Source organism: Roseobacter weihaiensis (assembly GCF_020622345.1).
Classification (GTDB): domain Bacteria; phylum Pseudomonadota; class Alphaproteobacteria; order Rhodobacterales; family Rhodobacteraceae; genus Roseobacter; species Roseobacter weihaiensis.
Genome location: NZ_JACNMO010000020.1, coordinates 1 through 55,205, shown reverse-complemented (window position 1 = coordinate 55,205; position 55,205 = coordinate 1). Strand labels below are relative to the sequence as shown.

61 protein-coding genes and 2 pseudogenes (1 of these 63 running past the window's edge) are annotated in these 55,205 nt (G+C 61.8%); 17 read left to right on the top strand and 46 right to left on the bottom strand.

Annotated features, from left to right (window positions below; all coding sequences use genetic code 11):
* A protein-coding gene (locus H7847_RS18870) for a sigma-54-dependent Fis family transcriptional regulator (protein WP_227271035.1) crosses the window boundary here: on the bottom strand, nt 1-1,136 show its 5' portion. 592 nt of this gene lie to the left of the window's left edge; 1,136 of the gene's 1,728 nt are visible here — the first part of the coding sequence; it begins with the start codon at nt 1,134-1,136; its stop codon lies off the left edge, out of view.
* A gap of 540 nt (nt 1,137-1,676) precedes the next feature.
* Nucleotides 1,677-2,084, bottom strand: a complete 408-nt coding sequence (locus tag H7847_RS18865) for a winged helix-turn-helix transcriptional regulator (protein ID WP_227271034.1) — start codon at nt 2,082-2,084, stop codon at nt 1,677-1,679.
* Between the two features lie 92 nt (nt 2,085-2,176).
* Here H7847_RS18865 and H7847_RS18860 point away from each other — a divergent pair, with 92 nt between their 5' ends.
* Nucleotides 2,177-3,322 (top strand): FAD binding domain-containing protein, encoded by a 1,146-nt coding sequence (locus H7847_RS18860; protein ID WP_227271033.1) that lies wholly within the window; start codon nt 2,177-2,179, stop codon nt 3,320-3,322.
* Nucleotides 3,323-3,629: 307 nt separating this feature from the next.
* Here the strand turns inward: H7847_RS18860 and H7847_RS18855 are convergent, their stop codons facing one another.
* From H7847_RS18855 to H7847_RS18835, 5 genes are all read right to left on the bottom strand, one after another.
* Nucleotides 3,630-4,958, bottom strand: coding sequence for a tyrosine-type recombinase/integrase (locus H7847_RS18855; RefSeq protein ID WP_227271031.1), 1,329 nt, complete (start codon nt 4,956-4,958; stop codon nt 3,630-3,632).
* A gap of 494 nt (nt 4,959-5,452) precedes the next feature.
* Nucleotides 5,453-6,607 carry a hypothetical protein gene (locus H7847_RS18850; protein ID WP_227271030.1) on the bottom strand — a complete coding sequence of 385 codons (1,155 nt, stop codon included), beginning with the start codon at nt 6,605-6,607 and terminating at the stop codon, nt 5,453-5,455.
* A gap of 11 nt (nt 6,608-6,618) precedes the next feature.
* Nucleotides 6,619-7,854, bottom strand: coding sequence for a hypothetical protein (locus tag H7847_RS18845; RefSeq protein WP_227271029.1), 1,236 nt, complete (start codon nt 7,852-7,854; stop codon nt 6,619-6,621).
* Nucleotides 7,855-7,952: 98 nt separating this feature from the next.
* Nucleotides 7,953-8,585: an FMN-dependent NADH-azoreductase gene (locus H7847_RS18840; protein ID WP_227271028.1), complete on the bottom strand. Its 633-nt coding sequence runs from the start codon at nt 8,583-8,585 to the stop codon at nt 7,953-7,955.
* 3 nt (nt 8,586-8,588) lie between these two features.
* Complete coding sequence (locus H7847_RS18835; RefSeq protein ID WP_227271027.1) at nt 8,589-9,332, bottom strand: SDR family oxidoreductase; 744 nt, start codon at nt 9,330-9,332, stop codon at nt 8,589-8,591.
* A gap of 78 nt (nt 9,333-9,410) precedes the next feature.
* Between H7847_RS18835 and H7847_RS18830 the strand changes: the two genes are divergently transcribed.
* Genes H7847_RS18830 through H7847_RS18820 form a run of 3 tightly spaced genes read left to right on the top strand, consistent with a single transcriptional unit; the run spans nt 9,411 to nt 11,651 of the window.
* Nucleotides 9,411-10,028 (top strand): TetR/AcrR family transcriptional regulator, encoded by a 618-nt coding sequence (locus H7847_RS18830; protein WP_227271026.1) that lies wholly within the window; start codon nt 9,411-9,413, stop codon nt 10,026-10,028.
* Nucleotides 10,003-11,082, top strand: a complete 1,080-nt coding sequence (locus H7847_RS18825) for a glutathione S-transferase family protein (RefSeq protein ID WP_227271025.1) — start codon at nt 10,003-10,005, stop codon at nt 11,080-11,082. The genes H7847_RS18830 and H7847_RS18825 overlap by 26 nt, the downstream gene beginning before the upstream one ends.
* A 20-nt stretch (nt 11,083-11,102) precedes the next feature.
* Nucleotides 11,103-11,651: an RICIN domain-containing protein gene (locus H7847_RS18820; RefSeq protein WP_227271024.1), complete on the top strand. Its 549-nt coding sequence runs from the start codon at nt 11,103-11,105 to the stop codon at nt 11,649-11,651.
* Between the two features lie 118 nt (nt 11,652-11,769).
* Here H7847_RS18820 and H7847_RS18815 read toward each other — a convergent pair.
* A pseudogene (locus H7847_RS18815) lies at nt 11,770-12,834 on the bottom strand (IS3 family transposase).
* Between the two features lie 375 nt (nt 12,835-13,209).
* On the opposite strand from H7847_RS18815, the gene H7847_RS26845 reads away from it, so the two are divergent.
* On the top strand, nt 13,210-13,344 hold the full coding sequence (locus tag H7847_RS26845) for a hypothetical protein (protein WP_264479647.1): 135 nt from the start codon (nt 13,210-13,212) through the stop codon (nt 13,342-13,344).
* 145 nt (nt 13,345-13,489) lie between these two features.
* On the opposite strand, the gene H7847_RS18810 is transcribed toward H7847_RS26845, so the two are convergent.
* From H7847_RS18810 to H7847_RS18765, 10 genes and pseudogenes are all read right to left on the bottom strand, one after another.
* Nucleotides 13,490-14,113, bottom strand: a complete 624-nt coding sequence (locus H7847_RS18810; RefSeq protein ID WP_227271023.1) for a glutathione S-transferase family protein — start codon at nt 14,111-14,113, stop codon at nt 13,490-13,492.
* Nucleotides 14,114-14,560: a GlcG/HbpS family heme-binding protein gene (locus H7847_RS18805; RefSeq protein WP_227271022.1), complete on the bottom strand. Its 447-nt coding sequence runs from the start codon at nt 14,558-14,560 to the stop codon at nt 14,114-14,116.
* An 11-nt stretch (nt 14,561-14,571) separates the two neighbouring features.
* Complete coding sequence (locus H7847_RS18800; RefSeq protein WP_227271021.1) at nt 14,572-15,303, bottom strand: SDR family oxidoreductase; 732 nt, start codon at nt 15,301-15,303, stop codon at nt 14,572-14,574.
* Nucleotides 15,304-15,534: 231 nt separating this feature from the next.
* Nucleotides 15,535-16,138: pseudogene (locus H7847_RS18795) on the bottom strand (IS3 family transposase); the annotation flags it as partial.
* A 78-nt stretch (nt 16,139-16,216) separates the two neighbouring features.
* A complete protein-coding gene (locus H7847_RS18790) occupies nt 16,217-16,474 on the bottom strand; it encodes a hypothetical protein (protein WP_227271019.1) in 258 nt (85 codons plus the stop codon).
* Nucleotides 16,475-16,878: 404 nt separating this feature from the next.
* Nucleotides 16,879-17,448 (bottom strand): plasmid pRiA4b ORF-3 family protein, encoded by a 570-nt coding sequence (locus H7847_RS18785; protein WP_227271017.1) that lies wholly within the window; start codon nt 17,446-17,448, stop codon nt 16,879-16,881.
* A complete protein-coding gene (gene tnpC, locus H7847_RS18780; protein ID WP_227271016.1) occupies nt 17,445-18,959 on the bottom strand; it encodes an IS66 family transposase in 1,515 nt (504 codons plus the stop codon). Before tnpC ends, H7847_RS18785 begins: the two co-directional genes overlap by 4 nt.
* Before the next feature lie 59 nt (nt 18,960-19,018).
* A complete protein-coding gene (gene tnpB / locus H7847_RS18775) occupies nt 19,019-19,366 on the bottom strand; it encodes an IS66 family insertion sequence element accessory protein TnpB (protein WP_227271015.1) in 348 nt (115 codons plus the stop codon).
* Nucleotides 19,363-19,785, bottom strand: coding sequence for an IS66-like element accessory protein TnpA (tnpA, locus tag H7847_RS18770; RefSeq protein ID WP_227271014.1), 423 nt, complete (start codon nt 19,783-19,785; stop codon nt 19,363-19,365). Before tnpA ends, tnpB begins: the two co-directional genes overlap by 4 nt.
* 165 nt (nt 19,786-19,950) lie before the next feature.
* Nucleotides 19,951-20,610, bottom strand: a complete 660-nt coding sequence (locus H7847_RS18765) for a TetR/AcrR family transcriptional regulator (protein ID WP_227271013.1) — start codon at nt 20,608-20,610, stop codon at nt 19,951-19,953.
* 108 nt (nt 20,611-20,718) lie between these two features.
* Between H7847_RS18765 and H7847_RS18760 the strand changes: the two genes are divergently transcribed.
* The 11 genes from H7847_RS18760 to H7847_RS27245 all read left to right on the top strand — a co-directional run bounded on the left by H7847_RS18760 (nt 20,719) and on the right by H7847_RS27245 (nt 29,144).
* Nucleotides 20,719-21,045, top strand: a complete 327-nt coding sequence (locus tag H7847_RS18760; protein ID WP_227271012.1) for a hypothetical protein — start codon at nt 20,719-20,721, stop codon at nt 21,043-21,045.
* Between the two features lie 58 nt (nt 21,046-21,103).
* The gene (locus H7847_RS18755) at nt 21,104-22,015 is read left to right on the top strand and encodes an AraC family transcriptional regulator (RefSeq protein WP_227271011.1); all 912 of its coding nucleotides are present in this window, start codon (nt 21,104-21,106) and stop codon (nt 22,013-22,015) included.
* Nucleotides 22,016-22,395: 380 nt separating this feature from the next.
* A complete protein-coding gene (locus tag H7847_RS18750; RefSeq protein WP_227271010.1) occupies nt 22,396-23,463 on the top strand; it encodes an aldo/keto reductase in 1,068 nt (355 codons plus the stop codon).
* A complete protein-coding gene (locus tag H7847_RS18745) occupies nt 23,460-23,900 on the top strand; it encodes a hypothetical protein (protein WP_227271009.1) in 441 nt (146 codons plus the stop codon). The genes H7847_RS18750 and H7847_RS18745 overlap by 4 nt, the downstream gene beginning before the upstream one ends.
* A gap of 121 nt (nt 23,901-24,021) precedes the next feature.
* On the top strand, nt 24,022-24,852 hold the full coding sequence (locus H7847_RS18740) for an SDR family NAD(P)-dependent oxidoreductase (protein ID WP_227271008.1): 831 nt from the start codon (nt 24,022-24,024) through the stop codon (nt 24,850-24,852).
* The gene (locus tag H7847_RS18735) at nt 24,849-25,526 is read left to right on the top strand and encodes a hypothetical protein (protein ID WP_227271007.1); all 678 of its coding nucleotides are present in this window, start codon (nt 24,849-24,851) and stop codon (nt 25,524-25,526) included. The genes H7847_RS18740 and H7847_RS18735 overlap by 4 nt, the downstream gene beginning before the upstream one ends.
* A 17-nt stretch (nt 25,527-25,543) precedes the next feature.
* Nucleotides 25,544-26,404 carry an NmrA family NAD(P)-binding protein gene (locus H7847_RS18730; protein WP_227271006.1) on the top strand — a complete coding sequence of 287 codons (861 nt, stop codon included), beginning with the start codon at nt 25,544-25,546 and terminating at the stop codon, nt 26,402-26,404.
* A complete protein-coding gene (locus tag H7847_RS18725; protein WP_227271005.1) occupies nt 26,401-27,261 on the top strand; it encodes an NmrA family NAD(P)-binding protein in 861 nt (286 codons plus the stop codon). The genes H7847_RS18730 and H7847_RS18725 overlap by 4 nt, the downstream gene beginning before the upstream one ends.
* Before the next feature lie 154 nt (nt 27,262-27,415).
* A complete protein-coding gene (locus tag H7847_RS18720) occupies nt 27,416-27,709 on the top strand; it encodes a hypothetical protein (RefSeq protein WP_227271004.1) in 294 nt (97 codons plus the stop codon).
* A gap of 10 nt (nt 27,710-27,719) precedes the next feature.
* Nucleotides 27,720-28,118: a hypothetical protein gene (locus H7847_RS18715; RefSeq protein WP_227271003.1), complete on the top strand. Its 399-nt coding sequence runs from the start codon at nt 27,720-27,722 to the stop codon at nt 28,116-28,118.
* 111 nt (nt 28,119-28,229) lie between these two features.
* Nucleotides 28,230-29,144, top strand: a complete 915-nt coding sequence (locus H7847_RS27245) for a LysR family transcriptional regulator (RefSeq protein ID WP_227271002.1) — start codon at nt 28,230-28,232, stop codon at nt 29,142-29,144.
* Here H7847_RS27245 and H7847_RS18705 read toward each other — a convergent pair.
* The 21 genes from H7847_RS18705 to H7847_RS18605 all read right to left on the bottom strand — a co-directional run bounded on the left by H7847_RS18705 (nt 29,098) and on the right by H7847_RS18605 (nt 46,748).
* Entirely contained in the window at nt 29,098-29,343 is a 246-nt protein-coding gene (locus H7847_RS18705) for a DUF2274 domain-containing protein (protein WP_227271001.1), read from the bottom strand. The two genes, H7847_RS27245 and H7847_RS18705, sit on opposite strands and share 47 nt — an antisense overlap.
* A complete protein-coding gene (locus H7847_RS18700; RefSeq protein WP_227271000.1) occupies nt 29,340-30,563 on the bottom strand; it encodes a TrbI/VirB10 family protein in 1,224 nt (407 codons plus the stop codon). The genes H7847_RS18705 and H7847_RS18700 overlap by 4 nt, the downstream gene beginning before the upstream one ends.
* Nucleotides 30,564-30,566: 3 nt before the next feature.
* Nucleotides 30,567-31,595: a P-type conjugative transfer protein TrbG gene (gene trbG, locus H7847_RS18695; RefSeq protein ID WP_455115532.1), complete on the bottom strand. Its 1,029-nt coding sequence runs from the start codon at nt 31,593-31,595 to the stop codon at nt 30,567-30,569.
* Between the two features lie 8 nt (nt 31,596-31,603).
* A complete protein-coding gene (gene trbF / locus H7847_RS18690; protein WP_227271062.1) occupies nt 31,604-32,293 on the bottom strand; it encodes a conjugal transfer protein TrbF in 690 nt (229 codons plus the stop codon).
* Nucleotides 32,287-33,576, bottom strand: a complete 1,290-nt coding sequence (gene trbL, locus H7847_RS18685) for a P-type conjugative transfer protein TrbL (RefSeq protein WP_227270998.1) — start codon at nt 33,574-33,576, stop codon at nt 32,287-32,289. Before trbL ends, trbF begins: the two co-directional genes overlap by 7 nt.
* Before the next feature lie 3 nt (nt 33,577-33,579).
* The gene (gene trbK-alt, locus H7847_RS18680; protein ID WP_227270997.1) at nt 33,580-33,858 is read right to left on the bottom strand and encodes a putative entry exclusion protein TrbK-alt; all 279 of its coding nucleotides are present in this window, start codon (nt 33,856-33,858) and stop codon (nt 33,580-33,582) included.
* Nucleotides 33,859-33,864: 6 nt separating this feature from the next.
* Nucleotides 33,865-34,644: a P-type conjugative transfer protein TrbJ gene (gene trbJ / locus H7847_RS18675; RefSeq protein WP_227270996.1), complete on the bottom strand. Its 780-nt coding sequence runs from the start codon at nt 34,642-34,644 to the stop codon at nt 33,865-33,867.
* The gene (gene trbE / locus H7847_RS18670; protein WP_227270995.1) at nt 34,622-37,120 is read right to left on the bottom strand and encodes a conjugal transfer protein TrbE; all 2,499 of its coding nucleotides are present in this window, start codon (nt 37,118-37,120) and stop codon (nt 34,622-34,624) included. Before trbE ends, trbJ begins: the two co-directional genes overlap by 23 nt.
* 4 nt (nt 37,121-37,124) lie before the next feature.
* Nucleotides 37,125-37,394 carry a VirB3 family type IV secretion system protein gene (locus tag H7847_RS18665; protein WP_227270994.1) on the bottom strand — a complete coding sequence of 90 codons (270 nt, stop codon included), beginning with the start codon at nt 37,392-37,394 and terminating at the stop codon, nt 37,125-37,127.
* Nucleotides 37,391-37,726: a TrbC/VirB2 family protein gene (locus tag H7847_RS18660; protein ID WP_227270993.1), complete on the bottom strand. Its 336-nt coding sequence runs from the start codon at nt 37,724-37,726 to the stop codon at nt 37,391-37,393. Before H7847_RS18660 ends, H7847_RS18665 begins: the two co-directional genes overlap by 4 nt.
* On the bottom strand, nt 37,723-38,658 hold the full coding sequence (gene trbB, locus H7847_RS18655; RefSeq protein WP_264479648.1) for a P-type conjugative transfer ATPase TrbB: 936 nt from the start codon (nt 38,656-38,658) through the stop codon (nt 37,723-37,725). Before trbB ends, H7847_RS18660 begins: the two co-directional genes overlap by 4 nt.
* A gap of 183 nt (nt 38,659-38,841) precedes the next feature.
* On the bottom strand, nt 38,842-39,270 hold the full coding sequence (locus H7847_RS18650) for a ribbon-helix-helix domain-containing protein (protein WP_227270991.1): 429 nt from the start codon (nt 39,268-39,270) through the stop codon (nt 38,842-38,844).
* Nucleotides 39,271-39,273: 3 nt separating this feature from the next.
* Entirely contained in the window at nt 39,274-41,268 is a 1,995-nt protein-coding gene (locus tag H7847_RS18645) for a conjugal transfer protein TraG (protein ID WP_227270990.1), read from the bottom strand.
* A 13-nt stretch (nt 41,269-41,281) separates the two neighbouring features.
* Nucleotides 41,282-43,036 (bottom strand): relaxase/mobilization nuclease domain-containing protein, encoded by a 1,755-nt coding sequence (locus H7847_RS18640; protein ID WP_227270989.1) that lies wholly within the window; start codon nt 43,034-43,036, stop codon nt 41,282-41,284.
* Nucleotides 43,037-43,283: 247 nt separating this feature from the next.
* Nucleotides 43,284-44,033, bottom strand: a complete 750-nt coding sequence (locus tag H7847_RS18635) for a lytic transglycosylase domain-containing protein (RefSeq protein ID WP_227270988.1) — start codon at nt 44,031-44,033, stop codon at nt 43,284-43,286.
* 4 nt (nt 44,034-44,037) lie between these two features.
* Nucleotides 44,038-44,550: a S26 family signal peptidase gene (locus tag H7847_RS18630; protein ID WP_227270987.1), complete on the bottom strand. Its 513-nt coding sequence runs from the start codon at nt 44,548-44,550 to the stop codon at nt 44,038-44,040.
* Complete coding sequence (locus H7847_RS18625) at nt 44,547-45,011, bottom strand: DUF2840 domain-containing protein (RefSeq protein ID WP_227270986.1); 465 nt, start codon at nt 45,009-45,011, stop codon at nt 44,547-44,549. The genes H7847_RS18630 and H7847_RS18625 overlap by 4 nt, the downstream gene beginning before the upstream one ends.
* Complete coding sequence (locus tag H7847_RS18620) at nt 45,008-45,292, bottom strand: helix-turn-helix transcriptional regulator (protein WP_204412214.1); 285 nt, start codon at nt 45,290-45,292, stop codon at nt 45,008-45,010. The genes H7847_RS18625 and H7847_RS18620 overlap by 4 nt, the downstream gene beginning before the upstream one ends.
* A gap of 188 nt (nt 45,293-45,480) precedes the next feature.
* Nucleotides 45,481-45,858 (bottom strand): DUF2285 domain-containing protein, encoded by a 378-nt coding sequence (locus tag H7847_RS18615; protein WP_227270985.1) that lies wholly within the window; start codon nt 45,856-45,858, stop codon nt 45,481-45,483.
* Between the two features lie 97 nt (nt 45,859-45,955).
* Nucleotides 45,956-46,210 (bottom strand): transcriptional regulator domain-containing protein, encoded by a 255-nt coding sequence (locus H7847_RS18610; RefSeq protein WP_227270984.1) that lies wholly within the window; start codon nt 46,208-46,210, stop codon nt 45,956-45,958.
* 265 nt (nt 46,211-46,475) lie between these two features.
* Complete coding sequence (locus H7847_RS18605; protein ID WP_227270983.1) at nt 46,476-46,748, bottom strand: DNA -binding domain-containing protein; 273 nt, start codon at nt 46,746-46,748, stop codon at nt 46,476-46,478.
* Between the two features lie 175 nt (nt 46,749-46,923).
* Between H7847_RS18605 and H7847_RS18600 the strand changes: the two genes are divergently transcribed.
* Nucleotides 46,924-47,160 (top strand): helix-turn-helix domain-containing protein, encoded by a 237-nt coding sequence (locus H7847_RS18600; RefSeq protein ID WP_227270982.1) that lies wholly within the window; start codon nt 46,924-46,926, stop codon nt 47,158-47,160.
* 63 nt (nt 47,161-47,223) lie between these two features.
* On the opposite strand, the gene H7847_RS18595 is transcribed toward H7847_RS18600, so the two are convergent.
* The 7 genes from H7847_RS18595 to H7847_RS18565 form a co-directional block, all read right to left on the bottom strand.
* Nucleotides 47,224-47,637 carry a DUF1801 domain-containing protein gene (locus tag H7847_RS18595; protein WP_227270981.1) on the bottom strand — a complete coding sequence of 138 codons (414 nt, stop codon included), beginning with the start codon at nt 47,635-47,637 and terminating at the stop codon, nt 47,224-47,226.
* Nucleotides 47,638-47,779: 142 nt separating this feature from the next.
* Nucleotides 47,780-48,115, bottom strand: a complete 336-nt coding sequence (locus tag H7847_RS18590) for a DUF736 domain-containing protein (protein ID WP_227270980.1) — start codon at nt 48,113-48,115, stop codon at nt 47,780-47,782.
* A 567-nt stretch (nt 48,116-48,682) separates the two neighbouring features.
* On the bottom strand, nt 48,683-49,153 hold the full coding sequence (locus H7847_RS18585; protein WP_227270979.1) for a hypothetical protein: 471 nt from the start codon (nt 49,151-49,153) through the stop codon (nt 48,683-48,685).
* 124 nt (nt 49,154-49,277) lie between these two features.
* Entirely contained in the window at nt 49,278-50,204 is a 927-nt protein-coding gene (locus tag H7847_RS18580) for a DUF2493 domain-containing protein (protein WP_227270978.1), read from the bottom strand.
* Between the two features lie 347 nt (nt 50,205-50,551).
* A complete protein-coding gene (locus H7847_RS18575; protein ID WP_227270977.1) occupies nt 50,552-51,598 on the bottom strand; it encodes a DUF7146 domain-containing protein in 1,047 nt (348 codons plus the stop codon).
* A gap of 208 nt (nt 51,599-51,806) precedes the next feature.
* Nucleotides 51,807-53,861, bottom strand: a complete 2,055-nt coding sequence (locus H7847_RS18570) for a ParB/RepB/Spo0J family partition protein (RefSeq protein WP_227270976.1) — start codon at nt 53,859-53,861, stop codon at nt 51,807-51,809.
* A 136-nt stretch (nt 53,862-53,997) separates the two neighbouring features.
* The gene (locus H7847_RS18565) at nt 53,998-55,191 is read right to left on the bottom strand and encodes a DUF932 domain-containing protein (protein ID WP_227270975.1); all 1,194 of its coding nucleotides are present in this window, start codon (nt 55,189-55,191) and stop codon (nt 53,998-54,000) included.
* Nucleotides 55,192-55,205 lie beyond the last annotated feature (14 nt).

Below are 55,205 nucleotides of genomic sequence, written 5' to 3'. Positions count from 1 at the left end.
TCCTCGACGTTTTCGATAACGAGCATTTGAAGGGGCAAATCCTCCAGACACGCGCCAGCATAGATCTGTTCCAGAACCTCGACATTGAATGACTGCAAGTGTTCGGAGCGGGTCGCGTTGATCGTGAACACATCCTGTTTCGGGTCGGTCTGCGCGATCAGTGCTTGAACCACAGTCGACTTTCCTGCCCCCAAAGGGCCGCAAACATGCACGGGAACGCCTTCTGCAAGGACTTGAGCCGCGCGTTTTAATTGCCGTTTCAGCGATGGATTGCCAACGGCTAGCTTGTCCAATGCAGGGTGCCGACGCCGGGTGACTGCCGTCATGGGCCTCCCAGGCGCGGGCCGAACAGAGCGTTCGAGTTCTACACCTTCGGCAAATAGGGTTTCCCCATCGACAAGGCCCACGCGCGTGCGCTCGAGCCCGCCGTCCACCTGGTGAAGCGAAACATCCAGCAAGTTCTCAATTTGCTCGCCCACGATTTGCGACGCGTCCGAAACTGCAAGTGTCTGGAGTGCGGGAGAGGAGGCGGCGCAGACCAACCCTTCATCGTCTATGGCCAGAAGCGCCTCCCTTGCTGGCGGGAAACCAGATCGCGCAACCTTCAGAATTCTCCGATCTGAATGCTTGCTCAGGAAGAGTTCTCGGTGGATCCGACTTGCCGTTACCCCAAGTAGGTTCTGAGCGAATTCGTACTCGGCTCCCACCCTTCGATCGATCGTAGAGAGTGTCAGAGACCCAATCGGCACCTCTTCAGCATCGAGGATCGGTACGGAGGTACATGCGAAGCTTTCAAGTGCCTTGTAGTAATGATCGGTGCCCCGAACCGTAAACGGCCGGCCCGAGAGCAGACCCATGTGAACGCCATTGGTCCCGGCGATCTTCTCGTCCCAACAGCTTCCGACGGCGATGCCATCTGTCATTTTGCGGGATGTATAGGCTTTGCTCTGCACGACATTGACGACGATCCTGTCTGCGTCCGAAAGCACCATAAGGCCACCCCGTTTGCGAACAATTGCAGCGGCACGGTCAACTTCACGGAAAATGCGATTGCTTGTGTCCTTCAGTCGCTCAAGCCTTTGCGACACTTCCTGATGTTGCAGGCGAAGGATCGGTTTGGTTGCGCGGGGCTCCAAGCCATACTTGCTCCGGCATCGCTCCCAAGACTCGGCGACCAGGGCATCGTGTTCGCTTGTTATCTCGTGGGGCAAATTGTTCTCCGTTTCGCAAGGGTCTTCACAATATGCCCGAACAGCGAGACTGAGGCAAAAGCGATCGCGCCTGTGAGACACCGCATAGAGTATAGTGTCTCACTGCCAGGCTTTGAGACACATCGGGAACTGATTTCGGCCAGCCACCAGGCTAACACGCGTCAAGCCAAGTTCTGTAATCAGGTGTTCGGCAATGGATGTCGGCTCTTGGGAAGCTGCAATGCAGCACTAGACGTGATTGGGAGAGGCTGGTTTGGGCCGTCTATAACCGAATAGAATAGGCTCGCTGCAAGGATGATGCGACGTTTCGGACGTCCCCCAAATTGTGAGTTACAGATCACCGCGATCATGCAGAGGCAACAAAAATCCGGTCTGGCGAAGCTGCGCTGCAGCGCTTGACCATTTAGGCAAAGGCCGGTTTCTCATCAGCGCCGGGCGCCGCGATTTCCGCATATCGATGCGCCTCTACTCTGAAACTGCGGCTGCCGTTCGATTGCGCTCTATGCGGTCGAAAACCTCGGCGTTCTCCGCAGCCCACCTGCAGAGGAAGCGGACGGGTTCGTGAAGCCGCCACCCCAGTTCTGTCAGTTCGTATTCGGTTTTCGGAGGAACAACGCGATAGACCTCTCTGTGAACCAGACCATCCGTTTCCAGCCTCCTCAGGGTCTGGGACAACATCTTTTTCGAAATGCCGGGAATGCGCCTTTGCATTTGCCCATAGTGATGTGTGCCCGACGCAAGGCAGAACAGTACAATCGGAGTCCATCGATTTGCAATCAGATCCAGAAGACGCCGTGATGGATAGCGTTCATGGAAGACAGCCTCGTCTACCAATGCTTCTTGAGGATCGGATGCGTGTGGATGGTCGGCCATGGCTGTCTCTTTCAGGTTACTTCTGAGTGACTACTACCGCTCTTGTTACTTTGATGATAGGCCCGACCGGGATCACTTCGAGGCAATTGAACATGGGGCCGAACGCACCTTTCTCCGCGGCCGTGGTCGGCGGTTCAGTTGGTGGCCTGGCGGCCGCCATCGAACTGCGTGATCGGCTACAGGCCGACGTCGCCGTCTACGAGCGATCAACGGGTCAGATGCAGGCGCGCGGCGCTGGTGTGGTGATGCAGCCCGAGGTTGATGCTTTGCTAAGCCGGATCGGGGTGAGCACGCGTTCGGTATGCGTCGAATTGCGCGAGCGGGTTGGATTGGCGCTAGACGGCCGCGCGCAGGCAAGCCCGGCACCGCAGCTAATGACAGCGTGGGACACGCTTTACCGAACCTTGAAAACTCATCTGGGTGGCGATTGCTATCACCAGAACAGCCGTTTGACGGCACTATCGCAGGACCAGCACCGGATCACGGCGACCCTCGCCGACGGGCACTCCGTGTCAGCAGACATCCTGATCGCGGCAGATGGAGTGAATTCAGCCGCACGGCATCTCCTCTTGGGTGCAAATGCAGATGCAAGATATACCGGCTATGTCGCTTGGCGCGGGTTGGAGGATGAGGCAGCTTTACCACCCGTCTTGGTGGACGCACTGGCCGGGCGGTTCACATCCTTCATGCATCCGGGCATGCAGATGCTGTGCTATCTCGTACCCGGTGCGGATGGCGCAACTGAACCCGGACAGCGGCGGGTCAACTGGGTCTGGTATGTGAATACACCCGAGGTCGCGTTGGACCGGTACCTGACCGGCGCTTCGGGAACACGTTATCGCTCGTTTCTGCCCGCGGACGACATGGACATGAATGTGGCCGAAGAGATGGCCGAGACGGCCGCGCGCACTCTGCCCCCACTTTTCCGGGACCTTGTCGAAGCATCGCGTCTGTTCATGCAACCCGTACAGGATGTAGTGCCCCAAGCGCGCATACATGGACGGGCCGTTCTGATTGGCGACGCGGCGGGCACTGTCCGCCCACACACGGCTGCCGGGACCTCAAAGGCATTCGGGGATGCCACTTTGCTGGCCGAGGCGTTGAAGGACTGGCGTTCGGAGGATGCACTTTCCACAGACATCCTTGACCGATGGGCCGCGATCCGCGACCGGGACCTGCAGGTGACGGCGCAACGAGGCTACGCCCTCGCCGCACGCTCCGGTCTGGGACGCGCCTAACAAGGAGCACCAATGCTATTCTCGAATGGGGTCTGCGCGATAATCGATCTACTGCGCCATCGCTCCGATGCTTGATACTCCGCCAATGTGTCGATCCGAGGTACTCGAAGCTTGAGCAGACATTCGCAGGACCAATCCGAAAGTACTCTTTTATCCCGCAATCCTAATCTCCGGAGATTGCACGTTTTGCGCCCGCGGCTAACGGCAGGTTTGAAGGGCCGCACCGCAGCATCAGCTTGACCAGGGGAGCAGCAGCAATGGGCCGGACGCTGCTTTAGAGCATTCGTAAACGACGACAAAAGCGAAACTAGGCTAGCTTCCGTGGCCTCGCTTCACTGAGCATGTCATCGATTGCGCTGCGCCTTGTCTGCCGGTCAAGGGTGTAGGTGTTCCGTCTGAACTCAACCCCTTCAAGAAGAGCCTTCACGTAGCCCGACACAGTGTCGGCTGCCATGATGAGTGTCGAATCCAGCGTGTGAACGTATTTGCTCGTAACGGAGCCCTTGGCGTGTCCAATTAGAGCGGCGATGGTGATTTCTGTGAAGCCGAGGTCGTTGGCGATGCTGGCGAAGCTATGCCGCAGGACATGCGGCGTCACGTCCCACAGTGGTGTTTCCGCAAGGAGCTTCTTCCAGCTCTGGGGGAAGTTTCCGACGGCGTTGTCCTCGCCCTGGCCGGGAAAGACGAACGTCCCATCCCGTTTCAAGCGCGCGGCCTCGAGATAGTCGATTACCGGCAAGCCAACTGGTCGGACGGATGCGCCTTCCTTGCTGTCTTTCAGACGTAGGCAACTGCCTTCGATGTCGACCTCGCTCCACCGCAAGCTGATGATCTCGCCACGCCTACAGCCGGTCAGGGCGATGAGGCGGAGGATCTCGGCGTGGATGCCGAAGTGGCTGTCATGCTGCACGTCCTTAAGAATGCGACCCAGCGTCCGGTACTCCGCTTCACTCAATCGTCGGTCCCGCACCTTGTATCGCGGCTTCTTCAGGCCGTGGGTCGGGTTTTGGTCGATGATCCCGGCTTCGATTGCGTAGGTGAAGATGCCGCCGAGGAGACCCATTGTGCGGATCGCAGTGCCAGGACCGCCCGTGACGATCGCTTTGCCACGAAGCTTCTCCGTCTTCATCACGACGCGCGTCTTTCCGGCGATGATGTCCTTCATCAAATTGTTCATGTCCGGTTTGGTGATGTCCTTGATCCTTCGAGTGCCGAGCAAGGGGATGATGTGGCGGCGGATGCGACCGATGTCGGTCGCGACGGTAGTCGCCTTCTTCGGGCGGCCGCCTTTCCCGAGAACAAGGCCTGCTTCCATGTCGACAATGTACTGTTCGCAGAGCTCCCGCACGGTCACCGCACGGCGTTCCTCTTCTCTTTCTGCAGCAGGATCTTCTCCCTGAGCGATCTGGCCAAGCAACGCCTTCGCTTCACGACGAGCGGTCTCGGGTGTCCAAACGCCATGGAGTCCGATGGTGTAGCGCCGCGAGCGACCTTTTGCTCTATATTGGAGAAGGTAGCTTCGTTTGCCGGAGGGATAGACTCGAAGTCCGAAACACGGCAATTCATCGTCCCATACGACATGACCCTTGCTTCTTGGTGTTACAGACTCGACAAATCGTTTCGTCAGTTTGCTCATGCTCCGGTCCTTCGAAGACCCCATTTCACGCAAGCGACACGCAAGTGAGCGGGCGGAAATCAGGGCGTGTCCTCGGATAGAGGCTTCGGAGTGCGGGTTCTGAAAATCAATGTATTTCAGTCTCTTATCGTGCTCTAGCGTACTCTATCGCGCAATTCGGAAAGGCCATTTGACCAACTCCGAAGGCGGAGGCCAGAGGTTCGAATCCTCTCGGGTGCGCCACTTTTCTCTATAAAATCAGCACCTTGAAAATATCCTCTGATCGAAGACCTGTGCTTACGCGGTGCTTACGTGGCCTTTTTTTGGAAGTAACCGGATCACTCGGGGCGCGCTGAAACGTCCTGCGACCTGTTCTGTCACGCTATGCTTGTCGGTTCGAATCTCACGTGCCCGACCGCCTGTGGGGTGGTCGGCTGCGGATAGCCCTAGCGCGCTTAAGGCGCGGCGCTATAGAAGATGGCTTGAGAAACACCCGGCAGCTTAACAGAGAGATATCAGGGCGATGGCGACAGGTTAAGCTCCAGCGCAATGTTCTCTTCACACCTCGATCCTGTTTCTGCCTCGACGTCGAACGCAAAGCAAAGCGTATTGCCGGCAGCATCTTCGGTCCGCGCCGAAACGTGAAGTGCAACAGGATCGCTGGGCCAAGCGTCGACTGGACTGAACATCCACGTCTGGTCGATCATTTCAGCATGGCCCTCAACTCGACTTCCTTCGGAGCCGACAACTGCCAAGTAACGAAGCACATTGGGCCGATCCACCACGCGGTCGAAGCTGACCCGTACGGGCTCGCGTGTCTCGATCGCAGGCGTTTCGATTCGCCAGTTCGCTGGATCGACGGCCCGTCTTTCCGCTGAAGCTGCAAGAAAGGTATGCGAATAGTCGACGGTGAGAGGGCGACCTTGCGCGTCTCGCATGGCACGGTCGACCACCAGCTTGTACGTTTCTCCGACGTCGAGTGGAGCGCCAAGCGCGGTGTTCGGCCCGACACCTCTTTTAATACGGCCGGGATCAAGCATAAGGGTGACACGGGTCTGGTCTGGTGACCAAAGCTCGACGCCGAGATTGAGAAACACATCGGTGAGCACTTCGCCGTCGGCTGTTTCGAGATGCACATGCTCGGCAACCGAACCGCGAGCCATGGGCTGATCGAACTTGAGGTAGAACCGTAGGATATTGGCTGGAACGATTTCGGCATCAGGCCAAACAGCCATCACGCGTGGCGCTGGCCCGAGACTGAACGTTCGTTCGACGGAAATCACCCTTTGTGCACTGTCGCCATAAGCAAGCACCAAATCATGAGCCGCGCTTTCGAGGAGGGGAAACTGCGGAACAACCGTCAAATCGTCCAGCTCGGCTAAGGGCGATGCCGGACGGCACCCGTCCTGATCGCGATCAATTGCGACGCCGAGCCCGGAGGGACGACCTGCCGGCCTGATATCCGCGACCGCTGTGCCGTCACAAAGCGCGATCTGTAAATCCCTGTCCGCGCCCTGAAGACGGATCGTGGTCCCGTCTTCGCTAGCGATCGCGGTGAGAGGTACCGTGGGGCTCGTGGGTCCCTGCGCGGACACCGCCCCCGCCGCAAGCGCAAAGCCTGCGACGAGGAACAGTGAGCGACACAACCCGTTCAGATTGGTCTGCGTCATCGTTAGATACCTCAGCCGTCCGTTAGCGAAAGCGATGGGAACTGACGGTAGCCAAAGGGATCGGCAGAACCCGGCCAGTTCATCTCCACCATGTGGTCGGCCCGGTCAAAGAAGAACGGAGACAACACACTGTGCAGCTGAAGCCGCGTTGGATCAGTTGGGTCGGGACGCACGGCCGCCGCCCAGGCGTCGTCGATCATCGCCAAATGCCGTATATCCGACGCCGGAACAGGGAAGCCGGTCAGCCCGGCAGGCCCGAAATTGTTCGGAACTTCGACCGGCATCGGGTCCGCACTGCCGATTGCCTCCAACGGGATTGCATTGGCGGAACGGTGCGTGTGGGTCACGAGCACGGTTTCCGCCCCGTCCATCGGGTTGGTGTAATGCACGAGGTCGACCGGCGTATTGCCGTAGCCCAACTCGCCGATCATCTCTCCGCGGACGAGGGCTCCATCTTCGAGGTCGGCCAGTGGGATGCGCACGAGCGGGGTGCAGGCATAAACGGCGATTAGCGTCGGCTCCCCGTTCACCTCGGCGATCTCTTGCGCGATGATCGGCGCGCGAGTCTCCCATTGGGCGTGCACCGCGTGCCAGATCTCGATCTGTGTTTCGGAGCCATTCCCGGTGAACGGATAGCCGACACGGCGCAGGGTCGAGTTGAAATCCTCTCCGGAGACGCCGGCTACGAAGATTTCACCATCGTGCCAATCGACATCCGTCACGGCGTAGGCCGCTGCCGGCTGCCCGAACTCGAGGTTCGTCTCTCCGGGAGGTGTGAGGTTATGCGCGCTCGATGCAAGGGCTTCTGTTTCCAGAAGGCTGACGGTCCCGCGATCAACTTTCACCAGAAAGGGTAGTGCATCGGGGCCGAGTCCGCGATGGACAGACAGGACGATCTGACGTGTGCCGGGATGGACGGCCATATCGTTGATGCTGATCTGATCCGCCGGTGCGCCGACGAGGTCGCCGATCGCTGCGGCCAGGTCATCGACCATCGTGCGGCCCTCGAATGTCTCTACGCGCCCGAGTTGATAATCCACTTGGTCATCGAGTGTCCCGTCGGCGAGTTCGAACGCGACGACCCGGGCACCGAGGCTATCGCCGACAAAGAGGATGCCTTGGCCGTCGCCGGGTGCGAATTCAAGTGGGCCTGCGGATTGCAAGGTGATGTCCTGCGCCATCGCTGGCGCGGCGAGGGCCGTCGTCAGCAAGAGCGCTGCGAGGGATCGGTTGAGTCTTTGGGGCATTCTCATATCCTTTCATGAGAAGTTTGTGGCGCGCCTGGACGTGCCGGTTGGGTCGCCGCAGGGGCGGCAACATCTTGTGATCCAGTCGAGCCAGCGCGTCAGCTTTGCGCGGCGATAACTTCGCGCTGCTCGAAGGCGGAAACGAGTTTCGGCACGAGCGCATCGATGCTTTGTTCGGCGGATACCATTCGCTCAGGGTCGGCCAAGATCCGGTCGGCAGCGATGAAGTCGACATCGGTGATGCCGATGAATCCAAGGATGTGGCGGACATAGCCCGAGGCGAAATCGATCTCGGAGCCATAGGCCGTCCCGCCCGAGACAAAGAGGACTACCGCCCGTTTACCCGTCAGCAGACCGATCGGCCCGTTTTCGGTGTAGCGGAAGGTTTCGCGAGCCCGGCAGATGAGGTCGATCCAGGCCTTGAAGCTTGCTGGCACAGTGAAATTGTAGATTGGCAGCGCGATGAGTAAGAGATCGGCTACCCGCAATTCGTCGATCAAGGTATCTGACAGCGAGAGTGTTTGGCGCTGCGCGTCCGTGCGGTCCTCACCCGGCAGCCCCCGCGCCTCGATCCAATCGGTGTCGATGATCGGAACATGGTTTGCGAGGTCTCGCCGCCTCAACTCAACCCCAGTCTGCGTTTGGAGGACGTCGACCGTCCGATCCGCCAGCGCGCGGCTAACGGATCCGGACGTGCGAGCGCTTGCGTCAATTCTCAGGACACGGATCATCGCTTAGACCTCGGTCCAACCGCCGTCGGCAACGAGTTCGTGTCCCAGAACGAAAGATGCCTGGTCGGAGGCGAGGAAGACAACGACGTTGGCGATCTCTTCGGGCTTGCCGAAGCGCTTCATCGGAATCTTGCCGCTGATATCCTGAGCAAAGCCCTCGAGCGTCTCCTGTGGGAGCCCGAGTTTGCTGTAGATCGGCGTTTCGATTGGACCGGGGCTGACCGCGTTCACGCGGATGCCGTGTTCTATCCATTCGGCGGCCATGACGCGGGTGAAGGAGCGCACTGCAGCCTTGGAGGCGGCGTAGGCTGCCGAGCCCGCCATGCCCATCTGGTTGTTGACCGAAGTATTCAAGATTACTGCGCCGCCCCTGTTAATCAATGGCAAAAGCTTCTGCGCGGTGAAGAAGAGCCCCTTCGCGTTGATATCCATCATCGCGTCGTAGGTCGCTTCGTCGGTCTGATCGACGGGAGCGAGTTTCGTGGCCCCGGCATTTAGGAACAGGACATCAATGCGGCCGAAGTCTCTTTCGACCGCCGCTGGCAGCTTGGCGATGCTGTCCATATCGCCGGAATCAAGATGGACCGTTGGGACGCCGGCGCTCTCGCCGGCCTCGGCGAGCCGTTCCTCGTTCTGGCCGCTGATCATGACCTCGGCCCCCGCCGCCTTGAAGGCGAGGACGGAGGCCATGCCGATGCCGGTCGTGCCGCCGGTGATGAGGACTTTCTTTCCATTCAAATCGTGCATGTTCGCTTCTCCTCTTGATATCTGTACTGTTCGGTAGATATATAGAGGTAGAGCCGCGATGCAAGGATTATGTACTGAATGGTAGAAAAAAAATCTGAACCGAGAAAGCGCGGGCGGCCGCGGAGCTTCGACACCAATGCCGCGCTCGATGCGGCTGTGGGTGTGTTCTGGCGCGAAGGCTATGACGGTGCGGACACGGCGTCGCTGGCGGCGGCGATGGGCCTGACGAAACCGAGCGTCTACGCTGCCTTCGGCGACAAGCGCTCGCTTTTCATGCACGCCCTGCAGCGTTACGGTGCGACGACAGGCGCCGAAGCCATCCAGGCCTTCGTTGCCGCTGAGGATGCGACGAGCGCGATCGCCGCGTTCTTTGCGGCGCTGGTCACGACCCAGTCGGGAAAGCGGGGGGGGCAAGGCTGCCTCTTGGCCTGTGTCGCGGCGCAATGCGCCGAGACGATGCCGGAGGTCAAGACCTTGCTCGCCGACAGTCTCGTGGCTGGGCAAGCGCATATCGCCGATCGCCTTGAACAGGCGGTTCGAACGGGTGAGCTGCCGGACGACTATCCCGTCCACCGCCGCGCCCGGCTCATGATCGATCTGATGCAGGCCTCGGCCATCCGGGCACGATCCGGTGCTACCGCCGACATGCTCGCCAGTCTCGCACGGGAGAATGCCGATATGGTGTTGGCGCGATGACGTTGACCGACCCGGAAACGCCGAACGTTCAGGTGTCGCCATGGGCCGGATGATCGATGGTGTCTGGGTCACGGAGACACAGATCGCGGCGGATCCGGACGGCGCGTGGCGCCGCGCGCCTTCGGTACTGCGCGATTGGGTCACGCGCGACGGCACCCGCGCTTCCGATGGCCTTCCAGGCGCGATCGCGAGCGATGTCTATCCTGCCGAGGCCGGACGCTATCACCTTTATGGCGCGATCAACTGCCCATGGGCGCATCGGACGGCCCTCGTGCGGGTGGTGATGGGACTGGAGGACGTCATCGGGCTTTCGACCTGCGCGCCGCGTCTTACGGATCAGGGGTGGGTTTTCGACGCTGTAAGCGGCTTCACCGATCACCTTTGTGGGAGCGCAGCACTTCACGAACTCTATCACCGGTCCGATCCTGGCTATTCGGGCCGGGCCACGACGCCGGTGCTCTGGGATCGGCACCGCGAAAAGATCGTCTCGAATGAAAGCGCCGATATTGTCCGGATGCTCGCGACGCAATTCGGCACATTCGCATCCCAGGACGCGCCCGATCTCTACCCGTGCGATCTGCGGGACGAGATCGACGCACTGTCGAGCGAGATCCACGACCGGCTCAACAATGGCGTTTACCGCGCCGGTTTTGCCGGCACACAGGAGGCCTATGAGGGTGCAACGCGGGATGTGTTTGCAATGCTGGATGCCCTCGAGGCGCGACTAGGGTCAGTCGCTGGCCGGGCCGGTCATGCCACAGACACGCCGGGCCCGTTCCTCCATGGATCATCGCTCACCGAAACCGATCTGAGGCTCTTCCCGACGCTCGCGCGATTCGATGTCGCCTATCATTCCGCCTTCAAGTGCAACCTGCGCAGATTGACGGATTATCCGCATCTCTGGGGTTACGCGAAGCGGCTCTATCGCCACGACGGTGTCGCGGCGACGGCCGATTTCGACATTTACCGGCGTGGTTATCACTCGCCATCCGCCAAAAGAAACCCGCTCGGGATCGTGCCCATCGGGCCGCAACTCGACTGGGCGACACCATAAATCACGAAGGGAACCTCCCCATGAAATCTCTTTCCGCTGGCGCTTGTGCTGTCCTAGGGCTGCTCTTCTCGGCCTCTCCCGGTGCCGCTGAGACCGGTCCGCAACTCAGGACCCAAAGCGATCTCGGTTTTCCGGAGGAAGGCTATTGTGTCGATGTGCTCGGCATCGGCGATACTGCCCGGGCGGATCTGCCGCTGATCGCGCATAATTGCCTGCCCGAGGCGCATGCCTCGGATCGCTTCGTCGAGGTGCTCTCGGACGGACGTCTCTATATGCCCGCCTTCGAGAGCTGCGTGACGGCCTTCGCGGTGGGCGAAGGGTTGCTGCCCGGCGCGCCGGTCGTCCTGCGCCCCTGCGGCGCCGAGGAGAGTTTCCTGCCGGCAGACCGATTTCAACGCTTCGAGCGGACTGAGGAGGGGCACATGCGTCTCGCCGATACTGAGCTCTGCCTCGCCGCCGGTCCCGACGCGGCGCCGACCTTCAACCCGACCCATCGCTGGCGCACATTGACGATGGAGACCTGCGCGACGCTCGACCCTGAATTGGGGCTGTGGCGGGCGGCAGGTTAAGCGGCCGCCCGCCTCGAGGCGCAGGGCAAACCCTTCAAGGTCATCATCACGGCCCTCGCCATACAGCTCCTCACAAGCCTCAACCAGATGATCAAATGGAGTTGGAGTTGACCCGGTTTCACGGACAGGTTTCGGGTTTGGGCGTGCCCGTCTGGGCACGGTTGGATTGATGGGCTGCTTCGAACTCGGCGGGTGACAGGTAGCCGATGGACGAGTGTCGGCGCGACGGGTTGTAGAAGCCCTCGATGAAATGGAACACGGCGATCTGCGCCTCGGCTTTCGTTGCGAAGCGATGGCGATCGATCAGCTCGCATTCGAGGGTGGCGAAGAAGCTCTCGCACATGGCGTTGTCGAGTGCATCGCCGGCAGTGCCGGTTGATGGCCGGATGCCCGCCATTCGGCAGCGATGGCCGAACACCCAGGACGTATACTGGGCGGTCTCAACCGGTTGTCGCAACGCTTGGCTGATGGAGGTTGCGATGATGAAGTGGAAGCGTGGTTCGAGCAAAGCGCTGAGGGCGCCTCTCCGGTCGCCAAGACGGCCTGGCGTAGCGAAGCGGGAGGATCGCCGGCGGAGGTCCGTTCCGGGGCGCGGACGGCCCTGCGCCTGCGGCTGACACCCGCGATCCCGGCCTCGCGCATCAGCCGGGCGACGCGCTTGCGCCCGATCTGGACGCCCTCGGCCCGCAACTCTGCATGAACGCGTGGCGCGCCGTAGGTCCCATGCGAGACAGCGTGAATGGTGCGGATGCGGCGTAGAAGGGCGGCATCGCCTCTCTGCCGATCCGACGGCTGCCGATCGCGCCAGTCGTAGAAGCCAGAGGCAGATACGCCCAACACACAGGCCATGACGCGGATCGGATGCTCGGCCTGGTTCGTCCGCATCAGTTCGTACGCCCGTTCGGGGCGGCCGCGAACCAGGCCGTAGCCTCTGCCAATATGTCCCGCTCCTGACGAAGCTGCCGGTTCTCGCGACGGAGACGCGCGAGCTCCTCACGTTCGGCCGTACTCATGACATCAGGCCGCGTGCCGTCCTTAGCGTCGGCGCGACGGACCCATCCGGCGATCGACGCGGCGCTCGGCTCGAACTCACGCGACAACTCTTCGGGCGTGCGACGGAGCGGACAAGATCGATCATCTGGCGCCGAAACTCCGGCGGATAGGCAGGGCGATAACGGGTCATCTCGAACACCTCCGGCTGAACTCTCAGGGTGTCCGTGAAACCGGGTCAACTCCATGGTCGCTGTTTGGCGGGGTATCGGTAAGTCTTCGACTGATCTCGCTGCTCATCTTATCCCCCATGAGCACCGTCGATGCCCATCTGGCTAATGCCTCATTTACATGGCTTCGCGCAACTGCCGCACGGCTGAAAGGCTGCATTTCCGTATCTGATCGCTGAACGAGGTGGCATAGAGAGAGCATTATAATACGTCGCACTAAAATACGCGATAGGTCTTTGGTCGTCGGATGGATATCCGGCAGGTTTTTGGGAACAATCTCAAGCACTACAGAACTTTAGCTGATATGAGCCAGGCGGCATTGGCCGTGAAGATGGGGCGTGGATCGCGCCCATGTGAGTTCGATGGAGCGCGGCCAACAGAACGTCACCATCATCACGCTTTGGCATGCCGCGCTGGCGCTGGATGTGCGACTGGATCTTTTGTTGAAGGAAAACGCGCCAGATGAGACCTAATCTTTAGACGGCGGCCGACGCATATGCCGGTTCCGCGGGACTTCGAGGGATTTCGCTGCGACTGCGTCGGCGACCGCTTTGCGCCACATAGTGAGCCAATCCATATCTTTCGATCTTCGGGCCGACAGCATGTTGTGACGTATTATCAAATGGGTTCCATTTCCTGGCGCTCTAGTGCGAGTCGCACGCCGTTGTCGGCCTGCATCTTGCGCACATGCGCCTTAAGCTCAGGGTAGTCTGACAGGGACAGCGGTGTCTGGACGATCCAGCGCACCAGCAAATAGAGATAGGCATCCGCGAAGCTCGGCGCGCCAAGATACCACTCGCCGCCCGCACCCTGCAACGTTTTGTTCATGATATCATAATGGTGGGCGATTTTTTCGTATGTCTTGGCCTTCAGTTCAGTCTGCGCGGCCTCGCTCATCACATAGCGTTCAACGGTGAAATGCGGCTGGTAGTCCGTGTGCACCTCAGATGTCATATAGCTCAACGCTTCGGCCTCCCGCCAGCGAAGTATGGGATCCTGTTCGAAACGATCGACTCCATGGGTGTTGCCAAGCCAAGCAAAGATCGCGGCTGCTTCGGTCAGAACCTGCCCATCATCGAATTGCAAAGCGGGAACTTTTCCAGCCGGATTGATTTCAAGGAATGCGGGCTCGCGGTGTTCCCCGAAGACCATGTTTTCAATATCGACAGGAACGTTTAGCCAAGCGAAGCCGATATTTGGGGCCAGGGCGCACGCCCCGGGCATAGTATAGAGTTTCAGCATCTAAGCACCCTTCGCTTGTTGATAAGTTTCGCCGAAAAAGGCATTCAATGCGGCCTCCGCGATCATGCGGTCTTCATCACCAACTCCACCCGCGACGCCAATGGCACCGATGACAACGCCGTTGCGCTCGACCGGAAATCCACCTGAGAAAATCATGACACGACCACTGTTGGAATACTGAATGCCGTAAGCCTCCTGCCCCGGCTGTGCAAAGTTACCGAGCGCCTCGGTGCTCATGTCGAATGCGCGCGCGGAGAACGCCTTGTTGATCGCGAGATCGGTCGTACCGAACCATGCACCGTCCATGCGGAGATGGGCGATGAGATGCCCGCCTGCATCGACGACCGCGATGTTGACGGGCCGCCCGAGTTCGCCCGCCTTCGCCTCTCCTGCTGCCAGCAGAGCCTTCGCGTCATTCAAGCACAGGGTCTGGATTTGTTTCGGCATATCTCACCCGCTCACCAAGGCACTGGCCCGTCGATATCGACAAAGGCACCGGATGGAGGATTGTCCATCGTCGCGACCTGAACCGTAATCATCACGCCTTCCTCGACGGACTTAAACGCGTTTTTGGTGCCGATGTCAGTGCGCACCCAGCCAGGACATATTGAAGTGACAGAAATGCCTTTGGACTTTAATGCTTTGGCATACGCAACCGTCAGTCCGTTCACAGCGGATTTCGAGGAATTGTAGGCGGGCACATTCATCTCGTAATATGGGCTCTCCGGGTCCGACAGCGCGGCAAGGGAACCCATAGTGGATGCAATGTTGACGATGCGCGGCCCGTCGCCATCTGCCAGCAACGGCGTGAACGCCTGAATCATGCGGAAGGTGCCGAACACATTAGTTTCGTAGGTCGCACGAATCTGTTCGATGCCTAGAGTCTCGGGTGTGATGCCGGTGTCGAACTCCAGGCTCACCCCTGCATTGTTGATCAAAACATCGAGCTTGCCATGACGTTCGTGCACGGCCCGCGCTGCTGTCCGTACTGACACTTCATTGGTTGTGTCGATCGTTAGGGGTTCCGCTGAAACGCCATCGCTCTTGAGTCGCGCGACCGCCGCTTCGGATTGTTCCGAGTCGCGTGCGCTCGGGATCACGTGCAAGCCCTTTTTCCCGAGCTGACGCGCCGCTTCGAGCCCCATCCCCTTGTGGGCACCAGTAATCAAACAAACCCTTTTGTCGGCCATATTGGGTCTCCGTCCTTTGAGATATCTCCGTTGGTCTCGTTTCGCAGCCAGGTTCAGGCGTCCAGGGAACGCGCCAATTGAACGGTGTCTGCTGTTTGTTGAAGGCGCGCGATCTTGCCATCACGCATTGTCCAGAAATGTGCAAAACGCGCTTTGAAGGGCTTGCCAGTTTTTACCGCGACTCCCTGATAGTGAACCGCCCCTGGTTTTCCGGAGGCTGTTTGGTTTGAGTTACGCGGCTTGCCGCTGCATGTCGATCTGCTCGTAGTAGGTGGCTTCTGCTTCGGCTGGCGGAACGTGCCCGATCGGTTCGAGCAGGCGGCGATGGTTGAACCAGTCCACCCATTCGAGGGTCGCGAACTCCACGGCCTCGAGCGAGCGCCAGGGTCCAGGCGGGCGGATGACCTCGGTCTTGAAGAGGCCGATAACGGTCTCGGCCAGCGCGTTGTCGTATGAATCCCCGACCGGTCCGACCGACGGCTCGATCCCTTCCTCGGCCAGACGCTCGGTGTAGCGGATCGCCTTGCGAGCCGCGGTTCGAATGGGCGACGAGGTCTGCATTCTTCGCGGGCTTTCGGTCGTGGATGGCCTGCTCTAGGGCGTCGAGGACGAAGCCAGCGGTCGCGGTGCCGCTCACCCGCCAGCCGACGATGCGCCTGGCGTAGGTGTCGATGACGAATGCGACGTGGACGAAGCCCCGCCAGGTCGCGACGTAGGTGAAGTCGCTCACCCAGAGCCGGTTCGGCGCCGGGGCCTGGAACTGGCGGTGCACCTTGTCGCGCGGGCACGGCCGCGCCGGGTCGGGAACGGTCGTCCTGATCCGCTTCCCGCGAACGAAAGTCGCGCCTGCCAGCCGACAAGCATCAGGGGTCTTCATTCGGGGTAGCTCGGCGCACCGCCCCCCTGTCGAAGCTCATTGATCGGCAATGGTCCTGATCCGGGCGCGCTTCTGCCCCCCGGAGTCCTCGCTGTCGAGCACGCTCTCGATCTGCGCGAGTTGACCAAGGGTAAGCGACCTGGGATCGACATCAATGTCGTAAAGCCGAAACGCGCTCCGCGCATGGAGTTGAAGCTGCGTCAGGTGGTGATCAACGCGCTCCGCGTGAGCTGTGTCGCCAAAAGCGGGCATCGATACCGTAAGGCAGAGAGCAGCGAGAAGGGAGATACGCATGGACGATTCCTCGATGAGCATTGCAACCAGTGTCTTAGGTATATCACGGGAGTGAACCCAAGACCTTGGATCATCCGCTGGTTTTCTGGGACGTTGCTCTGGTCTTGAGCGCATGTCGCGGTGGCCCATCGCCATGCCAGCGTGGCTTTCCCAATCGCTTCGCGGCTCTCTTGCAATGCGTGGGCGAAACGCAGGGTCGCGACGCTAGTTTAGTCACCGTCACCGACTTGGTCTGCGGTGGTCCTGATCGGTTGGACATCGACCAGATTTGCGACCCGGCTGACCAGCTTGAGCTGATCCTCCTTCGGTTTGGCGATCTTCCCCGTCCACCAACGTGGGGGAAGAGCACATCGTGATTTGATTGGGCGAAGGACACCCAATGCGTAAGCGTCTGCCCGCGCCGTCTATCGGGCGCGTGGCTTCCACTTCTTCGCAAGTTTGAGGACGTCGAGGCGCAGTTCGTCAGCGGGTGGGACATTGGGGTCGAAGGGTCCGCCGTGCCATTCTAGGGTCTCGGCGTGCTGCGGGTTTTTGGGATCGGCGAGGATGTCGATGTAGCGCTCGTAGCCCGGGATGCCGCCGACGTCTTCGGGTGGGCAGCGGCCCTCGACGTCGGTGAGGCGGGGATAGAGGTGACGGGGGTCTGGTGGGGTCCGATCCTCGACCGTGATGCGGTGCTGCCAGCTGTCGCCGAAGTCGTAGAGGTAGCCGATGGCGCCGCCGCCTGCGGCCTCTACGGCCTCAGCGAGCGTAGCCTTGGCCGCGGGACGGATGTCGTCGCCGTAGTCGGGGTCCGGCAGGCCCCAGCGGGTGTCGCCAGCCTGGAACTCCCAGAGGTGATAGTTCTGCCAGGGCATGGCGGCCTGGAGCACCAGATGCAGCCGGTCGAGCCGCATGGCCCCGGGCACCTCGATGCGGCGCAGGACGGTGGGCTCGATGTCCTCGAGCGTGGCGCACGGCCGCAAGACGCTCATGCTTTCCACCGCCAGGGCAGCAGATCGTCCAGCCGCGTGATCTTGTGGTCGGGCAGGCGCGCGAGGGTGTCGGCGAGCCAGGCCTGCGGATCGACGCCGTTCAGCTTGGCAGTCTCGATCAGCGTGTAAGCTACCGCGGCGGCGCGGCCGCCGGCGGGAGAGCCTACGAAGAGATGGTTCTTCCTGCCCAGGGCCACGCAGCGCATGGCGCGCTCGGCCACGTTGTTGTCCGCGCTCAGGGTGCCGTGCGCTAGATACGGCCGCAGCCGCTTCAGGCGCCCGGACGCGTAGCGGATGGCCATCGCGAGGGGCGTCTTGCCGGAGATGGTCGAGAGTTGCTCGGGCAGCCAGCGCTCGAACTCGTCGAAGACCGGCGCGGCCTTCTCCTGGCGGATGTGGATGCGCTCGTCGGGCGGCGAGCCGCGGATCGCCGTCTCGACGGCGTAGAGCTGCCCGATCCTGCGGATGGCCTCCTCGGCGATTGCGGAGCCCTGCGCCCGGTGCACGTCCACAAACTTGCGCCGCACATGTGCGAGGCAGGCCACGTCGCGGATCGAGCCACCGCGGTAGAGCTCCTCGAAGCCCGCGTAGCCGTCGGCATGCATCCAGCCTGCGAGGTGCTTCGCTGGGTGGATGCCCTTGCGGTCGGGAGAGAAGCGGTAGAGCGCCGCGGCCGCCGCCGCTCCGGTCCAGTCGCGCTCGTCGCGCACGTAGGTCCACAGCCGGGCCGTCTTCGTCTTGCCGGTGCCGGGGGCCAGCATCCACACGGGCGTATCGTCGGCGTGGATGGCGCCGCCCTCGAGGACGTGACGCCCGATCGCCTCGGCGAGCGGCTCCAGCAGCGCGGTCGAGCGTCCCACCCACTCGGCCATGGTGGCCCGGCTCAGGTCGATCCCCTCGCGGGCATAGATCTGGGACTGGCGATAAAGCGGAGCGTGGTCGCCGTACTTGCTCACCAGCACATGCGCCAGCAGACCCGGCCCCGGCCGGCCGCGTTCGATGGGCCGCGATGGCAACGGTGCCTGGGTGAAGCCGTCGCAGCCCGAGCAGGCGAAGCGCGGTCGGGTGATGCGGTTCACGACGAAGCGCCTAGGGACGTACTCGAGCTCCTCGGTGACGTCCTGGCCGATCTTCCTGAGCGCTCCGCCGCACGCGCCGCAGCTGTCGCTGGACGGGGCGATCTCCACCTCGTTACGCGGCACGTGATCGGGAATGGGTCGACGCACCGGCTTGGCCTTGACTTCCGCCTCCTCGGCGGATGCGCCGGCCTCCTCCGGCAGGCCCATCTGTGCCGTCATGGCCGCGGCGGCCAGCTCGGATGTCTCCAGCGCCAGTTGCAACTGCGCGGACGCCTCCGATGAGGTCCCGTAGCGCCACGCCTGATGGCCCGCCACCTGATGGCGGAGCTTCTCGATCAGCATCGCCTGTGCCTTCACCTCGGCGACCAGCTGGACCGCGAAGCTGCGCAGGTCGTCCGAGTCGTCGGGGATCGTGAGGGCCTCATCGAGCATGTCGGAAGCTTACCGGCGCTCCCACCACCAGGGAATCCCTTACGACGCCAAACGCCTGCCTATCCTGCCTTCAACGGTTGCCAGGTCCGCTGCGGGGTGCGCCAGTCGATGCCCTCCAGCAGCATCGCCAGCTGCGCGGGCGTCAGCGCCACCTTGCCATCCTTCGCGGACGGCCACGCGAAGCGGCCCTTCTCGAGCCGCTTCGAGAACAGGCACGATCCCTGACCGTCGAACCAGATCATCTTGATCAGATCCCCCCGGCGGCCGCGGAACACGAAGAGATGCCCGGAATAGGGGTCCTCCTTGAGCACCTCCTGCGCCTGCGCGGCCAGCGTCGCGAAGCCCCGCCGCATGTCTGTCACGCCCGCCGCCAGCCAGACCCGCGTCCCCGTCGGCATCGGGATCACGAAGCCGACCCCGTCAGGCCCCGCAGCAGCCGCGCCAACGCATCGGGATCGTAGGCGCCCTCGATCCGAAGGCGGTGCCCACCCGCCAGCACGATCTCTATCGTGCCGGCCGTGGCACGTGCCATCGACACGTCCGATGACGGCGCTGTGTCATCCTCCTCGACCAGCTCCACGGGCAGGAACGTCGCCGGCGCATCGTCCAGACCCGTCGTCGCCTCGGCAACCAGCGCCTCGATCGGAGGCTCGACCTCCTCCGGCGCGAACCGCGCGTCCCGCAGCCAAGTGAAGACCAGGTTCGCATTCACGTCGTACCGGCGCGCGACCTGGCTCACCGACAACCCCGGCAGCCGCGCCTCACGGCAGATCATCCGCTTCTCGTCGTCGCTCCAGATGCGCCGGCGGCGCGACCGCTTCGCCATCCCGACGAGCCCCTAGTGTCTAATATCCCTAGTGGACACTATCCCCACGCTACCACGCCCGGCAGAGCGGCCTCAGCAGACGCTTACGTAATACGCGCTAAAAGGGCAGGAAGAGCGCGGCAAGGCCGAGCTGCATCAAGAACGCGATGAGAATCTTGACCATCATTACGTCTCGCCCTCCGCGTCGGGGGGCATACTGGCGAGGACCATAGCAGCGCGCGCGCGCGCGCCTTGGACGAGGTCATCCCGGCTCTCCCCTGCACGGGCCCGGACCGCTTGAGCGCTCATAAGGTCGAGGAGCAGCTTTGCCCTTTCGTTCGCGGTTGGCTCCGATGAAAGCTTGCCGTTCTCCACCTCTCGCTCGAAGCGCTCGCAAACGCACGCCTCGGTCCGCCGGAACGATTGCTCGATCTTCGCCCGCACGTCGGGCATCGTTTGGGCGCTGGTTATTGCACAGCAGGCGATGAGACAGCCTGCCGGATGATCAGGGTGCGTGTTGTTGTGTGCCGATATATCCAAAAACGCGCGCACGGCCAGCCGGATATTCGGTTCAGCCTCGAACGCAGCCAGCGCATCAGCCCCGATACCGTCCTCATAAGCGTCGATCGCCGCGAGAAACAACGAACGCTTGTTATTGAATGCGCTGTAGAGCGTTGGGCGCGATACGCCCGTCGCTTCCGTTAAGAGTTCGAGCGACGCGCCTTCGTATCCGTGATCCCAGAAGACATCGACAGCCTGATCGAGCGCCGTCTGGCGTTCCAGAACACGAGGCCGACCTCGGGGGCGTTTCCGTGGGCTCGGCTGCGGAGCGGTGGTGGCGTTCATAAGCGATCAAATCACCGTAGCTGCTCGACAAGTTGGCCACACATAAGATAATACCGATCGATAGATTTCTCGCAAGAGGGACAGTTTGTTAGCACAGAAGCGCAGATCATGAAGACGATTGCTTTGATCGTGGGTGCGGGACCGGGCCTGTCGGTTTCGTTCCCCCGCGCCCCGGCGAAGCGAACGCACCACATCGTGATCGCCGCGCGCGATACTTCTGATCTGCGTGATCTCGCCAGTGAAGTTGGGGCAATTCAAACTCGCCTGCTTGAGCGTACTTGGTTCGCTCAAGCGTCTCGCGCGCAGACTGGCCAGACGCCCTTCGCTTGTGTCCACGAGCGGCGTTTGGCGGAGGCGAAGCGTTCGTCGGCGAGCGCCGGCTCACTTTCGCCGAGATCGCTTGCCGCTGCGGCTTCCACGGCCACAGCGCCATGACACGGGCTTTCGAGCGGCATTTTCGCGTGACGCCGAGCAATTTGCAGGATGAATTACTATGACTGCAGTCCCGACATACGCCGCTGACCCTGAAGCGAGATTTGAGAACTACGCCGAGTTCTATCGGAAATCGGCCTACGCAAGGTTCGACCAAGAACATCGCGAGGGTGGATCCCTTAGTCTCAAGATGTTTCGGGCACAACAAAACGCCATTGACCTAATCGATGCCGCTGTACCGGATTATGTGTTCTTTTGGGATCTCCACGGACCGTGCAGTGGTGCCATCGACCTTGGCGACGGGCGCTTGGACTTCAAACGCATAGCGCCCAATCTAATGCACATTGTCCCGCCGATGACGGAAGCCCATTTCCGCATAGACGAACCAAATGAGTTTTTTTGCGCCTCAATTCCGGCGCGAAAGATCGATCTGCTGCTTGAAAGTTATGAGCTCGACGGATCGTCCTTCGGCCATCACTACCCTGTGCGGGGCAATCCACTCGACCCCGAACCCGCCGCCCCCAGCGTTGCGCTGATGCGCAAGCTCTGGCACGCGCTTGCGACGCCGAAGGCATCGAGCCTTATTATCGATGGCCTTGTGATGCAACTCGTCGGGACCGCCGCAGGCACACGAGACACGCCGAACATCGCTACCGATGATACTCGGATTGTCCGCGCGATTGAGTACATCGAGGCGCATTACGGCGACAGTCTTTCGGTCGTCGAGCTGGCCGCTATCGCGGCCTTGAGCCCCAGCCAATTCGCGGCCTTGTTCCGTCAGGCCGTCGGCGAGCCGGTCTGGACCTACGTCCAACGCCGCCGCTGCGAGCGGGCCTGTGAGAAAGTGATGACCACCTCAACCCCTCTTGCCGCCATCGCGGAAGACTGCGGTTTCCACGATCACAGCCACATGACAAGGGGGTTCAAGCGCCAGTTTGGGGTGACGCCGAGCGAGATGCGCAACGGTCGCTAATTCCACAGTTTACTTCAAACAATGTGCCGACCGTTACATCAGCGCTTGTGCGATTAGGCATGAAAGCATCTGACCGCCCAGATTTTTGACAGATCGCCTCTTGGCAGAAAATCCGTCGTTCTGTCCCAGCATCTAGTTGAATCGTCCAAAGACCAACGTCTCCTTATTCATTAGCGTCCATACACGACGATTGTTGTGTAGGTGTCTTTATGGATCAAGTTGTTTCGTATCACCCGGCATCGATCAGGGCGAAACAGCTCTATATCGGCGGTATATCAGACCCATTTTACACGAGGAGGGAGCGACGAAATCTTAAGTTGCCGTCCACGAAACCGACAGCAGGTCAGTAATCCTTATAGAACAGTATAATGAGGCTCAAAATGTTAGACAACTACTCTCTTCTTGGTCGCTCAGGCCTACGCGTCTCGCCTCTTGCTTTGGGAACGATGACCTTTGGTACGAGTTGGGGTTGGGGTGCGAATGCGGACGAGAGTCGTCGTCAGCTTGACCTTTATGGCGATCGAGGTGGGAACTTTGTAGACGGAGCCAACGAGTACACCGGTGGCGAGAGTGAAGAATTTCTCGGCGATGTTCTGAAAGATCGCCGAGACCGTTTCGTTCTCGCAACCAAGTTCGGCCTCAGTCAAAATGAAGGCGACCCCAACGCGGGAGGGGCGCATCGTAAAAGCTTAAGGCGCGCAGTCGAAGACAGTCTGAGGCGGCTGCGGACGGACCACATCGATTTGTTTTACTTGCATATCTGGGATTGGCGCACTCCAATCGAAGAGACTGTGCTTGCGCTAAACGATCTGGTGCGTGACGGGAAGGTCCTTTATCTCGGAATCTCGGATACGCCAGCCTGGAAAGTGGTCGAGGCGAACATGTTTGCGCGCCAGCACGGATTGTCCCCATTCGTGGCCTATCAGGGACGCTACTCGCTAATAGATCGGACTATGGAGCGCGACCTCTTGCCTATGTCCGTAGACCATGGCCTGCGCCCGGTTACGTGGCAGGCGCTCGCCTCCGGCGTTCTGACGGGAAAATATCTCGACAAGGATGTGTCGAAACCGACCGACGGCAGCCGCGAGGGCATGGTCGGAAACATGGGCCTGCTCGACGAACGTTCGACTGCCATTGCGCGCAAGGTGAAGGAGATCGCCGACGAGCTGGGCGTGCCGCCCGGTGCGGTCGCAATCTCTTGGGTTATGCAACGAACCGGCGCACCCATCCCTGTTGTAGGAGCCCGCAAGGCCGATCAGCTTGCCCAAAGCCTAAAGGCGACCGAGGTTGTGTTGAATGAGGACGCGCTAGCCTCGCTATCCGAAGTGTCGGCCTTCGAGATCGGTTTTCCGCTCGACTTTGCTGCGTCACCATCGGCTGCAGGGTTGATCGACAAGGGTGCGAAGGTCGCAGGTGGGCCGGAAGCCGATCTGGCGAGATGGGCATGATCGCTGGTCTACACATCCGCGGTATGCTTTTCGCCGCCGGGTTGTTCCTTCCCCTATCCGTCGAGGCCCAGATGACCGAAACTTCCCCTTTCTCCACCGTCCTATCAGCGTGGAACGAACCCGATGAGACTGTTCGCCGCGCGTTGATTGATGACGCGCTATCGGTCGACTTCACTTACGACGACGTGCATCGGAACGCGCCACTTACATCGCGCGTGGCGTTCGAGGACTTCCTGACGCAGTTCCGTGCCAACGTGAGCGGGATCACCGTTCGTCTAGATGGTCCCCCGGAGGTTTTGCGCGGGACAGCACGCTTCCGGTTTATCATGGAGCGTGATGGCGCGCCGTTCTCGCGCGGCACCTACTTTGCCACCCTCGATGAGGACGGGAAAATCAATCGCATGATCGGATTCATGGATCAGGAGCCTTCGCGATAAGGGATTTCATGTCTGGGACGGCAGAACGTCTACTTTCGTTGATGACTGTTCTGATCGCTCGCAGCAGACTCCAGAGAGTGACAGTAGCCAATCCAACTCCGACGCAAATGGGGATGTTCTTATGAAGCTGGCCGGCAAGGGTGCAATCGTCACCGGAGCGACATCCGGAATTGGTCGGGGGATTGCCGAGGTTATGGCTTCTGAGGGGGCACACGTCGTTGTTACTGGTCGTTCGCAAAACCGCGGTAATGAGACGGTCGAAGCCATCCGGAAAAGCGACGGTGTTGCCGACTTTGTCGCGTGCGATGTTTCAGATGAAAGCGACATCGAGGATTTGGTCGCCCAAGCCCTTTCTCGGCTCAAGCACTTAAACGTCCTGGTCAATTGCGCCGGAATGGGTGTGTTCGAACCGATCACGGGGATCGACACTGAACGGTTGGACCAGCTCTTCCACGTCAATATTCGGGGGTTGATGCTATGCTGCAAACATGTAATTCCGAAGATGGAGCGCGGCGGCGCTATCGTGAATGTCTCTTCTGTTCATTCAATCCAATCGTCTCCGGGCGACGCCCCTTACGCGGCGACCAAAGGCGCAATCGACGCATTCACAAGATCGCTGGCGCTTGAATGCGCGCCTCATATCAGGGTCAATTCGATACAGCCGGGTTGGGTAGATAGCGCCATCACGCTTGGTTTCTACGAGAGCTTGGCTCCTGAGGGGAGGACATCAGACTGGGTGCGTGCGCAGATTGCCGACGAACAGCCGCTTGGTCGCGTTGGTCAGCCGGAAGAAATCGGAACAGTCGCAGCATTCCTCGCGAGTGATGAAGCGTCTCTGGTGACGGGCGCGACCATAGTGGCTGACGCAGGACTCACCGCTTTCCTGGAAGAATGGACACCAAGAAAACTTCAGAACCTTGCTGAAAGAGAAGCCATTCGGAGGTCTGGATGACAGTGAGTTCTTCTAAACAGCCTCGACCACCCTTCCTTGGCTACAATTCACACAATCTCGTGGTTAGCTTCTTTGTCGGCGGTGAACTTCTTAAGGATCTCCTGCCCGAACCCCTCCGTCCGGCCAACGAGTTTTTGCACCTGAACATGTTCAAGGTTCCTCTTGCATTGGGCATCCCACCCTACAGCAGAACCTATGTTTGGGCTGACGTCGTCAACTACACGAGTTGGGATGGTACGGCGGGTCGGTACGTCATCGAGGGTTGGTCGGAGCCCGCTGCTTTTGCTGAAATCGCGAAGCGCATGTTCCGTTGGCCCGCTGAGCCCGGTGAGACCCATCTTCACACTGATGATCGCACGATTACGTCCACACTACTTCAAGATGGCCGCCCTATGATGAATTTGACGGCTCAGTACAATAGCACCTCGTCCGAGCTTATAACCCAGATGCTCCCCTATTTGGCTTTCAACGAAGATTCCTCCGGAAGTCGTTTGTGGGCTCACCAAATCGCTTACGCAGGTTCGTATCGACCGTTGGAAATATCAGAGGTCGCGGTCCACGCCGATGATCATCCGCTTCTCGCAACGCTAGCTGCAAGCGAAGTTCATGCTGCGGTCGAGATTGCCGCGGGATCTTTCGCTTTGGGCATCCAAACGCCTCTTGAAACAGCTTGATAAGGGAGAGCCGACATATGCAAAACGATGTCATCTTGGTCGCCGGCGGCACCGGAAACGTTGGGTCTTACATCGTAGATCAGTTGTCTGCAGAAGGCCATCAGGTCCGTGCGCTTACTACCGCCCGTCGTGATGACCAGCCCGGCATCGAATACGTGCAATGTGACGTATCGAGGGATGACCTCGGTCCCGTTTTCGAAGGCGTTGCTGCCGCGTTTTTGATGGTTCCGATCCGTCCGGACATGGTGGCGGTCGGCGAACGCCTCAACGAGGCTGCTGTAGCTGCTGGCGCCAAGAGAATTGTCCGCTTGTCGGCCGCAACACCCATGCAGGTGCCTTCTAGCTTCGTTGGTATGTCCCACGGCGCGATAGATGCACATCTCCTATCACTGTTCCCGGATGCTCTCATACTTCGACCACACGGTTTTATGCAGAACCTCCTTCACCACGGGCAGGAGGTATCTGATGGGCGCCTCGCACAGCCAATCGATGGGGATAGCCGCGACAGCATGATCGACGCGCGCGACATATCGGCGTCGGCAGTGGCCGGACTCGTGGGCGACTATGTCGGCATCGTTGATATCACTGGACCAGAAAGCCTTTCAGCGAGGGAGGTCGCGCAGAAGCTCGGTGAGGTGATCGGTCGAGATGTTGAAGCAGTCAGCGTTCTGCGAAGCGATGCGAAGAAAGACATGATGAACCAGGGCATGCCGGACTGGCTTGCCGACGCGATCCTGGAGATGCAGCCGCTGCAGGAGCGTGGCGTGATGGCCATTACGACAAGTGGCGTTGAAGATCTAACTGGACGGCCTCCACGCGAGTTATCTGCGTTCATTGAGGACAACAAGAATGTATTTATGGGGGACCCGGGGTCATGACCAAGACAGTTCTCATCACGGGCGCGACCGGCAAAATCGGTGCGCCTACCGTTGATCGGCTTTTGGACCTTGGGCACGTCGTACGCGCGCTTGTTCATACCGAGGCCAGTGCAAACCGCTTGACCGCGCGAGGCGTCAATGCCCGTGTCGTCGATATGGACCACCCGATCGACCCCACGCTGTTCGCATATGTCGACGCCGCGTTGCTCATTACCCCGGTTAGGGAGCACTTCCGGGATATCAGCATTCGCCTGATCGATGCTGCCAAGATCGCAAATGTTGGCCGAGTCGTGCGCATATCCATCGATAGTGCATTTATAAAGGCGAGCGCGATTCTCGGAAATGGTCATGCGGCAGCCGATGCGCACCTCGTTCGAAGCGGCTTGCGCCATACGATCTTGCGGCCGGGCGGTTTCATGCAGAACCTCCTGACCATGGCCCCGACGATCAAGCAGGGCGAGATCGTCGCGCCGACAGGGGACGGCGCTGTACCCTTCATCGATGCGCGCGACATTGCTGACTGCGCCGTCGCGGTTCTAACCGATCGAACTGAAATCGACGGTCCGGTCGACATTTCCGGTCCAGAGCCGCTGACCTTTGCCGAGATCGCGCGTCGGCTGACCGCTCGGCTCGATCATGAGGTTCGCCACGTAAGCCCCGTCGCCGAGAAGGCGCGCGATGAGTTGGAGGCTGCTGGGTTCGATGGATGGATGTTGGATGCGATGATGGATGACACGGCTCACGTCGCCGCAGGCATCGGCGCGGACGTGAATGATGGCGTCAAGCGGCTGACTGGACACGAACCACGCAGCATCGATGCGTTTCTCGACGAAAATATCGAGGCGTTCCGTGCCTGAAACTGAGGAGTTGTGTAATGACTCATACGATTCACCTTGTCATCGGCGTGCTGAGCTTCGCAATGATACTCGGTTTCTGGTCTGCGGCCATCGGCACGAGTCTGCTGGGCTCCCGCGACGCCGTGCCGCTCTTCGCACTGTCATGCCTTGGGCGATGCTTGCGACGCTGCCACTCGTTATGATCACAGGCAAGACCGGCGCGAACATCGTGGAACCAGCGCAGCAGGCGCTTGCGGACGCCAAACTCGCCCGAATGCCGATGATTGGGGTGGTCGGTGTTGTCGTGTTTCTACTGGTCACATTCTGGCTATCCAGCAAGGCGCGCGCTGGCGCATTTGATAGTCTCTACGCGACGCTTCAGATCGTGGAGGCGGTCGCCGGGCTCGCCATCATCGTCCTGTTCGCCCTCAACATTCGCGGTGGGTTGCAGATGGCCGGACGGCTTTGATAGGCTTGGTATGAAGCTCGGATCGCTACGGCTCGTCTACATGGGATCAAGTGATGTGGAGGCGGACGCTCGCCTTCACGTCCAGACCCTGGGCGGCAACTTACGCTTCTTCCTCGATCGGTTTGGTGCACGCGTCGCCTCAGTGCGGCACGGTGCCGGGGCGGACATCGTATTTGCCTCGCACATGGCGGGTAAGTCGCCGATTTTGTTCTTTGAAGTCGACGACATCGAAGCGCTGCGCGACGCTCCTGGCGCCATGTTGATCGAGACGCCGATCGGACCCGGCGTCCTGTTTGAGGCCAGCGGCGGGGCGCGGCTTGGCGGATTGCGGATCGAACGAGAGGATTACATGGAAAATGCTTGGCGCACGCCCGGGCACGAAGGAGCAGTCCGACCAGAATGGCTTTGAGAGCGCGAAGTTAAAATGGAACCAGATCTCTGATCTTTGGATCAATACTCGGACAATCTGGCTATCGAATTGGGGGCAAAGAAGATCTGAAGCAAACTGGGTTTATGGAAAGTGAAAGATCAGCATGTTGAACTGCACCAATTGACTGCAGCGCTAGCCGTTGCAGAGACTGGCAGTTTTCGTAGAGCGGCCAGTAAGCTTGGAATTGGTCAATCATCCGTGAGCCGACGAATTCAAAAGCTTGAGGACAGGCTGGGTGTTTCATTGTTCGAGCGACAGACGAACGGCGCAAGACTCACGCCTGCTGGCATATGTTTTTCGGAGAGAGTCCGGTACATTGTAAATGACTTGAACGTAGCGGTAGAGTCTGCGCAGCACGAAGGAACCGCTGGTGCTGGACGGCTAAGTGTCGGGGTTATCGCATCGCTCTCAAGAGGCCCTATCCGCAATGTCTTTCATTCATTTTTTGAAGCGCATCCTGAAGTCGTCGTTTGCATCAAAGAGTCAGATCGTGGCGGCTTGCTTACAGACCTGAGCCATCGGAAGATTGACGCGATGATTGCGGTTGGCGAGCCAGAAACAGAGAGCGGGGATAGTTTTGTCCTAGCTCGCGAACGGATTTTCCTTGCGGTACCATCTAGTGATGCCTTGGCCACCGTTGATCAGCTCAGCGTGCACGATCTACACCACGCGACACTCTTGCTAAGTGATCGAGATCCAGGACCAGAGGTAAGCGATTATATTCTGCGATGCATGGTTGATATATGGCGTAACAGTCAGGTTCAGCGTCATAAGCTCGGACGCGAGGGTCTCATGGCGCTCGTCGGCCTAGGGCTGGGTGTATGCCTTGTTACTGACCACTGGCGGGGAGTCACATACCCGAATGTTCGTTTCGTTCCGATCGGAAATGAAGAAGAACGAGTGCCTTTCTCGTTGACCTGGCGTCCTGAAACAGACAACCCGGCGCTTCGTCGGTTTATTAGTCTTGGGCGGATCGAAGCGAAACGGAACGGCGTTCTTTCCTGAGCTTCGCAAATCCGCGATCGGTTTTCATGAACCGCTCCAGCATAGGCGCGATCAGCTTTACGGGTTCGAGTTTATTCCCGTTCTCGGCGCCAAGAATCTCTGCGTAGACCGTTAAGTCGCGATGCACTTCCGCCGGTAGCTCTACGGTCAGCTTGATCGGCCTTTCGTCGCGGATATCGCCGAGCTTTAACCTGTTCATCGCATGTCTCCATGTGGCTCAAGAATGAGATCGCGCGTCACCATCACGCGTACCGGGAAACCGGGCCGGATCGTAAGCGTCGGTGGGATGTTGAGTTGGCGCTGGACGATGGCCTCGCCCGCGCGCCCTATCGTATCCTGGGTGCCGTCGCGGATCGCCTCGGCAATGTCATCGCCGCCATCCTCGCCTGTCTCGAGCCCGATATTGAGAATCGTGGCGAGACCGGCCGCGCGGAACAACTGGCCCCAGTGATTGTCCACACCATCTTCGAGGCCTGCGTAGCCAGCTTGGTCGGTCCCGGGCTGGCGTTCGAGGACGACAGAACGTCCATCGGGTAGGATCAATCGAGTCCACGCCAAGAGGACGCGCCGCTGACCGGTTTCAACGCGGCTGTCATACTCGCCGAGGAGCCGCGCCCCTTGTGGGATCAGCAGGAATTGCCCGGTCGGGCTGTCATAGACATTCGCGGTGACCTGCGCCGTGATCTGCCCGGGAAGATCGGAGCGCAGACCTGTCAGCAGCGCGGCTTCGATGACGGATCCGGCTTGCAGGACGTAAGGGCTCGGCGGAGACTGCAGCCGATCCGCGGCAGTGGTCCGTCGATCCACCTCTCGATCCAAAAACGCCTCTTGTCGTTCTGTCGCATCCGGCTGGCGCGAAGATCCCGCTGACGCCGGAAATAGACCTTGCAATCCGGGCGCCGGAGATGTTGCGGGTAGTGCCTGCGGTCGCGCAGCACCTGCGCCACTCGAGCTTGCATCCGCGAAGAGCGTCGCGAGCCGGGCCGCTTCCGCCTCCTGCAAGCGAAGTTGTTCGTCCGGATCGACGGCGGAGCCGGTTGCGGGCACGACAGGCACTGGCTCACCCCGACGCTGCGCAGACAGAACCGGCCGTCCCAGTTCGCCCGGTAGCGGTGGCCCGAGCTGCGGGATCGACGCGTAGTCGCGCGGTAGACCCAGAAGGCCTTCGGCTTCTTGAACGCGTTCCGTCGAAAACAATTCAGTTGGCCCATCGGTCCGATCCGGACCCTGCAGCGCGACGATTAGGATCGCCCCGATGCCGAGCCCACCTGCGACGGTGAGAACCGTGATGGCCTTGCGCGAGAGGCGCATGACGCGCGGCGGATCCGGCCGCAAGCGGAGTTCTCTGGCGATGTCCTGTTCCGAGCGCGGCGGGTCGTCGGGGCGTTCATCTGGTTGCTGATCTTCCGTCCCGGTCATGGCTCAACGGTCCTCATCGGGCCGCCACGCGGAAACCACGCGCTCCTCACTTCGCTCGCTGCGCCGGACCCCATCAGTCCGCACGATCCGGACGACCCGCTGGCGGTCTCCAAGACGCAGCTCGGCGGCGGCGAAGAGCCGATCGACGATCATGTAATTGCGCCGAATGCGGTAATTGACGAGCTGGCCGTCTCCTTCCGGTCCGATCACGAAGAGCGGCGGCATCTCGCCTTGGCCGATCCCGCGCGGAAACTCGATGAAGACCTGCCGCCCGTCATCGAAAGCGCGGCGCGGTCGCCAGGGCGCGCGGTCACCGGTGATCCGGTAGCGGAAGTTGAGATCGTCGAGATCGACATTGCGCCCGATCGGAAGGCTCGCCTCCGCGCGATCGTTTTCGCGACGCAGCGCAATCAACTCGTCCTCGGGATATTGCCATGAGACGGAGGCCATATAGGCCTGCGGCGTCGCGCGCAGCTCCAGATGATAGGTCCGCCGATCTGTGTTGATGACGAGGTTGGTGACGAGATCGGGCCGGGTCGGTTTCACGAGCACATGGATGCGACGGTTATCGCCGGAGCCGCTCTCGGTGTCGCCGATGATCCAGCGGGCCGTGTCTCCGGCAGCGATGGGGCCGGACCCGACAAGGCTTTCGCCCGCCTGTAGCGCGATATCTGTGACCTGTCCGGGGGATGTGTAGACCTGATAGAGCGCGCCGGAGCTATATGGATAGAGCTGTACGGCGTTGATGAAGCCGTCGCGCACCGGTTCGATCCGGGCGGCGGCGTTCGCGTTGGTCACGCGTTCGGTGGGTTCTGCGGCTTGTGGGGACTTGGGATCGGCGTCGACCCGCATGAGCTGGCCGGGCAACGGCAAGGGCTCGGGTGTCTCCACGATCCTGACCGGCCGCGGTGGGTCGGCGACCAGCGTTGCAGCAACCGGATCGTCATATGCGATCTCCGGTGGTTTGAACGTCGCGCATGCGGCCAGCATCGAGCCGGCGAGAAGTGTTGTGATCGAAAGTTTGGCTGACACTCGGTATGTCATTGGGCGTTCTCCCGTGACCAGTTGATGGCGTGCACGAAGACGCCGAGGGGGTTTTTGCGGAGGCGGTCGGCATCGCGGGGCGGCTGGATGACGACGCTCAGAATGCCGGTCCAGCGTTCGGTGCCGGAGAGCTGTCCGTTCACGTAGCGGCGCTCGGTCCAGGCGACGCGAAAGCTGTTGTCGGAGGCGCGGATGACGCTGGAGATTTCGGCGGTGACCTGGACCTCGCCGACGTTGGCGAAGGGGTCGTTTTCGCGAGCGAAGTCGTTGAGCGCGACCGACCCGCGATCGGTGGTGAAGTCATAGGCCCTGAGCCAGTTCTGCCGGAGCACGATCGGGTCGGCGGGAACCTGGCGAACATTCTCGATGAAGCGCGCGAGGTGGAAGGCGATCTGAGGATCGGTCGGCCGATAATTGGCGGTGGCCGGCGCGACGGCCTGAGCCGCGCCCAATTGATCGACCTCGACCACATAAGGGACAATAGTGCCCTGTGTTGATTGCCAGACCAGCGCGAGACCGAAGGTCGCGGTGGTGGCGAGGCACCCGATGGCCATGAGGCGCCAGTTGCGCGCCTGGACGCGGGTCGAACCCATGCGTTCATCCCAAACCTGGGCAGCCTTCTGGTATGGGGTCACCGGTTCCGGGGTCTTGGCGTATCGCACGCTGGGTCGCTTGAATCTCATGATTTCTCCGAAAGGCTGATGGCCGTGCCCGCACCGCCGCCATCGCCTGAGCGCAGCGCGTGGGCGGTGGTCATGGCGCCGTGGTGCAATGATTGCTGGCGCTTCATGCGGCGCGCCCAGGCGGGCGGACCGTCATTGGCAGGGGTCGGCATGCTGGCCGGGGAATTGCTGAACTTGCCGCCGGTCGCCTCGAAGGCGGCGCGCGAGCCGGAGCGGTAGCTGTCGCCGACGGCGCGCTTGAGCGGGCTGATGGCGGTATTGACTCCGGCCTGACCGACCGCAGCCATGCCGCTCGCGGCTTTCCCGGTGGTGGATGTGCCCGAGGCCGCGCCGATCTTGAAGGCGGTCGACGCGCCACCGGCGACGGCAGACCCACCACGCAAGGCCGCTCCGCCTGCGGCCCCGGCGATCTTTGCGCCTGCGAGACCTCCAGCGACGACACCACCCGCGGCAAGCCCGGCACCAACGGCGGCCCCAGCACCAAGCTGCGGACCGCCGGAGACGATACCGTTGGCGATGCCGGGGCCGAAGATGCCGAGCGCGAGGATAGAAAGGGCCGCCAAAACCACGGCCATAGCGTCGCCGATGGTCGGTTCGCCAACAAAGCCGGTGGTGAACTCACTGAAAATGGTGGATCCGATCCCGACGATCACGGCGAGTACGAGTACCTTGACGCCCGAGGAGATGACGAGACCTAGGACGCGTTCGGCCATGAAGGCCGTCTTGTTGAAAAGACCGAAGGGGACGAGGATGAAGCCCGCGAGCGTCGCCAGCTTGAACTCGATGAGGGTGACGAAGAGCTGGATCGCGAGGATGAAGAAGGACAGCAGGACCACGATCCAGGCGAAGAGCAGGATCGAGATCTGGATGAAGTTCTCGAAGAAGGAAACGAACCCCATCAGGTCGGCGATGGATTCGAGAATGGGTTGCCCGGCTTCGAGCCCGACGGCGGCGATGCGGCCCGGCTGCAAAAGCTCGCCTGCGCCGATCGCGCCGCCGGTGGCGACGAGTCCGAGGCCCGCGAAGCTCTCGAAGACGATGCGGGCGAGCGTGTTCCAGTTGCTGATGATGTAAGCGAACACGCCGACGAAGAGCGTCTTCTTGACGAGCCTTCCGATGATGTCGTCATCCGCGCCCCAAGCCCAGAAGAGCGCTGCAAGGGTGACATCGATGACGATCAGCGTGGTCGCGAGGAAAGCGACGTCGCCGCCGAGCAGCCCGAACCCGCTGTCGATATAGGTGGTGAAGACCTCCAGGAACCGATCGATGACGCCGACGCCGTCCATGACCTACTCCGTGTCCGGATCGTTGATGGAGGTGCCAAAGAACCGGCGGCGATTCTCCTCCCATGCGGCCTGACACGCGGTGTCGACGTCGAGCGCCTCCGGGGTCAACGAGCGGCAGCGCTGGAGGGTCTCGCGGAGCGGATCGTCCGAAACCACCGCCGCCGGTTCGGCCGCACGCTCCCCTTCAACGGCGCGCTGAAGCTCTGTCGCCGCCATGAGCCCGGCTCCCGCGCCCATGGCGATGGCGATGGCTTTCAGCGTGGTCTCGGCAGTCAGCTTCATCGCGGCCTACCGGAACATCCGCACGGTCGTCGGCTCGTAGCCGGAGCCGTAATCGAGGAAGCGCGTGAGGTTCTCGCGCGCCTGCGCCTCGGCCGTCGCCACACGCGCGGCTTCGAGCGATTGCGCCCGGTTCTGCGCGGCGATCGCGGCCGTCAGATCGGAGATCTGCTGGCTTTGGAGGGCGAGAAGCTGGTTGCCGGCCTGAGTGGCCTGCAATGCGCCGGTCGCGGCCTGGCTGCGGCCGACGAGCGCCTGCATTTCGGCGCGCGCGGTCTCGATATTGCCCACGACGCCTGCCTGGACCTTGAGTGCATCCTCGAACCCAGCGACCGAGGTTCGCCAGCGGTCCTGTGCGCCCGCGATCATCTCATCGAAATCGCCCCGCGCGGCGGCCGCGCCGTAGTCCTGCGTGAAGGCCTCGTCGATCGTCGCCACGTCATGGGCGATGCGCTGCGCTTCACCCAAGAGCTGCTGGGTTTGCTGGACGGAGGATTGCAGGCGTGAGAGCGACGAGTATGGCAGGCTCGCGAGGTTGCGCGCCTGATTGACCAGCATCTGGGCCTCGTTCTGGAGCTGCGCGATCTGGTTGTTGATCTGCTCCAGCGTCCGCGCGGCGGTCAGAAGGTTCTCGGCATGGTTGGTCGGATCGTAGACGATCCCGCCGAACCCTCCGCCGAAAAACGCGTTAGCGGGCGGTGCCGTCGCCGGGGTGAGCGCGATCGCGCTCGACAGCAACAGAGCCGCGGCGGCGCGTCCGGCGAGCTTACGTGTCTTGGTCTTGAACATCAGTCTTCTCCTTATCGTCGTTGGCTTCTGGGGTTGCGGATGAGGTTGCTTCGATCACGGCATCGAAGGGACCGAGCAGTTCGGTCGCCCAGCCGAGATCGCGCCTGGCGAGCCAGGCGGCGGCGAAACCGTCGCGGCCGTGCTCTTCGAGGATCGCGTCGATGGCGGCGTGGTCGGTTTTGGAGGACGCCGCCGTGAAGGCGAGTGCGACGTCGCCGAGGCCTAGGGCGAAGAGCCGGTTGCCGCGGCGCGACTGGCAGTAATAGTCGCGCTTTGGTGTCGCGCGGGCGACGATCTCGATCTGCCGGTCGTTCAGCCCGAAGCTGCGATAGGTGGCGGAGATCTGCGGCTCGAAAGCGCGCTCGTTGGGCAGGAAGATGCGGGTCGGGCAGCTCTCGACGATGGCGGGCGCGATGTCGGAGCCGTCGATATCGGCGAGCGATTGGGTGGCGAAGACGACGGAAGCGTTCTTCTTACGCAGCGTTTTCAGCCATTCGCGCAGCTGCGAGCCGAAGGTCGCGTCGTCGAGCGCAAGCCAGCCTTCGTCGACAATGATGAGACTGGGTCGTCCGTCGAGCCGCGCCTCAATCCGGTGAAAGAGATAAGCGAGCACGGCGGGCGCTGCGGCGGAACCTATCAGCCCTTCGGTCTCGAAGGCTTGGAAGTCGGTTGAGCCGAGCGCCTCGCTTTCGGCGTCGAGCAGGCGGCCGAAGGGGCCGCCCAGGCAGAACGGCGCGAGTGCGCGCTTTAGATCGTTGGATTGCAGGAGGACCGAGAGGCCCGTCAGCGTGCGCTCTTCGACCGGTGCCGAAGCCAGCGAGGTCAGCGCCGACCAGAGATGGTCTCGCGCCACCGGGTCGATGGTGACCCTTTCTCGGACCAACAGCCCAGCGAGCCAGTCCTGCGCCCAGCTGCGTTCCGCTGGATCGTCGATCCGTGCGAGCGGTTGCAGCTGGACCGCGTCGTCTTCGTCCGACAGCGCGAGGCCGAGGTCTTCCCAATCCCCGCTGCAGGCCAGGGTCGCGCAGCGGATCGAGCCGCCGAAATCGAAGGCGAAGATCTGGGCGTTCTCATAGCGCCGGAATTGCAGCGCCATGAGCGCGAGCAGCACGGATTTTCCCGCGCCGGTCGGTCCGACGACCAATGTGTGGCCGACATCACCCACATGCGTCGAGAAGCGGAACGGCGTCGCGCCTTGCGTCTCGGCATAGAAGAGCGGCGGGCCGTCCAGATGGTCGTTGCGCTGCGGCCCCGCCCAAACCGCCGAGATCGGGATCATGTGGGCGAGATTGAGCGTCGAGATCGGCGGTTGGCGGACATTGGCGTAGAGATGGCCGGGCAGCGATCCGAACCAGGCTTCGATGGCGTTCAGCGTTTCCGGGATGCAGGTGAAGTCGCGGCCCTGCACGACCTTCTCGGCAAGCTTGATCTTGGCGTCCGCCCCGCGTTCGTCCTCGTCCCAGACCGTGATCGTCGCGGTGACATAGGCCGCGCCGACGATGTCGCTCCCGAGTTCTTGCAAGGCTTCGTCGGCATCGAGCGCCTTATTGTCGGCATCGCTGTCGAGGAGTGTGGAGGCCTCGTTGGTCATCACCTCCTTGAGGATCGCGGCCACTGATTTGCGCTTTGCGAACCATTGGCGCCGGATGCGGGTAAAGAGCTTGGTCGCGTCGGTCTTGTCGAGGCAGATGGCGCGGGTCGCCCAGCGATACTCGAACGCTTGCGCGTTGAGTTCGTCGAGCAGGCCCGGCCAGGTCGACGTCGGGAAGCCGACGATGGAGAGCGTGCGCAGATACGTGTCGCCGAGGCGCGGCGCGAGACCGCCGACCAGCGGCTCATCGGCGAGATAGGCGTCGAGATGCATCGGCGTCTCGGGGACACTTACGGTTTGCTGCCGGGTCGAAATCGTTGAATGCAGATAGGTCAGTGTTTCGTCGTCGGAGAGCCAAGTCGCTTCAGGCATGAAACCTTCGAAGAGGCCGAGCAGCCGATCACCGCGAGAACGGAACGCGGCAAGATGCTCGCGCGGGTTCGCGCCCTTGTTGGGCGTATCCTCGAACAGCCACCCGCTCGCCCGGCTCGTGTCGTCGGCAGGCGGCATCCAGGTCAGGGTGAGGAAATACCGGCTCTCATAGTGAGACGAGGCTTCTTCAAACTGGGCGCGCCGCTCGGCATCGACCAGCGCGGAGATCGGATCGGGAAACTCCGAGAGCGGATACTCGCGCGCCGGGATGCGGTGTGCTTCGACGAACACGGCCCAGCCCGACCCCAGGCGTCGCAGCGCGCTGTTGAGGCGGGCCGCGGTCGCGACCAACTCCGCAGGCGTTGCGGACTCGAGATCGGGACCGCGGAACCGTGCCGTCCGCTGGAAACTGCCATCCTTGTTGAGGATCACTCCCTCGCCGATCAGCGCGGCCCAAGGCAGGAAATCCGAAAGCAGCGCGGCTTTGGAACGGTATTCGGCGAGGCGCATCATCTCCTCACACCCCCATCCAGGTCGGGTAGCGGAGGTGACGGCGCGCGACGTCGGCGATCTGCGCGTCGCGCTTGGCGGCGTAGACCGCGAGCATGTGACCGATGGCCCAAAGGGCGAGCCCGACCAACCAGAGCCGAAGCCCGAGTCCCACGGCGGCCGCCATGGTTCCGTTGGCGATCGCGATGGTGCGCGGTGCGCCGCCTAGCAGGATCGGTTCCGTCAGTGCGCGATGAACCGGCGCGGTGAAACCGGGGATGTCGGTGGGATCGCTCATACGAGGACGCCGCCACCGAAGGAGAAGAAAGACAGGAAGAAGCTCGACGCTGCGAAGGCGATCGAGAGGCCGAAGACTATCTGGACGAGCCGACGCGCGCCGCCCGACGTGTCCCCGAACGCGAGCGTCAGGCCGGTGATGATGATGATCATGACCGCGACGATCTTGGCGACTGGGCCTTCGATGGATTCGAGGATCGCCTGAAGCGGGGCTTCCCAAGGCATGCCGGACCCTGCGGCCTGCGCCTGACCAGCGGCGAGCAGGAAGCCGATCGCGGCTGCGCTGACATAGATAGGCCAGCGGGGATAGAGGAGATTGAGTCGGGTGGTCATGTAGCGGTTCCTTTCGGGTTGGTGAGAAGGGATTGGAGCGCGTAGTCGCCCTGGTCGGTGAGGCCCGTTACGCGCGCGAGGTCCGCGAGGCGGCGATCGCTGCCGCGGCCCTTGAGGACCGCGAGCACGTCGATGGTCTCCGCGATGAGCGCCCGCGGGACGGTGACGACGGCTTCCTGGATCAGCTGTTCGAGTCGGCGCAGCGCGCCAATGGCCGAACCGGCATGGATGGTTCCGATGCCGCCGGGATGGCCGGTGCCCCAGGCTTTGAGGAGATCGAGCGCCTCAGGCCCGCGCACCTCGCCGATGGGAATGCGATCGGGACGCAGGCGGAGCGACGAGCGGACAAGATCGGAGAGCGTCGCGACGCCATCCTTCGTGCGTAGTGCGACCAGATTGGGCGTCGTGCATTGAAGCTCGCGCGTGTCTTCGATGAGGACCACGCGATCTGTTGTCTTGGCGACTTCGGCGAGCAGCGCGTTTGTGAGCGTTGTCTTGCCGGTCGAGGTGCCGCCGACGACGAGAATGTTGGCGCGGGACGCAACGGCCTCGCGGAGTGCGTCAGCTGCGGCGGCATCCATGATCTCGGCGCCGACGTAATCGTCGAGCGTGAAGACGGCGACGGCGGGTTTGCGGATCGCGAAGGTTGGGGCCGCGACGACGGGCGGAAGAAGTCCTTCGAACCGCTCACCCGTCCCGGGAAGCTCGGCGGAGACGCGCGGTGCGTCCGCATGGACTTCGGCGCCGACATGGTGGGCGACGAGGCGGACGATCCGCTCGCCATCGTCGGCGGTAAGCGTCGCGCCCGTATCGCAGAGGCCTTGGCCGAGCCGATCGAGCCATATGCGACCGCACGGATTGAGCATGACCTCGACGACGGCGTCTTCGTCGAGCCACGCCGCGATATCGTGCCCGAGCGCCGTGCGGAGCATGCGGGAACCGCGCTCGATCGCTGCTGATTTGAGAGTGTGGACGGTCATTCGCGGCCCCGCATCTGGTTACGGGGTCGATCAAGAAGACCGCTAGAGGATCATTCGCAACAGGTTTGACGGCGTAGTAGTGCGGTGGCGTAGAGAGGCAGGGACAAGCGCATTTTGCACGAAGTCGCGATGGCGTCAGACACTCGATTTTCTGTCTGGGATGTCCTCCGAGACTTCTTTGGTAAGCGTTTTGCCTTTTGCGAGTCGCCGCCCAAGTGCCTCAACGAACCCGTCATAGCGCTCCTTGCCTGACGCCTGAGCGGCCTCGCGCAATTCGTCGGGCAGTGGCGGCGTGGTCGTCAGCCAGAACTTCACGAAGAGCGCCATCGCCTCGTTGCCGATCGACACATCCCGCTCCAATCGCTCGACCGCGCGGGTAAGTCGATCCAGACGCCGCACGATGGCGGCCTCCCGCTGATCAGCTCCATCAGGCGAAAGAAAAGCCGCGAGCGCCGCCTCCACGATCTGCGACTTCGAAACCTTCCGGCGAGCGGCCAACGCCCCCAACTCACCAGACAAAGCCGGATCAAAATACACATTCAGGCGCTCCTTCTTCACGGCCATGTCCTAGAGCTCGATCCCGTCATCGGGATCAAGCGAGGCCTGACGTGCCACCGTGCCGAACCGGTCACGCATGGCCTTGGCGCGCTGCGCGTCATCCTCCGGTTCGTCATCGAGATCGGCGAACTCGCTGCGGGCTGGGGTCGGTTCTCGGGCGATGTCTTCATGATCCGGAAGGTCGGGCTGCCGACGGATGCCGCCATCGACATCCTCGCTCGCTCCCTTCCGTTTCTTCGGTGGCGGCGCGACAATCGGTTCGCGGTCGCTCCAATCGTCTGACGAAGTGCGGACTCCCTTAGTTTGGGCATTGCGATCCGGCGGAGGGCCAATCCGTGCCTTGAACTGCGGGTCAGCATAGTAGCGCGCCTTCTCCGCGCGCACCGGCGGCGAACCTGAGACCAGCACGATCTCTTCGGTCGGCGGCAGTTGCATCATTTCGCCGGGGGTGAGCAGCGGCCGCGCCGTTTCTTGGCGCGAGACCATCAGATGCCCAAGCCAGGGGGACAGCCGATGTCCGGCATAGTTCTTCATCGCGCGCATCTCGGTCGCTGTGCCGAGCGCATCGGACACGCGCTTCGCGGTTCGCTCGTCATTGGTCGCGAAGGCGACGCGCACATGGCAATTATCGAGGATCGCATTATTCTGACCGTAGGCCTTCTCGATTTGATTGAGCGACTGGGCGATGAGGAAGGCCTTGATTCCATAGCCCGCCATGAAGGCGAGCTGGCTTTCGAAGAAGTCAAGCCGCCCGAGCGCAGGAAACTCGTCCAGCATGAGCAGCATGCGGTGGGAGCGCTTAGCATGCAGGTCTTCCGTCAGTCGTCGACCGATCTGGTTGAGCACGAGCCGGATCAGCGGCTTCGTCCGTGAGATGTCCGATGGCGGCACAACGAGATAGAGCGTCACCGGCCTGTCGCCGGTCACGAGATCGTCGATCCGCCAGTCGCAGCGGCGCGTGACTTTGGCCACGACCGGATCGCGATAGAGCCCGAGAAAACTCATCGCCGTCGAGAGGACGCCTGATCGTTCGTTCTCGGATTTGTTTAGGAGTTCGCGCGCGGCCTGCGCGACGACAGGATGCGGGTGATCTCCGAGATGCGGCGTCCGCATCATGGCGGCTAGGGTCGACTCGATCGGCCGCTTTGGATCGGACAGAAACGCCGCGACGCCCGCCAGCGTTTTGTCGGCTTCGGCGTAGAGAACGTGCAGGATCGCGCCCACGAGCAACGAGTGGCTCGTCTTTTCCCAATGGTTCCGCCGTTCGAGCAGACCTTCGGGATCGACGAGGATATCGGCGACGTTCTGGACATCGCGTACTTCGCTGTCACCGCGTCGCACTTCGAGCAGCGGATTGTAGGCCGCTGACTTCGGATCGGTTGGATCGAAGAGAAGCACGCGGCTGAACCGCGCGCGGTAGCTGGCCGTGAGCTGCCAGTTCTCGCCTTTGATGTCGTGGACGATCGCCGACCCCGGCCAAGTTAGAAGTGACGGCACAACCAGACCGACACCCTTGCCCGAGCGCGTCGGCGCGAAGCAGAGCACGTGTTCAGGGCCGTCATGTCTAAGATAGCGGGATTGGTAGCGCCCGAGCACGACACCATCATCGACGAACAAGCCGGCCGAGCGCATATCCTTCTCAGTGCCCCACCGGGCGGAGCCGTAGGTGGTGACGTTGCTCGCTTCGCGAGCCCGCAGGACGGAGAGAAAGATCGCGACACCGACCGCGGCGATGCCGCCAGCGCCCGCGACGATCGCGCCTTCCATGAAGACGCGCGGCGCGTAGGCGTCGTACCAATACCACCAGACGAAAACATTCCACGGCGCGTAGATGGGCAGACTGAGGATCGTCATCATCGGCTCGCCCAATTCGGACTGAAAGCCGAGCCGGAACGCGACCCATTGCGTTGCGGCCCAGACGAACAGCAGCGCGACCGTCGAGACGATGAGGATCTGGCCCCAGAGGATGGCGGTGGCCGGTGATGCGTGTTTCTTCGAGGTCATAGGGGTCTCCGGGTCAGATCGACAGGCCACGCTTGCGACCGAGCGACCAGTCGATGCCGCCACCGGCCGTGACGGTGCCCGAGACGGTCTGGCCGAGATGCTTTTCGAGCTGCGGTTTCCAGGGCACAAGCTCGAAGCCCATCCCGTCGTCAATCATGGCGAAGCGGCCGGAGGCGAGATCGAGGCGCTGGCGATAGGTCCCCGCTACGGTCTCGCCGTCACCGGACGTTCGGAATGGCAGGCCGGTGTCGTCGGCGATCTTGCTCGCTGCTCTGTCAAGATCGCGCTGGCGCAGTGTTTTCAGGAGATCGCGGTTGAAGGTGACGCGCTGACCTTGCCGCGTCGCAAAACCCTGTCCGACCAGATGTTCGGCCCGCTTCTCCAAAGCGTCGCGGACCTCGGCGCCGAACCCGCGCTGCGCGAGTGGCGCGCGGGTCTTGGCGAGCGCCAGCCGATCGACCCAGGTCGCACCATCGGCATCGACTTGTTTCTCGAGCGCCACATCCGACCGCCCGACCAGCGCAAGGCGTCGCGCCCCACTATCTTTCCCGGCCCAGCTCCGCGTCTCGACGATCCCGCCGACGGGCGTGTCGCCAGTCAGATCGAGATCGCGGAAGCGCAGGTGATGGAAACGGCCATCGACACCGTCGATGATCGCATAGGCTTCGCCCGAGAGTTCGTTGTGCAAGCCGCGATCGACCAGCTTGCCGAGGACGGGATTGTCCGGCTGACCCTCGATGGCGAAGTCGGATGGTGTCCGCGCTTGGCTGCCCATCGCCCGATGCATCGTCTTGATGATGTCGCCGCGCACGGCCATCTCGCGCAGCGTGTCTTCCATGCCCGGCTTGAGCTGCCAGACCGAGGGCGCGAGTTTTTCGGCGAGCCCAAACCGTTCCAGCATTTGCGCGCGCCCGATCATCCGGCGCTTGAGGTCTTTGTTGTCGAGATCGGGTGCGCCGAGCCGCAAGTCGGCGACGCCGAGAGTGTCATCGGCGTAAGACCGCAGCGCGCGATCCAGGCCGGTCCAACGCTCGGCTTTCACCTCCGCATCGAGGCCGGCGGCGATCTCCTTCTCGGTTCGTGGTCCGAGTTCGAGCTCGACGAGTTCTTCGGCCCGTCCACGCAACCCGCGGCTGATGTAGTCACGCGAGATGACAAGATCTTTCCCGTCATCGCCTTTGCCGCGCACCAGCACATGGACATGCGGGTTGTCGGTGTTCCAATGATTGACGGCGACCCAGTCGATCTCGGTGCCGAGATCGCGCTCTGCTTGGGCCATGAGATCGCGGGTGAAGGCGCGTAAATCTTCCATCTGTCCGGCGTCTTCCGGCGAGACGATGAAGCGGAAATGATGCCGGTCGTCTTCGGTGCCGGTGGCGAAGGCGCGGTCGTCGGCCTGGTCGTGCTCCTTGTCGAACATCGCCGCATCCCGACCGTCCTTGGCGACGCCCTCGCGTTTCAGATAGTCGAGATGCTTGGCGAGGGGCGCCGACCGAAACTTCTGACCACGATGCCGGACGACACGCGCATTCACGACAACCCGGCGCTGCGTTCGCGCGAGGCCTCTTGAGACTCGCACGAAGCGTCCACGTCCAAACGTCGACCGACCAGCGCGACTGCCGCTCGTCCTGAAATGATTGCCGGTATGCCCCGCCTTCTTCGCGGCGCGCATGACCTGTCCGACTAAGCTTTTCGCCCGTTTGGCCGAGGGGCCTTTGTCACGGATGCGTCCCGGTTTGATGCGGATGTCTTTATCGCGCTGGCTCATGTTCGTGTGTCCCCAAAGTCAGGCATGGCACGGTGAAAGCTAAGTAGAATCAGAGGGATAGCTGTGAATGCAGCACTGTAGTCAAGTGTGCAGCACGCAAAAACCCCAACAACAACAACGCCGTAGCGCCCCCGCGCGTCCGGCCTTTTATCTTGCCCTCCCGTCGTTGATTTGGGCTGCAATCCTCCATCTGCCGCATTCCATACGAACCAGCACGACGGAACGGGGCGGAGCCAGATCGGTGCGATCATCGCTCAGGCTCCCCGGTTCTGGAGACGAAAAGCGGGTTCGGTTGGTGGTTCTGTGAATTCGGCTGGGTCGGGTTTTCTGCGGTCTGAACATCGACCGATGTGCGGTCTGGTTCGGCTCCGCGTTGTGGTTCACGAGAAGCTGTGACGGGTGCGAAGAGCGGCGCAGCTTGCCACCGACCTGCAGAAACGGTGCGCGCCAGCTGCAACGGCGCTGCATCCGAAAAGCCAAGCTCCTGCGAAAGGACTGCAACGTAGCGGCGCGTTTCACGCGGCAACATGCGCCCGGTCCGCAGGTGCTCGGCATACCGTCCGGGGCCAGCATTGTAGGCAGCCAAAAACCCCGGCGCGCCGAACTGGTCGTGCATCTGGCGCAGATAAGCGGCACCCGCGAGGATGTTCTCGCGGCGATCGAATGGGTCCGAGCCGAAGCCATGGGCTGCACGAAGCTCGGCCCACGTGCCTGGCATGATCTGCATAAGACCCATCGCTCCGGCGCTGCTGACGGCGCGCGCATTGCCCGCGCTTTCAGCCTGCATGACAGCGCGTATCCAACGCTCGGGGATGCGGAAGCGTTGGGCAGCTTCTGCGATATATGCGTCGATTTCGGAGGTCGGCGCGGTGGTATCCGTGAAGCGCGGGACCGTATCCTGTGCGTCGGCGGCGGGCGGATTGGCGCAACCGGAAAGCGCGATCAGGATCGCGGACGCGGCGATGAGACGACGGCCGTAAGGGAGAAGGAAGGCCATCGCGTTAGCCCTCCCGCGTCCAGATCGGCACCGCACGACCGAGGATTGTGTCGCGCGTCAGCGGCCCGAAATACCGTCCGTCGAGGCTCGCCTCGGTGTCAGGATTGAGGAAGAAGATCTGATCGTCGGTCAGCAGACGGCAGCCCTGCCAAACCGGCAGCGGGCGGTCGAAACGGTCACGTTCTTTGGCGGTTGCGACGGTCTCGCTGTCGATGCTGATGGTGACACCGATGCGGCAGACACGCTGTCCGGGAAGCGCGGCGACATGCTTGATGAGAGGAACGTCGGCGCCGAGATAGCCGTGCTCCAGGAGCCAGTCGCCGAGCGGCGACGGCGGTTCCAAGACGACGAGATCGCCGACCGTCGGGGCGTCGAGCGGCTGCACGGCGTAGAAGCCGATGGGCACGCTGGCCGACGCATTCCAGACCAAGATAGGGTTGGCGCGGATGATCGCCGAAAGTGCGATCAAGGCGATACCGGCGCTGCCGATGAGGAGCGAGGGGCGCGCGCGTCTCATGCCGCCAGCGCCCGTCTCTTGAGCCAGGCGTCATGCCGAAAAGGCGTGTAGCGGTGCGGCTCGAGATTGCAGGTGAGGCGATTGTGGACGTGGCGCCAGTGATCCGGACAGACGTCCTCCGGCGCAATGTGTTCGGCCTCGATCTGGTCGATGCAGAGCAGCACTGCTTCTACCTTTGGCCAGCCGGAAAGCCGCAGGAGAGACGTTCCGCCGGGCGTCACAAAAGGCACCGTCGAAAAGCGCTCGCCGAGGCGGATGGCTTGCAAGATATCGATCCGACTCTCGACCGTGCCATAGTCGTTCGCGGCCCAGCGGATGAACGCGAAGATACTGCCAGGATCGACACCGACGACGCGAACCGATCGGCTCAGAATCGTCTCCTGAGCGATCCGGCCGAAGCGCAGCCAGCGTTCGATGCGCCCTTCGATCCACGTCAGTTCGATGGTCGTGCGCGTGCTCATGAGCGCTTCTCGCCGCTATAGGCCGGCGAGATTGCTGCATGGCGTTTGGCCGGAAGGACGGTGTCGCCCGTGTCGTCGGAGGTCGAGCTTTTCTCGCCACGGCTGACCCAGGCTTGCAGATCCTCGACCGCGTAAACGACACGGCCGCCGATCTTGGAATACTTCGGACCGGTGCCGTAGGTGCGGTGTTTCTCCAGCGTCCGACCGGAGAGGCCGAGAAAGCGGGCGGCTTCAGGGGTTCTGAGATAGCGCGGCGGCAGGCCGGCATTCGGATCGGGCATTTGGGGCTCCTCTGGTCATCGCGGGTCCGTCGCGGGATGCGAGGGACGGCTGATGGCCAGAGAAGCGGAGAAGTGGACATGAGGGGGATGACGAAGGTGTCGGGCGAAAATCGTCACCCCTCGAAAGCGGACAACATCTGGTCATTTGATGGGATGTCGAACATCATGTCAGGGTTCCGTGAAAGCAGCTATTCTTGCGACCGGGCTGCTGTCTTTCCGCGCAACAGCTGACGATAACCGTCGCTGACGAGCACCTGACCATATCTTGCAAGACGTGCCACCTGCGCCTTCAAGGCGCTTGTTTTCCAGGGTTCTGCGCCAATTCGACCTGCTCCGAAATAGGCTATGGCGATGTCGCGCAGATGTGCACCGCTTTGCTGCGCGTCGGTCGTTCGCAGCGCATGACCGATGCGACGTCGGCGTTGATCCGTGAACCAAAAAGGCGTTTTGCGACCGCGCCAGACGGTTCTCAGACGCTGCGCGGTGTCGATGCGGATGGACCAATCGGGATCGAGCGGGAGCAGGATTCCGAGCGGTTTTTCAGCGACGAACGAGTTGTCGGACACCAAGACCAAGCCTGTCCGCAGACAGGCCCAATGCCTCCCGTTACGCCCCCGTCGCACTTGAAGGATGATGCGATCGAGTCGGATCGACGGCATTCGCTCATCGGATATGGCGGACACAAGGACGGAAACGGCGGGCGCGACCGTGGGCTTCCAATAGAGGCGCGCGTCCGTTGCGCGCAGCTCTGGATCGACCGGGAAATCGCAACCCCCAGTCGGCCGCTTCGGCATCGGACATGGTTGCGAAGGCATTCCGATAGCGCGGATTGCGCCTCAGACACTCCCAAGCAAGACCGGATGCGTCGAGATCCTTGATGTAATCGTAGTCGGCTTCACTGCGCCAGTTTTGTGACATGACTGCACCTCCAACGAAAAGCCGGTGCAGGATAGCGACCGGTGATCGATGAATATTCTCGCGCTAAACGGGAATTTGTAGGGGTACAGGTGGCATATGGCGATGCGCCGAGCGCATCACTGCATCTTTGAATTCTTGTCAGGTGGCTTGCGAATGGAGAAGATCGCGATAGCCGTTCTCGGTCATCCAATGCGCGCGTCGTTTGTAGGGGTACAGGTGGCATATGGCGATGCGCCGAGCGCATCACTGCATCTTTGAATTCTTGTCAGGTGGCTTGCGAATGGAGAAGATCGCGATAGCCGTTCTCGGTCATCCAATGCGCGCGTCGAAGGTGCCCGTCATGCAGCCTTCGGGCGCGTTCCGGATCATTGCTCGCATCGACGCCGAACAGGATTCGGACAATCTCATCCAGCGGTGCGCCGTCCGCCTCTGCGTCGAGCAATCGCGTATAGAGCATGAGATGCCGCCGGTCATAGTCGGTGACGGAAGTGCCTGTGGGGGGAGTATCGGCAAAGTCGTTGGCGTTCTTTTTTGTCACTTCTTTCCCCCTCAAGCGCGTACCCGTGTCATTGGTTAGTGCCTTATTGTAGCCTGTGCTGGCAACCATCCGACAGTTGAACGGTCGTTTTCCCGCTGTCGGTTCACACCGACGCCTGCCGTTCCGCGTATTATAGCGCGTCGCACTAAAATACGCGATAGGCCTTTGTCGACGGATGGATATCCGTCACACATTTGGTAACAATCTCAAGCATTACCGGACTCAAGCAAACATGAGCCAAGCCGCGCTTGCGGTAAAAATGGGTATTGATCGCGCACATGTCAGCGCGATGGAGCGCGGTCAGCAGAACGTCACGATCGTGACGCTTTGGCATGTCGCGCAGGCACTAGACGTGGAGCCATCTGCGTTGTTGGAAGACCGAGGCGAAAGCCAAAACGTCGTTGATAAATGAACTGCTGAATTGACGGCAACGCGGGACATCGCTGCCGTTCCTCCTGTTGATTTGAATAGCGCCCTAAAGCTGCTGACCCGGAAGCGTCAGGGCTTGTCGAACCCAGTCTGCAAGTTGCGCCTTGTCGAGTACGTCATCTTCGTGAATGTCCAGATACCGAGTGCCTTCTACTTTAGATGCTTTGGGAGGCACCGGATCGAGAGAAGACCCGGTCATGAAGGTGATCTGCACGTAGTTCTTGTAGCAGTACATCGCCAGAAACCAGCCGTCGTCCTTGCCGTAAAACGGCGTGTTCCACCGCACCTGCTTGCGTACCTTTGGGAAGGCGTTCTCGACGATTGTGTCGATCTGCTTGCCAAGGGTACTTTTCCAGCCGGGCATCGCGGAGATGTACGCCTGCACGGCTTCATCACCATCACCCTTGGGGATGTACGGATTTGTGCTCGACGAATGTGTGGGCTTCTTCTTGTCGGTCATGCGATGAGCTTATCACGAGACTTGTTCAAAGCCGACCTTCACCATCTCACGTTATTTTGGAGGGTTGGGCCCGAGCGGTCGGCGGCCTCTACCAGCAATGCAGCCCCGCCCAGTCTCCCGGGCGGGGCTGATGTCGCGGTGCTTAGTCGTCGTTCTTGCGGCGCGCCCGGGACCAAATGAGGCTGAAGGTTTCCTCGCCGCCTTCGACGACCGTGTCATCGAAGAGGTTGGCGTAGATCGGTTGGGTGAAGCTCGGATCGTCCAGCTTGAGGCTCAGATAGTCGCGGCTCTCGTTTGAGCGCTTCGACCAGGCGGCGCCGATCTCGGCGCGGCCGACGAAGACCCGGTGGGAGGGGGCGTTCTCGCCGGAGGTGCTTTCCTCGGGGACGATACGGACGTTCTGCGCCTGCACGTTGAGGGTGACGATTTCTCCGACGTATTCGTTGCCGGTCTTCTTGAAGGTTCCGATGGTGGCCATGTCATTTCTCCTATTGGGTTTCGATCCCGCGCCCGTCGCGGTCTCGATGGCGATCGTCAGGACCGGGACGATCCGCCGACGCAGCCCTTGGCCCGCAGCGCATGCGGAGGACGCGGGGGGTGGACTTTCTTGGACCCGTCGGGGTCGTCCCGCGAGGAATGGGCGAAGCCCAGGGGAAGAAAGTCCGAACCCGGCGTTGCGGCTGAGGCGGTCGAGGCGTCAGCCGATCTCGGTCAGATCAGCCCATTGAGAGGCCGTGACGGACGCGGGTGACGAGGGCATGGGATGAAAAATGACGGCCACCCTCGGACCGGGCAATCCACCGGCAATGTCGATCGGGGAAAGACAGGCTCTAGCGTGCAGAACGGCGCAGAGCGGTGTTGTCGTTGAGCACGTCCAGAAACGCGAGAATGCTTCTTCTCAACGGGTTTTGGCGGTGTTCGATATGTGTTGTGACTGGATGAAGCCATCGAATGAGATCACACGCGTTCTGCCGCCCGCTCGCGTCCGAACTTTAACCTGACCTGCGCCATTCCGTGATGTCGGGTCTTCGGAAATGGTGAGGTTTCAGCGATCGTTCGCGAACGAACTCGCCTGCATGGCGTCTGTTTGCTGCCCATCATCCTCGCCGATGGGGCCGGCGAGGCTTGCGATCCGCACCCAGGCGGTGCCAGCGGTGACGATCCCGCCGATGATCGCGAATGCCAGTGTCCAAGTTTCGGAAGCACCCCCGATCTGCGACAGGCCCTTGATCGCGGAAAAACCGGCGACGCCGGCAGGCGCCGCGAAGAGCGCGCCGATGGCGAGACGGATGGGCACGGACCGGACCTTGGCGAAGACGATCTGGCCGATGAGATAAGTGAAGACGGCTGCGAACATGCCTGCGACGAATGCCGCGATCACGCCCGCCTCGGTGTCGTAGACATACATGCCGACGCTCATCCCGACAAAGGCGGGCAGCGCGTAGACAGCGAGTGCGAACAACACCCAGACGAGGAAGCCGAGGCCGATGACACTTAGGAAGGCTGATACGAACATGGGCGGTCTCCTCTCATGGGATGCGCCTCCACCACCGCCACGGCACTAATAAAGTATAGCATATCCGCGGTGTTCGCGGAATATTCCCGTGTGGCGCATCGCGATGCGATATACGCATCACGGGTCATGACGATCCGCCTTTCGTTGCGCGGAAATCATAGAGCGGGATGCCCAGCACTTTGGCTTTGTCGGCAAGGTTGTCGGTGATGCCCGAACCCGGGAACACGATCATACCGATCGGCAGGGTTTCCAGGAGTTGATCGTTGCGCCTGAACGGCGCGGCCTTGCCGTGGCGCGTCCAATCCGGCTTGAAGACGATCTGTTGGCATTTGCGATTGTCGGCCCAGCAGGCCGCGATGCGTTCCGCGCCTTTGGGCGACCCACCATGCAGGAGTACCATGTCGTCATGCTTGGCGCGCACCTTATCAAGTGCCGCCCAGATGGCACCGGTGTCGCCCACGTCCTGTCCGCCAGTGAAGGCGATCTTAGTACCTGTGGGAAGCAACGGTTCGAGTTCTGACTTGCGCTTGGCATCGAGATAGTCGCGGCTGTCGATCATCGCGGCGGTCATGTGCTTGCGATTGGTGTGGCTGCCGGAGCGCGGATGCCAGGTCTGTCCGAGATGCGCCTCGAAATGCTCGGCGGCCAGATCACGCATGCCCTCATAGGCATTGCGTTGTTCAGTGAGGGTGAGACCTTCGGCAATGAGGAGCTCCAGTTCGACCGAGCGGACTTCGGACCCGTCCTGGCTGCGCTGCGCGCGTCGCTGCGCCTGTTCATTGTCGTCGAGCTTGCGATCGATGTGGGTCGCCATGCGATGAAAGACGTTTGCGATCGACCAGAGCAGGTCTTCAAGATCGGGTTCGAGCCGCGTGTCGCCGAGAGCGACGACAAGCGCGTCGAAGATGTCGGCGATCGCGCCTTCGACGCTGCTGGCGTCTGGCAGTGGCCGCGGATCGGGCTCGTCGGCAAACGGTCGGTGTCCGAAGAGCTGCAACTCGTCGAGGACGAGGGCTGTGGCGGAGCGTGTGTCAGGTTCGTGCAGGGTCATGGGCAATGGGCCTCCTTGTCGCTGACCGCGCCTCGCGCGGCCTTCATGGGCGACGGAAAGCGGGACGCGGCCGGGCCTGCACCGACGCATTTCCCCACGAAGTGGTACTTCGCGGGGACCCCATGTCTGCGTCGGCCGGAGCGTCAGCGGAGGATGGCGGAGGCGGCGCCGTTTTGGATCGCGATGCAAAGCCGGGCTCGCCCGGCGGCGGAAAACGGTGTCGCCGCAGCCATTGCCGGACCGGGCGGGTTCGGCTCCGGCTTGCCCCTCTCGGGAAGGCCGTCAGGCGCGGCTCTGTGGCGTGAGGTTCATTCCGCCTGTCCAGTTGACGAGACCGGTTCTCTGCTTCAGTCGGTCTCGACCGCGAGGATTGCCGGAACATCGACCGGCAAGAGCTGGGGACGCAAATGGCTGCGCATCTCGTCGATGCCGCATTTCCGGAGATCGCTGTTGAAATCGTCCAGCATGGGTCGCAGCGGCAGGAGGTGCAGGTCACTGTCCTCGAAGCGAACGGTCAGTGCGTCAAAGGCCGCCTGGCCAGCCTCGTCATTGTCGATGGCGACATAGAGGCGGCGGAGATCGGTCGGCGGATCGAACGCTGCGAGATGATTGCTCGATAGCGCCGCTGCAATCGGCAGACCGGGAAGTGCCAGTCTGAGCGAGAGCATAGTCTCCAGACCTTCACCAGCAGCGAGAATGTTGGCCGGTGATCCGATCCTGACGGCATGACCGAGCAGATTGCCCATCGCCTTGCGGTTGGGATCGAGCGGAGCCTTTTCGGCTGTCTGCGGATCAAGCCAAGTCCGATGAACGCCGGTGAGGGTTCCGGAAGTGTCGATGACTTTCGCGAGTAAGGCGGGCCAGGCTTCGGGTTTGTTGTCGCCGTGGGTGCTTTCTCGCCAGTAGTAGCAGTTCGGGTGAAACCTTAACGCGCTCACGCTTCGAAGGTTTGTCAATCCGCGTGCGGAGAGATAGCGCTCCGCCAACGTGCCCGCGATCGGTTGGCCCATCGCCCAAAGGCGTCGTGCCGCTTCTGGCGATCCACGCGTTGCCGGTGCCTGGAGTTGCTGATCAGGTGGCTCTGGACGCGGCAAGCTCAGGAAGCGCCGCGCCTCGTCGAGGGTTTCGCGGAGTGTTGTGAGGTTCAGATTGGCTGCGATGAGATCTAGCAGATCGCCATGCTCGCCTGTGGCCGCATCGGTCCATTTGCCGGCCGCGCCCTTGCCGCGGGTCGGCCCGGTGAGCCGGACATAGAGGCTGCGGCCAGGAGTGTTGTCAACGTCGCCGACAACCCAGTAGTGGCCATGTTTTCTACCGTTAGAAAGGTATTGGCGGCACACAGCCTCGGCCTCGCGGCTGAGTTTCTGCGATAGGTCTGTGGCGGGGCTATCCATGTTTCTCTCCCGATTGAGGCGCAGAAAAAAGGGCCTGCCGCGTCCGACAGGCCCCAGGGCGAGGGAGTTGGGGGAGCGTCTCCCTCGGTTGGTGGTCGCCAACTGCTCGAAAGTGGGCGAAGGCGGCTTTGGCGACAGTTCGATCATCACCTAATCGGGTGGACCGAACCATGGGCCGAGGGCCGCCGAACGCCTGTCTTCGTGCTCTTCACTCGGCGGCTTGGAGCGCGACCGCCTCTTCGTCGTTCTCGACTGCCGGTTCGTCCGACGTGATATCCCCGTCATCGACGATCTCGAATTCCGGCTCGTCGAGGTCTTCCGCAACCGGGGCCGTCCGCAGCGGCTGCGGGAGCCAGCCCGTGCCCGCCAGCAGTTCTTCGGCGGCTTCGACCATGTCGGGCTTTTTGAACCCGGCGATCCGGTCGGCGTCCTTGTCGCCCTTCGCCTCACGCACTGCGGCGAGGATCTGCGCCTTGGTCACGCGGCCGAGATAGCTGTCCGCCGTCGGTGCCCAGCCCGCCTTCACCATGTCGAGGTCCAACGTCGATGCGAGGATGTCTGCATGCGCAATCTGCCGCGGTTTGCGGTGGTGCGGTTCCTGCACGGCGTTGACCGTCATCGCCACGCAATGGGCGAAGAGAGCGTCGCGGCTGTCGGTGTCCCATCCGGTCAGCGCATCCCACAGGTCCTCCGGTTGCTTCGGCAAATTACCCGCCCAGGTCTCGATCCCAAGGTCGATCGATTGGACATAGGCCGCCTCGTCAAGTTTCGGTGCTTGCGATCCGAACTGGGTGGAACGCGGGCTGATCTCGACACAGCTGTCCTGGCCGTAGTGGTAGAAGAGCTGCAGGACCATCGCGTGCAGACAGGCGAGCATCGCCAGTTGCGGATCGTTCGCGAGCACATCTCGCAGCGCCATCGTGCGATGGACGGTCAGTTCGCAGATGAGGCGATCCGACAACGGCTTGGTGCCGTCGTCATCTTCGTCTTCGTCGACCTGCTGCGCTTCCGTACCGTCGTAGTCGATCACATCCGCGACTTCCGTGTCAGCCGATGCGTCGCCGTCGGACTCGTCAGTTTCGTCGACCGGTTCGTCCTCGGGCCGTACATAGCCGCGTTCGACCCGCAGACCGCCGGAGCCGTCGATGCTGACGAAGACGCCCGCGATCGCATAGTCTTCCGCCTCGAAGCGGATGGGACGGTTCTGGAGCGCCTCCATCGCCGTCTCGATCTCGCCGAGCCGCTCATCAATCTCCTCGGGAAGTTCGTCCGCTTCGGCGTAGTCGTCTTCGAGCTTCTCATACTCTGCCTTGAGCGCCTCGTAGGACTTCTCTTCGTCGTCACTCATCGGCTCGGCCTCGCCGCGGATACGCCGCAAGTCGTAGGTGTGGCCATAGGGAAAGTCGGTGCCGACCTCGATCCAATGCCAGCCTTCGGCGCGGATGGCCTCGGCTTCCTCGTTCAGCTTCTCGGTGACCATGGTCTCGAGCAGCGCGGCATCCTGCAGCCAACCGCCATCGTCGGTCTGGAAGAGGTCGCGCAGCACTTCGCCGCCCGCTTCGACATAATTGTCGAGACCGACGAATTGCGCCCGGCGATCGGAGGCGCGTACGGCGCCTTCGGTCAGCATGCGGCGGATTTCATAGGGCTGCTTGGAATAGTGCTGCTTGAGCGCGTCCCAGACCTGTTCCTGGCGTTCATGGTCGGGATTGACCGTGAAGGCCATGAGCTGATCGAGGGTCATCTCCTCTTCGGCATAGGCCTCCAGCAGGATGTCGGAGACGGATGCGAGCTTGAGGCGCTGCTTGACCACATTGACCGAGACGAAGAAAGCCGCGGCGATCTCCTCCACGCTCTTGCCCTTCTCGCGCATCGCCTGGAAGGCGCGAAACTGATCGAGCGGATGCAGCGGCGCGCGCTGGATGTTCTCGGCGAGGCTGTCCTCTTCCGCCAGACCTTCGGTCCGCACGATGCACGGCACGGGCGCAGTCTTGTTCAGACGACGCTGCTTCACGAGCAGTTCGAGCGCGCGGTAGCGCCGGCCGCCGGCCGGGATTTCGAACATGCCAGTTTCCGCGCCATCTTCGTCGAGGACGGGCCTGACGGTGAGGCTCGCCAAGAGCGTGCGCCGGGCGATGTCCTCGGCCAGCTCTTCGATCGAGACACCGGCCTTGATCTGGCGAACATTGGACTGGCTGAGCATCAGCTTGTTGAAGGGAATGTCGCGCGAGGCGCTGAGGGTGATTTTCTTGGACTTCGTCATGGGACTTCTCCGCGACGGGCGGTCACGAGACTCTCTCTGACCTCCAGACCCGTCACGAAAATCCCGGCCCACCTCTTCCTCTCAGGAAGCGATGGACCGGGAACAGGCTCTCGAGATGGGCGCAGAGCGGCGGCGTCTAGGCGGCCGCCTCCAGCAGTTTCTTGGCGCGGGTCTCCATGGTCAGCCGCGCGTCCTGCTGCGGCTTGGACCGGGCGACGGCGGTGATGCCCTGGACGAAGTCGAACACGGTCTCGGGCGGGCGACCTTCCTCGGCAAGGACGGTCTCGACGATCTTGCCGGTCTCCGCTTTCGAAAAGCCGCGCTTGCGCAGGAAGTCGTTGCGGTCCTCGTCGCTGCGCGCGACGATCCGTTCGCGTGCGGAGCGAATGCCTTGAATGAAGGGTTGCGGCGAGGAGTCGGCGAAGTTGGCCAGCGCCGGAGCCGCCTCATGCGCGAAGCGATTGGCGGCATATTTGGAATGCCGGATCGTGATTTCCTGAAAGTCCTCCACGCCCCAGAGATTGCGGTTCTGGCAGACGGCGCGGAGATAGAAGCTGGCGATGCCGAGCGTCTTCGCGCCCACCTCCGAGTTCCAGCAATAGAATCCCCGGAAGAAGAGGTCGGGCGATCCGTCAGGTAGCGTGCCCGCCTCGATCGGGTTCAAATCGTCGACCAGGAAGAGGAAGACATCGCGATCCGAGGCGTAGAGCGTGGTCGTGTCCTTGGTGACATCGACCATCGGGTTGTAGATGCCCGTCGACCAGTCGAGCACGCCCGGCACTTTCCAGCGCGTGTCGCCGACACCGTCGCCTGCAATGCGCTGGACGGCGGAAACGAGCTCGTGATCGTAGATCCGGCCATAGTCAGGGCCGGTGACGGCGCGCAGTTCCGTTCGGACATTGGCAACTTCCATCGTCTTCACCTGTTCGGCGCGGTGGTTGGTGAGGCCGTATTGCAGGTTGATGCCCGCGAGCGGCGCCGGAAGCTGACGCAGATAGGCTGCCGGCGCGCCGACGAGGCTTGCAAGCTGTCCGAAGCTCCAATGTGTGGGCGCGACGGGTGCGTCCGCATCGGGCAGAACGAGCGCGAGCTTCTCCGGCTCGTCGGGATGGGCCTCGACGCGGATCGCGGCGCTTTCGACCGTCCTCGTCTTGCTCCGCACGGCGCGGCCCTTCACCGAAGCGTAGAGGTCCGAGAGCGAGAGGTACTTCTCGTCATCGGGCCGGGAAAACCATTCGGAAGACACACGCCCATTGTGCCCACCGCGGGACACATCCACCTTGTAGCCGCCGCTCTCGGGACGACCGTTTATGATCTCAATCGCTGTCATGGCTGATCTCCATA

Coding starts and splice junctions, on each gene's coding strand:
- H7847_RS18730 (WP_227271006.1), top strand. CDS start 25,544: ATGCAAAACGATGTCATCTTGGTCGCCGGCGGCACCGGAAACGTTGGG.
- H7847_RS18820 (WP_227271024.1), top strand. CDS start 11,103: ATGAAATCTCTTTCCGCTGGCGCTTGTGCTGTCCTAGGGCTGCTCTTC.
- H7847_RS18660 (WP_227270993.1), bottom strand. CDS start 37,726: ATGACCACCCGACTCAATCTCCTCTATCCCCGCTGGCCTATCTATGTC.
- trbE (WP_227270995.1), bottom strand. CDS start 37,120: ATGATGCGCCTCGCCGAATACCGTTCCAAAGCCGCGCTGCTTTCGGAT.
- trbJ (WP_227270996.1), bottom strand. CDS start 34,644: ATGTTCAAGACCAAGACACGTAAGCTCGCCGGACGCGCCGCCGCGGCT.
- H7847_RS18860 (WP_227271033.1), top strand. CDS start 2,177: ATGGGGCCGAACGCACCTTTCTCCGCGGCCGTGGTCGGCGGTTCAGTT.
- H7847_RS18580 (WP_227270978.1), bottom strand. CDS start 50,204: ATGACCCTGCACGAACCTGACACACGCTCCGCCACAGCCCTCGTCCTC.
- H7847_RS18845 (WP_227271029.1), bottom strand. CDS start 7,854: ATGCCCCAAAGACTCAACCGATCCCTCGCAGCGCTCTTGCTGACGACG.
- H7847_RS18575 (WP_227270977.1), bottom strand. CDS start 51,598: ATGGATAGCCCCGCCACAGACCTATCGCAGAAACTCAGCCGCGAGGCC.
- H7847_RS18700 (WP_227271000.1), bottom strand. CDS start 30,563: ATGACCGGGACGGAAGATCAGCAACCAGATGAACGCCCCGACGACCCG.
- H7847_RS18850 (WP_227271030.1), bottom strand. CDS start 6,607: ATGACGCAGACCAATCTGAACGGGTTGTGTCGCTCACTGTTCCTCGTC.
- H7847_RS18595 (WP_227270981.1), bottom strand. CDS start 47,637: ATGACCGACAAGAAGAAGCCCACACATTCGTCGAGCACAAATCCGTAC.
- H7847_RS18715 (WP_227271003.1), top strand. CDS start 27,720: ATGAAGCTCGGATCGCTACGGCTCGTCTACATGGGATCAAGTGATGTG.
- tnpA (WP_227271014.1), bottom strand. CDS start 19,785: ATGGCGAAGCGGTCGCGCCGCCGGCGCATCTGGAGCGACGACGAGAAG.
- H7847_RS18585 (WP_227270979.1), bottom strand. CDS start 49,153: ATGTTCGTATCAGCCTTCCTAAGTGTCATCGGCCTCGGCTTCCTCGTC.
- trbK-alt (WP_227270997.1), bottom strand. CDS start 33,858: ATGAAGCTGACTGCCGAGACCACGCTGAAAGCCATCGCCATCGCCATG.
- H7847_RS18610 (WP_227270984.1), bottom strand. CDS start 46,210: ATGTCACAAAACTGGCGCAGTGAAGCCGACTACGATTACATCAAGGAT.
- H7847_RS18825 (WP_227271025.1), top strand. CDS start 10,003: ATGCCGATATGGTGTTGGCGCGATGACGTTGACCGACCCGGAAACGCC.
- H7847_RS18805 (WP_227271022.1), bottom strand. CDS start 14,560: ATGCCGAAACAAATCCAGACCCTGTGCTTGAATGACGCGAAGGCTCTG.
- H7847_RS18740 (WP_227271008.1), top strand. CDS start 24,022: ATGAAGCTGGCCGGCAAGGGTGCAATCGTCACCGGAGCGACATCCGGA.
- H7847_RS18835 (WP_227271027.1), bottom strand. CDS start 9,332: ATGCACGATTTGAATGGAAAGAAAGTCCTCATCACCGGCGGCACGACC.
- H7847_RS18645 (WP_227270990.1), bottom strand. CDS start 41,268: ATGACCTCGAAGAAACACGCATCACCGGCCACCGCCATCCTCTGGGGC.
- H7847_RS18725 (WP_227271005.1), top strand. CDS start 26,401: ATGACCAAGACAGTTCTCATCACGGGCGCGACCGGCAAAATCGGTGCG.
- H7847_RS18785 (WP_227271017.1), bottom strand. CDS start 17,448: ATGAGCGTCTTGCGGCCGTGCGCCACGCTCGAGGACATCGAGCCCACC.
- H7847_RS18745 (WP_227271009.1), top strand. CDS start 23,460: ATGATCGCTGGTCTACACATCCGCGGTATGCTTTTCGCCGCCGGGTTG.
- tnpC (WP_227271016.1), bottom strand. CDS start 18,959: ATGCTCGATGAGGCCCTCACGATCCCCGACGACTCGGACGACCTGCGC.
- H7847_RS18570 (WP_227270976.1), bottom strand. CDS start 53,861: ATGACGAAGTCCAAGAAAATCACCCTCAGCGCCTCGCGCGACATTCCC.
- H7847_RS18600 (WP_227270982.1), top strand. CDS start 46,924: ATGGATATCCGTCACACATTTGGTAACAATCTCAAGCATTACCGGACT.
- H7847_RS18650 (WP_227270991.1), bottom strand. CDS start 39,270: ATGGCCGTGAAGAAGGAGCGCCTGAATGTGTATTTTGATCCGGCTTTG.
- H7847_RS18830 (WP_227271026.1), top strand. CDS start 9,411: ATGGTAGAAAAAAAATCTGAACCGAGAAAGCGCGGGCGGCCGCGGAGC.
- H7847_RS18750 (WP_227271010.1), top strand. CDS start 22,396: ATGTTAGACAACTACTCTCTTCTTGGTCGCTCAGGCCTACGCGTCTCG.
- H7847_RS18800 (WP_227271021.1), bottom strand. CDS start 15,303: ATGGCCGACAAAAGGGTTTGTTTGATTACTGGTGCCCACAAGGGGATG.
- H7847_RS18760 (WP_227271012.1), top strand. CDS start 20,719: ATGAAGACGATTGCTTTGATCGTGGGTGCGGGACCGGGCCTGTCGGTT.
- H7847_RS18705 (WP_227271001.1), bottom strand. CDS start 29,343: ATGAACAGGTTAAAGCTCGGCGATATCCGCGACGAAAGGCCGATCAAG.
- H7847_RS18630 (WP_227270987.1), bottom strand. CDS start 44,550: ATGAGACGCGCGCGCCCCTCGCTCCTCATCGGCAGCGCCGGTATCGCC.
- H7847_RS18625 (WP_227270986.1), bottom strand. CDS start 45,011: ATGAGCACGCGCACGACCATCGAACTGACGTGGATCGAAGGGCGCATC.
- H7847_RS18720 (WP_227271004.1), top strand. CDS start 27,416: ATGCTTGCGACGCTGCCACTCGTTATGATCACAGGCAAGACCGGCGCG.
- H7847_RS18620 (WP_204412214.1), bottom strand. CDS start 45,292: ATGCCCGATCCGAATGCCGGCCTGCCGCCGCGCTATCTCAGAACCCCT.
- H7847_RS18855 (WP_227271031.1), bottom strand. CDS start 4,958: ATGAGCAAACTGACGAAACGATTTGTCGAGTCTGTAACACCAAGAAGC.
- H7847_RS18755 (WP_227271011.1), top strand. CDS start 21,104: ATGACTGCAGTCCCGACATACGCCGCTGACCCTGAAGCGAGATTTGAG.
- H7847_RS18765 (WP_227271013.1), bottom strand. CDS start 20,610: ATGAACGCCACCACCGCTCCGCAGCCGAGCCCACGGAAACGCCCCCGA.
- H7847_RS18640 (WP_227270989.1), bottom strand. CDS start 43,036: ATGAGCCAGCGCGATAAAGACATCCGCATCAAACCGGGACGCATCCGT.
- H7847_RS18790 (WP_227271019.1), bottom strand. CDS start 16,474: ATGCGTATCTCCCTTCTCGCTGCTCTCTGCCTTACGGTATCGATGCCC.
- trbB (WP_264479648.1), bottom strand. CDS start 38,658: ATGCTCCGCACGGCGCTCGGGCACGATATCGCGGCGTGGCTCGACGAA.
- H7847_RS18865 (WP_227271034.1), bottom strand. CDS start 2,084: ATGGCCGACCATCCACACGCATCCGATCCTCAAGAAGCATTGGTAGAC.
- H7847_RS18665 (WP_227270994.1), bottom strand. CDS start 37,394: ATGAGCGATCCCACCGACATCCCCGGTTTCACCGCGCCGGTTCATCGC.
- trbL (WP_227270998.1), bottom strand. CDS start 33,576: ATGGACGGCGTCGGCGTCATCGATCGGTTCCTGGAGGTCTTCACCACC.
- H7847_RS18635 (WP_227270988.1), bottom strand. CDS start 44,033: ATGGCCTTCCTTCTCCCTTACGGCCGTCGTCTCATCGCCGCGTCCGCG.
- H7847_RS18810 (WP_227271023.1), bottom strand. CDS start 14,113: ATGCTGAAACTCTATACTATGCCCGGGGCGTGCGCCCTGGCCCCAAAT.
- H7847_RS18735 (WP_227271007.1), top strand. CDS start 24,849: ATGACAGTGAGTTCTTCTAAACAGCCTCGACCACCCTTCCTTGGCTAC.
- H7847_RS18590 (WP_227270980.1), bottom strand. CDS start 48,115: ATGGCCACCATCGGAACCTTCAAGAAGACCGGCAACGAATACGTCGGA.
- H7847_RS18565 (WP_227270975.1), bottom strand. CDS start 55,191: ATGACAGCGATTGAGATCATAAACGGTCGTCCCGAGAGCGGCGGCTAC.
- H7847_RS18840 (WP_227271028.1), bottom strand. CDS start 8,585: ATGATCCGTGTCCTGAGAATTGACGCAAGCGCTCGCACGTCCGGATCC.